This is a genomic window from Brevundimonas sp. FV2ps16 (genome assembly GCF_058681075.1).
Map to the genome: position 1 here is coordinate 2,974,813 of NZ_CM178728.1, position 55,542 is coordinate 3,030,354.

Annotated in this window: 54 protein-coding genes, 1 tRNA gene and 2 riboswitches (2 of these 57 cut by a window edge); of the genes, 18 read left to right on the forward strand and 37 right to left on the reverse strand. The window is 66.3% G+C overall.

Going from position 1 to position 55,542, the window contains the following annotated elements; all coding sequences use genetic code 11:
- Positions 1-341, reverse strand: partial view of a SpbR family protein gene (spbR, locus tag ACW170_RS14400; protein ID WP_492087325.1) — the start only. The gene continues 802 nt to the left of window position 1, outside the view; the window shows 341 of its 1,143 coding nt (coding positions 1-341); the start codon lies at positions 339-341; its stop codon lies beyond the left edge, outside the window.
- An 84-nt stretch (positions 342-425) separates the two neighbouring features.
- Entirely contained in the window at positions 426-1,223 is a 798-nt protein-coding gene (locus ACW170_RS14405) for a transglycosylase SLT domain-containing protein (RefSeq protein ID WP_492087326.1), read from the reverse strand.
- Positions 1,224-1,400: 177 nt separating this feature from the next.
- Here ACW170_RS14405 and ACW170_RS14410 point away from each other — a divergent pair, with 177 nt between their 5' ends.
- Positions 1,401-2,138: a TonB family protein gene (locus ACW170_RS14410; protein WP_492087327.1), complete on the forward strand. Its 738-nt coding sequence runs from the start codon at positions 1,401-1,403 to the stop codon at positions 2,136-2,138.
- Here the strand turns inward: ACW170_RS14410 and ACW170_RS14415 are convergent.
- The 6 genes from ACW170_RS14415 to ACW170_RS14440 form a co-directional block, all read right to left on the reverse strand.
- On the reverse strand, positions 2,135-3,145 hold the full coding sequence (locus tag ACW170_RS14415) for an NAD(P)/FAD-dependent oxidoreductase (RefSeq protein ID WP_492087328.1): 1,011 nt from the start codon (positions 3,143-3,145) through the stop codon (positions 2,135-2,137). The genes ACW170_RS14410 and ACW170_RS14415 overlap by 4 nt on opposite strands.
- Before the next feature lie 173 nt (positions 3,146-3,318).
- Positions 3,319-4,509, reverse strand: coding sequence for an elongation factor Tu (gene tuf, locus ACW170_RS14420; RefSeq protein WP_008260274.1), 1,191 nt, complete (start codon positions 4,507-4,509; stop codon positions 3,319-3,321).
- 109 nt (positions 4,510-4,618) lie between these two features.
- Positions 4,619-6,697: an elongation factor G gene (gene fusA, locus ACW170_RS14425; RefSeq protein ID WP_492087329.1), complete on the reverse strand. Its 2,079-nt coding sequence runs from the start codon at positions 6,695-6,697 to the stop codon at positions 4,619-4,621.
- A 165-nt stretch (positions 6,698-6,862) separates the two neighbouring features.
- Positions 6,863-7,336 carry a 30S ribosomal protein S7 gene (gene rpsG / locus ACW170_RS14430; RefSeq protein WP_267513794.1) on the reverse strand — a complete coding sequence of 158 codons (474 nt, stop codon included), beginning with the start codon at positions 7,334-7,336 and terminating at the stop codon, positions 6,863-6,865.
- A gap of 81 nt (positions 7,337-7,417) precedes the next feature.
- The gene (gene rpsL, locus ACW170_RS14435; protein ID WP_008260482.1) at positions 7,418-7,792 is read right to left on the reverse strand and encodes a 30S ribosomal protein S12; all 375 of its coding nucleotides are present in this window, start codon (positions 7,790-7,792) and stop codon (positions 7,418-7,420) included.
- 289 nt (positions 7,793-8,081) lie between these two features.
- On the reverse strand, positions 8,082-8,669 hold the full coding sequence (locus ACW170_RS14440; RefSeq protein ID WP_492087330.1) for a hypothetical protein: 588 nt from the start codon (positions 8,667-8,669) through the stop codon (positions 8,082-8,084).
- A 114-nt stretch (positions 8,670-8,783) separates the two neighbouring features.
- On the opposite strand from ACW170_RS14440, the gene ACW170_RS14445 reads away from it, so the two are divergent.
- On the forward strand, positions 8,784-9,452 hold the full coding sequence (locus ACW170_RS14445) for a hypothetical protein (protein WP_492087331.1): 669 nt from the start codon (positions 8,784-8,786) through the stop codon (positions 9,450-9,452).
- Positions 9,449-10,252: a hypothetical protein gene (locus ACW170_RS14450; RefSeq protein WP_492087332.1), complete on the forward strand. Its 804-nt coding sequence runs from the start codon at positions 9,449-9,451 to the stop codon at positions 10,250-10,252. Before ACW170_RS14445 ends, ACW170_RS14450 begins: the two co-directional genes overlap by 4 nt.
- A 65-nt stretch (positions 10,253-10,317) precedes the next feature.
- Here ACW170_RS14450 and rpoC read toward each other — a convergent pair whose 3' ends face one another.
- Positions 10,318-14,514, reverse strand: coding sequence for a DNA-directed RNA polymerase subunit beta' (rpoC, locus tag ACW170_RS14455; protein ID WP_492087333.1), 4,197 nt, complete (start codon positions 14,512-14,514; stop codon positions 10,318-10,320).
- A 117-nt stretch (positions 14,515-14,631) separates the two neighbouring features.
- Entirely contained in the window at positions 14,632-18,747 is a 4,116-nt protein-coding gene (gene rpoB / locus ACW170_RS14460; protein WP_008260904.1) for a DNA-directed RNA polymerase subunit beta, read from the reverse strand.
- Between the two features lie 371 nt (positions 18,748-19,118).
- On the opposite strand from rpoB, the gene ACW170_RS14465 reads away from it, so the two are divergent.
- The 4 genes from ACW170_RS14465 (at position 19,119) to ACW170_RS14480 (ending at position 24,905) form a co-directional block, all read left to right on the forward strand.
- Positions 19,119-19,958 carry an alpha/beta hydrolase gene (locus ACW170_RS14465; protein WP_492087334.1) on the forward strand — a complete coding sequence of 280 codons (840 nt, stop codon included), beginning with the start codon at positions 19,119-19,121 and terminating at the stop codon, positions 19,956-19,958.
- A 37-nt stretch (positions 19,959-19,995) separates the two neighbouring features.
- Positions 19,996-20,559, forward strand: a complete 564-nt coding sequence (locus ACW170_RS14470; protein ID WP_492087335.1) for an FKBP-type peptidyl-prolyl cis-trans isomerase — start codon at positions 19,996-19,998, stop codon at positions 20,557-20,559.
- A gap of 140 nt (positions 20,560-20,699) precedes the next feature.
- Positions 20,700-22,667: a M61 family metallopeptidase gene (locus ACW170_RS14475; RefSeq protein ID WP_492089192.1), complete on the forward strand. Its 1,968-nt coding sequence runs from the start codon at positions 20,700-20,702 to the stop codon at positions 22,665-22,667.
- A gap of 252 nt (positions 22,668-22,919) precedes the next feature.
- Positions 22,920-24,905, forward strand: a complete 1,986-nt coding sequence (locus ACW170_RS14480) for a M61 family metallopeptidase (protein WP_492087336.1) — start codon at positions 22,920-22,922, stop codon at positions 24,903-24,905.
- Between the two features lie 183 nt (positions 24,906-25,088).
- Here the strand turns inward: ACW170_RS14480 and ACW170_RS14485 are convergent, their stop codons facing one another.
- A complete protein-coding gene (locus ACW170_RS14485) occupies positions 25,089-25,769 on the reverse strand; it encodes a type 1 glutamine amidotransferase domain-containing protein (RefSeq protein ID WP_492087337.1) in 681 nt (226 codons plus the stop codon).
- Positions 25,770-25,896: 127 nt separating this feature from the next.
- Here ACW170_RS14485 and ACW170_RS14490 point away from each other — a divergent pair, with 127 nt between their 5' ends.
- Positions 25,897-26,808 carry a CE1 family esterase gene (locus ACW170_RS14490; protein WP_492087338.1) on the forward strand — a complete coding sequence of 304 codons (912 nt, stop codon included), beginning with the start codon at positions 25,897-25,899 and terminating at the stop codon, positions 26,806-26,808.
- A 113-nt stretch (positions 26,809-26,921) separates the two neighbouring features.
- Here ACW170_RS14490 and rplL read toward each other — a convergent pair whose 3' ends face one another.
- Together rplL and rplJ are read right to left on the reverse strand one after the other, a co-directional pair.
- Positions 26,922-27,305 (reverse strand): 50S ribosomal protein L7/L12, encoded by a 384-nt coding sequence (gene rplL, locus ACW170_RS14495; protein ID WP_008259470.1) that lies wholly within the window; start codon positions 27,303-27,305, stop codon positions 26,922-26,924.
- A 62-nt stretch (positions 27,306-27,367) separates the two neighbouring features.
- Positions 27,368-27,883: a 50S ribosomal protein L10 gene (rplJ, locus tag ACW170_RS14500; protein WP_267513816.1), complete on the reverse strand. Its 516-nt coding sequence runs from the start codon at positions 27,881-27,883 to the stop codon at positions 27,368-27,370.
- A 318-nt stretch (positions 27,884-28,201) separates the two neighbouring features.
- Here rplJ and ACW170_RS14505 point away from each other — a divergent pair, with 318 nt between their 5' ends.
- Entirely contained in the window at positions 28,202-28,909 is a 708-nt protein-coding gene (locus tag ACW170_RS14505) for a glutathione S-transferase (protein ID WP_492087339.1), read from the forward strand.
- Between the two features lie 3 nt (positions 28,910-28,912).
- On the opposite strand, the gene ACW170_RS14510 is transcribed toward ACW170_RS14505, so the two are convergent.
- From ACW170_RS14510 to ACW170_RS14520, 3 genes are all read right to left on the reverse strand, one after another.
- Positions 28,913-29,410, reverse strand: a complete 498-nt coding sequence (locus tag ACW170_RS14510) for a DUF2059 domain-containing protein (protein ID WP_492087340.1) — start codon at positions 29,408-29,410, stop codon at positions 28,913-28,915.
- 87 nt (positions 29,411-29,497) lie between these two features.
- Entirely contained in the window at positions 29,498-29,947 is a 450-nt protein-coding gene (locus ACW170_RS14515; protein ID WP_492087341.1) for an NUDIX hydrolase, read from the reverse strand.
- Between the two features lie 74 nt (positions 29,948-30,021).
- Positions 30,022-30,432, reverse strand: coding sequence for a winged helix-turn-helix transcriptional regulator (locus ACW170_RS14520; protein WP_492087342.1), 411 nt, complete (start codon positions 30,430-30,432; stop codon positions 30,022-30,024).
- A gap of 50 nt (positions 30,433-30,482) precedes the next feature.
- Here ACW170_RS14520 and ACW170_RS14525 point away from each other — a divergent pair, with 50 nt between their 5' ends.
- Positions 30,483-31,091 carry an NAD(P)-dependent oxidoreductase gene (locus ACW170_RS14525; RefSeq protein WP_492087343.1) on the forward strand — a complete coding sequence of 203 codons (609 nt, stop codon included), beginning with the start codon at positions 30,483-30,485 and terminating at the stop codon, positions 31,089-31,091.
- Positions 31,092-31,162: 71 nt separating this feature from the next.
- On the opposite strand, the gene rplA is transcribed toward ACW170_RS14525, so the two are convergent.
- The 9 genes from rplA to ACW170_RS14570 all read right to left on the reverse strand — a co-directional run bounded on the left by rplA (position 31,163) and on the right by ACW170_RS14570 (position 37,423).
- Positions 31,163-31,852, reverse strand: a complete 690-nt coding sequence (rplA, locus tag ACW170_RS14530; protein ID WP_492087344.1) for a 50S ribosomal protein L1 — start codon at positions 31,850-31,852, stop codon at positions 31,163-31,165.
- A gap of 3 nt (positions 31,853-31,855) precedes the next feature.
- Positions 31,856-32,287, reverse strand: coding sequence for a 50S ribosomal protein L11 (gene rplK, locus ACW170_RS14535; RefSeq protein ID WP_135193053.1), 432 nt, complete (start codon positions 32,285-32,287; stop codon positions 31,856-31,858).
- 173 nt (positions 32,288-32,460) lie between these two features.
- Positions 32,461-32,958: a GFA family protein gene (locus ACW170_RS14540; protein ID WP_492087345.1), complete on the reverse strand. Its 498-nt coding sequence runs from the start codon at positions 32,956-32,958 to the stop codon at positions 32,461-32,463.
- A 75-nt stretch (positions 32,959-33,033) separates the two neighbouring features.
- A complete protein-coding gene (locus ACW170_RS14545) occupies positions 33,034-34,488 on the reverse strand; it encodes a serine hydrolase (RefSeq protein WP_492087346.1) in 1,455 nt (484 codons plus the stop codon).
- Between the two features lie 204 nt (positions 34,489-34,692).
- Complete coding sequence (gene nusG / locus ACW170_RS14550) at positions 34,693-35,268, reverse strand: transcription termination/antitermination protein NusG (RefSeq protein WP_271163931.1); 576 nt, start codon at positions 35,266-35,268, stop codon at positions 34,693-34,695.
- 13 nt (positions 35,269-35,281) lie between these two features.
- Positions 35,282-35,581 (reverse strand): preprotein translocase subunit SecE, encoded by a 300-nt coding sequence (gene secE, locus ACW170_RS14555; protein WP_304937303.1) that lies wholly within the window; start codon positions 35,579-35,581, stop codon positions 35,282-35,284.
- A 70-nt stretch (positions 35,582-35,651) separates the two neighbouring features.
- Positions 35,652-35,727, reverse strand: a tRNA-Trp gene (locus ACW170_RS14560).
- Between the two features lie 95 nt (positions 35,728-35,822).
- Positions 35,823-37,157 (reverse strand): hemolysin family protein, encoded by a 1,335-nt coding sequence (locus tag ACW170_RS14565; protein ID WP_492087347.1) that lies wholly within the window; start codon positions 37,155-37,157, stop codon positions 35,823-35,825.
- A gap of 95 nt (positions 37,158-37,252) precedes the next feature.
- On the reverse strand, positions 37,253-37,423 hold the full coding sequence (locus tag ACW170_RS14570) for a hypothetical protein (protein ID WP_492087348.1): 171 nt from the start codon (positions 37,421-37,423) through the stop codon (positions 37,253-37,255).
- A 100-nt stretch (positions 37,424-37,523) separates the two neighbouring features.
- Between ACW170_RS14570 and ACW170_RS14575 the strand changes: the two genes are divergently transcribed.
- Positions 37,524-38,156 (forward strand): DUF938 domain-containing protein, encoded by a 633-nt coding sequence (locus ACW170_RS14575; RefSeq protein WP_492087349.1) that lies wholly within the window; start codon positions 37,524-37,526, stop codon positions 38,154-38,156.
- On the opposite strand, the gene ACW170_RS14580 is transcribed toward ACW170_RS14575, so the two are convergent.
- Entirely contained in the window at positions 38,157-38,558 is a 402-nt protein-coding gene (locus ACW170_RS14580) for a hypothetical protein (RefSeq protein ID WP_492087350.1), read from the reverse strand.
- Positions 38,559-38,924: 366 nt separating this feature from the next.
- Here ACW170_RS14580 and ACW170_RS14585 point away from each other — a divergent pair, with 366 nt between their 5' ends.
- Complete coding sequence (locus tag ACW170_RS14585) at positions 38,925-39,704, forward strand: pseudouridine synthase (protein WP_492089193.1); 780 nt, start codon at positions 38,925-38,927, stop codon at positions 39,702-39,704.
- Here ACW170_RS14585 and ACW170_RS14590 read toward each other — a convergent pair.
- Genes ACW170_RS14590 through crcB form a run of 3 tightly spaced genes read right to left on the reverse strand, consistent with a single transcriptional unit; the run spans position 39,688 to position 41,866 of the window.
- On the reverse strand, positions 39,688-40,452 hold the full coding sequence (locus tag ACW170_RS14590) for an ATP12 family chaperone protein (RefSeq protein WP_492087351.1): 765 nt from the start codon (positions 40,450-40,452) through the stop codon (positions 39,688-39,690). The genes ACW170_RS14585 and ACW170_RS14590 overlap by 17 nt on opposite strands.
- Positions 40,449-41,474: an RluA family pseudouridine synthase gene (locus ACW170_RS14595; protein ID WP_492025868.1), complete on the reverse strand. Its 1,026-nt coding sequence runs from the start codon at positions 41,472-41,474 to the stop codon at positions 40,449-40,451. Before ACW170_RS14595 ends, ACW170_RS14590 begins: the two co-directional genes overlap by 4 nt.
- Positions 41,471-41,866, reverse strand: coding sequence for a fluoride efflux transporter CrcB (gene crcB, locus ACW170_RS14600; RefSeq protein WP_492087352.1), 396 nt, complete (start codon positions 41,864-41,866; stop codon positions 41,471-41,473). Before crcB ends, ACW170_RS14595 begins: the two co-directional genes overlap by 4 nt.
- Positions 41,867-42,010: 144 nt before the next feature.
- Between crcB and ACW170_RS14605 the strand changes: the two genes are divergently transcribed.
- Positions 42,011-43,204, forward strand: a complete 1,194-nt coding sequence (locus tag ACW170_RS14605; protein WP_492087353.1) for a hypothetical protein — start codon at positions 42,011-42,013, stop codon at positions 43,202-43,204.
- Here the strand turns inward: ACW170_RS14605 and ACW170_RS14610 are convergent, their stop codons facing one another.
- Genes ACW170_RS14610 through ACW170_RS14620 form a run of 3 tightly spaced genes read right to left on the reverse strand, consistent with a single transcriptional unit; the run spans position 43,205 to position 45,816 of the window.
- On the reverse strand, positions 43,205-43,693 hold the full coding sequence (locus ACW170_RS14610) for a CC0125/CC1285 family lipoprotein (protein WP_492087354.1): 489 nt from the start codon (positions 43,691-43,693) through the stop codon (positions 43,205-43,207). It lies immediately after the preceding gene.
- 52 nt (positions 43,694-43,745) lie between these two features.
- The gene (locus ACW170_RS14615; RefSeq protein ID WP_492087355.1) at positions 43,746-44,471 is read right to left on the reverse strand and encodes an RluA family pseudouridine synthase; all 726 of its coding nucleotides are present in this window, start codon (positions 44,469-44,471) and stop codon (positions 43,746-43,748) included.
- Between the two features lie 16 nt (positions 44,472-44,487).
- Complete coding sequence (locus ACW170_RS14620; RefSeq protein ID WP_492087356.1) at positions 44,488-45,816, reverse strand: replication-associated recombination protein A; 1,329 nt, start codon at positions 45,814-45,816, stop codon at positions 44,488-44,490.
- Between the two features lie 70 nt (positions 45,817-45,886).
- Here ACW170_RS14620 and ACW170_RS14625 point away from each other — a divergent pair, with 70 nt between their 5' ends.
- Entirely contained in the window at positions 45,887-46,306 is a 420-nt protein-coding gene (locus tag ACW170_RS14625; protein WP_492087357.1) for a VOC family protein, read from the forward strand.
- A 10-nt stretch (positions 46,307-46,316) separates the two neighbouring features.
- On the opposite strand, the gene ACW170_RS14630 is transcribed toward ACW170_RS14625, so the two are convergent.
- Positions 46,317-47,717: a Do family serine endopeptidase gene (locus tag ACW170_RS14630; protein WP_492087358.1), complete on the reverse strand. Its 1,401-nt coding sequence runs from the start codon at positions 47,715-47,717 to the stop codon at positions 46,317-46,319.
- A 152-nt stretch (positions 47,718-47,869) separates the two neighbouring features.
- Positions 47,870-48,124 (reverse strand): 30S ribosomal protein S21, encoded by a 255-nt coding sequence (rpsU, locus tag ACW170_RS14635; protein ID WP_267516790.1) that lies wholly within the window; start codon positions 48,122-48,124, stop codon positions 47,870-47,872.
- 201 nt (positions 48,125-48,325) lie between these two features.
- Here rpsU and ACW170_RS14640 point away from each other — a divergent pair, with 201 nt between their 5' ends.
- A complete protein-coding gene (locus ACW170_RS14640; RefSeq protein ID WP_492087359.1) occupies positions 48,326-48,973 on the forward strand; it encodes a COQ9 family protein in 648 nt (215 codons plus the stop codon).
- Positions 48,974-49,185: 212 nt separating this feature from the next.
- On the opposite strand, the gene ACW170_RS14645 is transcribed toward ACW170_RS14640, so the two are convergent.
- On the reverse strand, positions 49,186-50,268 hold the full coding sequence (locus ACW170_RS14645) for a 5-(carboxyamino)imidazole ribonucleotide synthase (RefSeq protein ID WP_492087360.1): 1,083 nt from the start codon (positions 50,266-50,268) through the stop codon (positions 49,186-49,188).
- Complete coding sequence (gene purE, locus ACW170_RS14650; RefSeq protein WP_271163950.1) at positions 50,269-50,760, reverse strand: 5-(carboxyamino)imidazole ribonucleotide mutase; 492 nt, start codon at positions 50,758-50,760, stop codon at positions 50,269-50,271. It lies immediately after the preceding gene.
- Between the two features lie 180 nt (positions 50,761-50,940).
- Here purE and ACW170_RS14655 point away from each other — a divergent pair, with 180 nt between their 5' ends.
- The gene (locus ACW170_RS14655; RefSeq protein ID WP_492087361.1) at positions 50,941-51,504 is read left to right on the forward strand and encodes a GGDEF domain-containing protein; all 564 of its coding nucleotides are present in this window, start codon (positions 50,941-50,943) and stop codon (positions 51,502-51,504) included.
- A 22-nt stretch (positions 51,505-51,526) separates the two neighbouring features.
- Here ACW170_RS14655 and ACW170_RS14660 read toward each other — a convergent pair whose 3' ends face one another.
- On the reverse strand, positions 51,527-53,332 hold the full coding sequence (locus ACW170_RS14660; RefSeq protein WP_492087362.1) for an autotransporter domain-containing protein: 1,806 nt from the start codon (positions 53,330-53,332) through the stop codon (positions 51,527-51,529).
- Between the two features lie 389 nt (positions 53,333-53,721).
- A riboswitch (glycine riboswitch) is annotated at positions 53,722-53,818 on the forward strand.
- A 4-nt stretch (positions 53,819-53,822) separates the two neighbouring features.
- Positions 53,823-53,902: riboswitch (glycine riboswitch) on the forward strand.
- Positions 53,903-53,957: 55 nt separating this feature from the next.
- Here ACW170_RS14660 and gcvT point away from each other — a divergent pair.
- Both gcvT and gcvH read left to right on the forward strand, forming a co-directional pair.
- Complete coding sequence (gene gcvT / locus ACW170_RS14665) at positions 53,958-55,070, forward strand: glycine cleavage system aminomethyltransferase GcvT (protein WP_492087363.1); 1,113 nt, start codon at positions 53,958-53,960, stop codon at positions 55,068-55,070.
- A 133-nt stretch (positions 55,071-55,203) separates the two neighbouring features.
- Positions 55,204-55,542, forward strand: partial view of a glycine cleavage system protein GcvH gene (gcvH, locus tag ACW170_RS14670; protein WP_492087364.1) — the 5' portion only. Its footprint extends 27 nt past the window's final position; the window shows 339 of its 366 coding nt (coding positions 1-339); it begins with the start codon at positions 55,204-55,206; its stop codon lies beyond the right edge, outside the window.

The following is a 55,542-nucleotide window of genomic DNA, read 5'->3' on the forward strand; positions in this document are numbered from 1 at the left end:
CGCACGATCTCGATCAGATCGTCGTCGCTCAGCGCCGGCGAGGCGCCGATGATGGGCAGGGCGATACTGTCGAGGTCCGCCGCCAAGCGCCGCGCGACGTCGTTGGGGATCAGATCCGACGACTTGAGCGTCACGGCCATGGCACGACGCACCAGCTCGGCCGCGTCATTGGCCAACAGGCGCACGATCTTCTGCGCCGCCTCCCGCTCGTGGTCGTCCAGTTCGGCCCGATCCATGTTGCGGCAGAGCTTGTGGGCGGCCTCGGCGCGCTCGTCCTCATCCACCGCCTTGACCAGGCGTTGGATGTCCATTTCGGTGAGGCGGGCGCGGAAGGCGGTCATGGACGGCTCGTCAGGGAATCGGGCGTGCCGACATCATGACCCTGCCATGCTTAACGGTCGGTTTACCATCGAGGCTTGCCGATCTCAGGTCGAATCCTTGTCGTTGGGCGAAAAGGCCCCGCCGAACCCTGACGACGACGATCCATCCTGCCCCAGCAAAAGGGCCAGAAGGCCCTGCTCCTGTTTCAGCCGGTCCATGCGCGCGGCCAGGACCTGATCGCGGTCACTCAGCTCCGGCGGCGGCGAGCGCGTCTCGCCGATCCCGGCCGCCGGCGCGCCATGGCCGGCGGTGCGCTGCAGATTGGTGTGGACCTCGGCGACCGTGGCCGCCCGGCCGTCTTTGTAGAAGATGCTGCGATTGGCTCGCGCCGCCTCGGGAAACAGCGCGACGGCGCTTCCGCTCGGATTGCGATCCATCGCCGTCATCAGGCTGGCCGCGCCCGCCGGCCCCAGGAAGTGCGCTGCGTAAAGATCCCCCGCCCCCGGCTCCTTGCCGGTGCGGCCGCGCAGATAGGCGGCGTTCGACGCCGTCAGCTCCGCCGCCATGGTCGAGGCCGCATGAGGGTCGAACCTCAGGTCCAGCACGACATTGCGCGCCGATCCCTCGACCCGCCAGCGCCCGTCCGATCCCTTGTGGATCAGGTCGGCATACTGGCCATAGCCATGCTGAGCCCCGTGCTGTTTGACCGTGCCCAACCAGGTCTGTTCGATGAACTGGAACAGGCCCGCCGCTGACGAGGTCGGCGCCTTGGCCGACGGATTCATCGCGCTCTCGCGGCGCGCCGTCTTGATCAGAAAGTCATAATCCACGCCCACGGCGGTGGAGGCGCGCCGGATGGCCGCTTCTACGCCGCCTGAAGATGGAATCGCTCGGATGCCCATGACAGGCGAAGCCTCGTCGAACGTGGTTAATCAACCCTTAATCGTTAACGGTCGCATTAACCAGACCGGGGGATCGACGTTGGTCGATCTCCAAAACCTCGCCGCAAACTCGCCACAAGCTGCGCGCTCACTTTCGGTTACGGGCGCTGCGGGGGCGGTGAACGAGGGAGTGTCGAGATGATGATCCGTGCCGCCGGGGGACCCGGCGCAATCAGCCCCATCGACTTCGGGGAACGCAGAAAACCTTTGCCGCGCTGGATGTGGGCCGCCATCGGCCTGTCCGTTGTGGCGCACGTCGGGGTGGGGGTGGCGCTCTATAACCAGCGGTTCCAGTTGGACGAGCAACTGGCCCAAGGCGTCATCGAAGACCCTATTGTCGATGTCTTCGTCGAGCGACCGAAGCCCAAGCCTCTTCCCCCGACTCAGAAGACCGCCGCGCCGCCGACGCCGATCCATGACCCCATCCTCAAGGCGCCGCCGACCGTCGAGACCGTACCTTTGACGCCGCCGGACAAGACGGCCGAGACGGCCCCGCCCGGCCAAGTGATCGTCAGCACGGCTCCGAAGGGCGTCGAAGGTGGAACGGCGACGACCGAGACCCCGCCCCGCGCCGTCTCGGTCATCAACAATCCGACCTGGGCCAGCCGCCCCTCTGAGGCGCAGATGGCGCGCGCCTATCCGACGCGCGCGGCTGACAACGGTCTGTCGGGCGCGGCCAGCCTGTCCTGCATCGTCCGCATCGACGGCGGCCTGACCGCCTGCCGCGTCGCCGACGAAACGCCCAGGGGCCAGGGCTTCGGCCGGGCGGCCATGAGCCTGACGCGGGACTTCCGCATGAACCCCCGCACGGTCGACGGTCGCGCGGTGGACGGGGCGACGGTCAACTTCACCGTCCGCTTCGCCATGGCGGATTAAAAGCGTCGAGGATCGAGGGCGCGGGCTTCCGGCGACGGCGTCCGCCCCTCGATCGCATCGGCGACCACGCTCGCGACCAGCGGCCCCAGCAGCCAGCCGTTGCGACGCGGCGCCAGGGCCAGGAACAGCCCCTCCCCGTCCGGCGCAGGTCCGGCCATGGGCAGACCGTCCGCCGAGGCGCCGCGCACCCCGGCGCGCCATTCGATGTTCAGGGGTTCCGGCGCCTGGCCCAGCACCCGCCAGGCGGCCTCGGTCAGTCGCTCGCCCACGGCCGCATCGGGGGTCGTATCACGCCGCCCCGGCTCCATGGTCGCCCCGATAACCGCCCCGCCGGCCATCGGCGCCACATAGGCCCCCGGCCCCCGTGCGACGCGCGGCGTCAGGGCTTGGGGCGCCGTCCCGATCTGGCCGCGGATCGGCTGAACGCTTTCGACCAGGGCGCGTGTCGCCTCGGGCGTCCCAGGAATGAACGCCTCCGTGCCGGTCGCCAGAACGACCGCCGACGCCGTCAGGGGCAGACCGTCCACCTCGACCCGCCAACCGCCCGCCTCCTGGTGCAGCCCGGTGACGCGCCCTTCGACAACTGCGTCGCCCAGAGCAGCGGACAGGGCGCCCATCGCCTGTTCCGGCTCGATCTGAAGATCCTCGTCCGTAATCACGCGATCCCCGTCGCGCCAGGCCGCGAACCCGAGGGCCTGCAGCCGCGCCTCTATGGCGTCCACGTCCCCGCCGCGCCACTCCGCAGGGCCCTGCGTCAGGGCCACGCCTGAGGCGACGGCGAAGCCGAGCCACAGGTCCCGGCCGGCGCGGTACAAGGCCGCCCTGTCGGGCGACACGTCGTCGATCGCCGCCTCCATGGCCGGGGCCACCATGCCCGCCGCCACGCGCGAGGCGTTGGGTCCGCCGGGATCGATCACGGTCACCGCATGGCCGCGCCGCTTCAGCTCGAACGCCGTACTCAGGCCCAGCACGCCGGCGCCCACGATCACGATGGTAGGGGAAGACATCACCGCCTCCAGATCGACCCGCGCCGCGCCGAATGCAAGCCGCAGGACCCGGACCTTTCGTCCTATGCCCCAAAGCAAAACGGCCCCCGGATTTCTCCGGGGGCCGTTCTGTTACGCAGACTACATCCGTCTGGCCTCAAGTAGCGCGTGAGCGCGTTAGGCCAAAAGAATGATTACTCGATGATCTTGGCGACGACGCCGGCGCCGACGGTGCGGCCGCCTTCACGGATGGCGAAGCGCAGGCCTTGGTCCATGGCGATCGGGGTGATCAGTTCGACGTTCAGCTCGGCGTTGTCGCCGGGCATGATCATTTCGACGCCTTCCTTCAGCTGCACGATGCCGGTCACGTCGGTCGTGCGGAAGTAGAACTGCGGGCGATAGTTGGTGAAGAACGGGGTGTGACGGCCGCCCTCTTCCTTGGTCAGGATGTAGGCTTCAGCCAGGAACTTGGTGTGCGGGGTGATCGAACCCGGCTTGCACAGAACCTGACCGCGCTCGACGTCTTCACGCTTGGTGCCGCGCAGCAGAACGCCGACGTTGTCGCCCGCCTGACCTTGGTCCAGCAGCTTGCGGAACATTTCGACGCCGGTGCAGGTCGTCTTCTGGACCGGGCGGATGCCGACGATTTCGACTTCTTCACCGACCTTGACGATACCCTTTTCGACGCGGCCCGTGACCACGGTGCCGCGGCCCGAGATCGAGAAGACGTCTTCGACCGGCATCAGGAAGGGCAGGTCGACCGGACGTTCCGGCTGCGGAATGTAGGCGTCGACGGTTTCCATCAGGGCCAGAACGCGCTGTTCGCCGATTTCCGGGTTCACGCCGTCGGTCGCGGCCTTGGCCGAGCCCTTGGTGATCGGAATATCGTCGCCCGGGAACTGGTACGACGAGAGCAGCTCGCGCACTTCCATCTCGACCAGCTCGAGCAGTTCTTCGTCGTCGACCAGGTCGACCTTGTTCATGAAGACCACCAGGGCCGGCACGCCGACCTGACGGGCCAGCAGGATGTGCTCGCGGGTCTGCGGCATCGGGCCGTCAGCGGCCGAAACCACCAGGATCGCGCCGTCCATCTGCGCCGCGCCGGTGATCATGTTCTTCACATAGTCGGCGTGGCCGGGGCAGTCGACGTGGGCGTAGTGACGGTTGGCCGTCTCATATTCCACGTGCGCGGTGTTGATCGTGATGCCGCGCGCCTTTTCTTCCGGCGCAGCGTCGATGTCCGCATAGGCCATCGCCTTCGCGCCGCCGGCCTTCGCCAGCGTCATCGTGATCGCCGCCGTCAGCGTCGTCTTGCCGTGGTCAACGTGACCGATCGTGCCGATGTTGCAGTGCGGCTTCGTGCGTTCGAACTTTTCCTTGGCCATTTTCTAGCTCCTAGGTCCCCGAACCGGGGTTCCTGCAGTCTGGGGGTTAAGGGCGCCCGGCCCCTGTCGGACCGGGCGCTTTTAGGTGCGCTTCTCCGAAAGGAAAAGCTTAGGCGTACTTCTTGATCACTTCGTCGGCGACGTGTTGCGGCACCGGCTCGTAGTGGTCGTACTGCATGGTGAACTGGGCGCGGCCCTGCGACATGCCGCGCAGCGTGTTCACATAGCCGAACATGTTGGCCAGCGGCACGAAGGCGTTCACGACGGTGGCGTTGCCGCGCATGTCCTGACCCTGGATCATGCCGCGACGGCCGTTCAGGTCGCCGATGACCGAGCCGAGGTATTCCTCGGGGGTCACGACTTCGACCGCCATGATCGGCTCGAGCAGCTTCGGCGCGCCCTTTTCCTTCAGTTCGCGGAAGGCGGCGCGGGCCGCGATTTCGAACGCCAGCACGCTGGAGTCGACGTCGTGGTACTTGCCGTCCGTCAGGGTCGCCTTGAAGTCGATCAGCGGGAAGCCGGCCAGCAGACCCGAGTCCTTGATGGAGTTCAGGCCCTTTTCGACGCCGGGAATGTATTCCTTCGGCACCGCGCCGCCGACGATCGCGCTTTCGAACACGAAGCCCGAGCCGGGCTCGCCCGGTTCGAAGGTGATCATGACGCGGGCGAACTGGCCCGTACCGCCGGTCTGCTTCTTGTGGGTGTAGTCGATGTCGACCTTGCGGCCCAGGGATTCACGATAGGCGACCTGCGGCGCGCCGATGGTGGCCTCGACCTTGTAGGTGCGCTTCAGGATGTCGATCTTGATGTCCAGGTGAAGCTCGCCCATGCCCTTCAGGATGGTCTGGCCCGACTCGTGGTCGGTCGAGACGGTGAAGGACGGATCTTCCGAAGCCAGCTTGGCCAGGGCAACGCCCAGCTTCTCCTGGTCGGCCTTGGTCTTGGGCTCGACCGAGATCTCGATGACCGGGGCCGGGAATTCCATCTTCTCGAGGATGACGGGCGACTTCAGCGGATCGCACAGGGTGTCCCCGGTGCGGGTTTCCTTCAGGCCGGCCAGGGCGACGATGTCGCCGGCGAAGGCTTCCTTGACGTCTTCACGGTTGTTCGAGTGCATCTGCAGCATCCGGCCGACGCGCTCGCGCTTGTCACGGCTGGAGTTCAGCAGGCTCATGCCCGTTTCCATCTTGCCCGAGTACAGGCGGCAGAAGGTCAGCGAACCGACGAAGGGGTCGTCCATGATCTTGAAGGCCAGGACCGACAGGGGCTCTTCGTCCGAGGCCTTGCGGGTGATCGGCTCTTCCGTCTTGAAGTCGATGCCCGGGGTCGGCGGGATGTCCAGCGGCGACGGCAGATAGTCGACCACGGCGTCCAGCAGCGTCTGCACGCCCTTGTTCTTGAAGGCCGAGCCGCACAGGATCGGATAGAAGGCGCCGGTCAGCACGGCCTTACGGATGCACTTCTTCAGCACTTCGACCGAAGGCTCGGTGCCTTCGAGGTAGGCTTCCATCGCCTCGTCGTCCAGTTCGACGGCGTTGTCGATCAGGTACTGGCGGGCTTCGTTGGCCTTGTCGAGCAGGTCAGCCGGGATCTCGCCGACGGTGAAGTTGGCGCCCAGGGCGTCGTTGTCCCAGACAACCGAACGCATTTCGACGATGTCGACCAGGCCGGTCAGCGAGGACTCGGCGCCGATCGGGAACTGGATCGGCACGGCCTTGGCGCCCAGGCGGTCGCGGATCGACTGGACCGAGGCGTCGAAGTCGGCGCCGATCTTGTCCATCTTGTTGACGAAGACGATGCGCGGCACCGAATATTTGTCGGCTTGGCGCCAGACGGTTTCGGTCTGCGGCTCAACGCCGGCGTTGCCGTCCAGAACCGTCACGGCGCCGTCGAGCACGCGCAGCGAACGCTCGACCTCGATGGTGAAGTCCACGTGGCCGGGGGTGTCGATGATGTTCAGGCGCTTGCCCTGCCAGAAGGCGGTCGTCGCGGCCGACGTGATGGTGATGCCGCGCTCCTGCTCCTGGTCCATCCAGTCCATGGTCGCGGCGCCGTCGTGGACTTCGCCGATCTTGTGGTTCTTGCCGGTGTAATAGAGAATCCGCTCGGTCGTCGTCGTCTTGCCCGCGTCGATGTGGGCCATGATGCCGAAGTTGCGGTAGTCCTCGAGCTTGTGCGTACGAGCCATGAAAACGTGCCTTAGAAGTAGGTCAAGGACGCGACGGCGCCCCCGGGAATGATCGTCGATGCGGCGGATAAGCGAGCGCGGGCGATTTAGCTTAAACCGCCCGCGCCGGATAGTCTTAGATAGGAACCGTCCCTTAGCTTCGAAAGGGAGACGGTTTTAAGACGCTTACCAGCGATAGTGGCTGAAGGCGCGGTTCGCCTCGGCCATCTTGTGGGTGTCTTCGCGCTTCTTGACCGCGGTGCCGCGGTTGTTCGAGGCGTCCAGGAGCTCGGCGGCCAGCTTTTCGGTCATGGTGTTTTCACCGCGCTTGCGCGCAGCATTCACCAGCCAGCGGATGGCCAGAGCGCGGCGACGGTCGGGACGGACCTCGACCGGCACCTGATAGGTGGCGCCGCCGACGCGACGCGAGCGGACTTCGACCGAAGGCGCGACATTGTCCAGAGCGGTGTGGAAGGTCTCGACCGCAGTCTGTTCCTTCTTCTTGTCGGCCAGGATATCGAAGGCGCCGTAGACGATGTTCTCGGCGACAGCCTTCTTACCTTCGTACATGACGTAGTTCATGAACTTGGTGACGATCAGATCGCCGAACTTGGGATCCGGCAGAACTTCACGCTTCTGGGCGCGGTGACGACGCGACATGGAGTATTCCTTGCAGTGCCCGGCGCTCGCCGGGAAGATCTCGAAAAGGCCTCCGGGCGCGATGGCCCGGACGCGAACGGCTTACTTCGGACGCTTGGCGCCGTAGTGCGAACGACGCTGCTTGCGGTCCTTGACGCCTTGCGTGTCGAGCACGCCGCGCAGGATGTGGTAGCGAACGCCGGGCAAGTCCTTCACGCGGCCGCCGCGGATCAGAACAACCGAGTGTTCTTGAAGGTTGTGGCCTTCACCGGGGATGTAGCAAACGGCTTCGTAGCCGTTCTTGGCCAGACGGACCTTGGCGACCTTACGCAGAGCCGAGTTCGGCTTCTTCGGGGTCGTCGTGTAAACGCGGGTGCAGACGCCGCGACGCTGGGGCGAACCCTCCAGAGCCGGCACCTTGTTACGGGTGGGCTTGGGCTTGCGCGGCTTGCGGATCAGCTGGTTGATCGTAGGCATTCGAAACTTATCTCGACTTCTGATGGAGGCGTGTGTCTTTCGACCGAAGCGCCTCTCGCCTTCTTGTGAACGGGGGACCATCCCCTCGCCCGGGTGTCATCGAGACTGATCGCGTGACGACAAACAGCCCAGGTTTGTTCCGGCGAGCCGGAAAACACAAAGGGCCGGAACGCGCGCTTTGGGCGTTCCGGCGGGCACAGCCCGTCCGTTCAATTGTCACGATCTCAGCGACCGGCGAACCGGCCACGCCTCGAAAGTGGGCGGCTTCTACGCGCGATGGGGGGAAAGGTCAAGGCGGCGGGGGCTCGACGGCGCATTCCGTTGCGGTCTGAGTCTCCATATAGGTCCGCTCAAAACACCGGGACAGCCAGTAGAGATTCCGGCCGTTATACCGGTCGCCCTCGTTGGGTGAAGTTCGCAACGTCTCCAACCGCGATTCCATCAGTCCCCGGTCCTTGACCAGGAAGCCATACAGCCCTTCGACATAGGCGTTCCAGTCCAGCGGAATCTCGGCGCCCGTCCGCTGATCCGACCGCCTCGCGCCGGCCAGCGCCTGGGCGGCGCCGGCTTCGTCCCCGGCGAAGGCTAGGTAACGCGCCATATGCAGATGCGAAATCGCTGACTCCCGCACCCCGAGCAGCGGCCCGCGCGTCAGATACTCCCGACTGGCCTCGGCCGCTCGCCGGTAGCAACCCTGGTCGGCGTACCACATCGGACTGCCGGGCTTGTCCGTGGAAAACTCGAAATCTTCCCACTCGCGCCTTGAATTGATCTCGACCGGCACGGCGGGACAATGCTGCAGGTCGTCGATAGGCGCCGGCCGGGCGACCGCCGGGTTTGCTTGAAAAAACAAGATCAAGACCAACAGTATCGACATCGGCTACTCCCCCAGGAGAGCACCACTACACAGCCGTGACGCGAACAAGTCAAACCAGCGCCTGAATCCAGCCACCCTTGCAGTCGAGCTTCGCATTGAACGGTCGGGGACGGCATGGCGAGGACGGGCAAGATCGGCTGGGCGGCTGCGACGGCCGTTGCTCTGGGCGTCAACGCCGTGGTTCTGGCCCTGCTGTCGATCGAGGACCGACGGGCGCGGACGCCGCGCTCCCCGGCTGTCGGACCGGTTCTGTATCTCGACATTGAGCCACGCACGCCCCTGCTGAACGATCGGCCTCCGCCAGCGGCGATTCGCCGGTCTAGTCGCACACCCCCCAATGCCGTGCGGCCGGCTTCCGTTCCGCCTAAGGATTCGGATGAGGCCAAGACACCTGGGTTCTACGTCCCTATGGGCGCTCACATCGACGGCCAGTGGCGCGTCACGGCCGGCGCCGGACGTCCCAGCGACGGTCTTGAGTCCTGTGACACGCCGCATCGCCTGTCCGCCGAAGCCCGTCGTCGATGCGACGACCGATGGACGCGCTCAAGCCAAGACCCGCGCGCCATCACCGGTTCGGGCGATACCGAACGGGACGCCGTCTTCGCGCGCCAGGGCGTCAGACGCCTGGCCGCATGGGAGGCGCAGCGGGCCGAGCCGCCTCGGGGCGATCCGCCTTGCGAAAATCCCAATCCCATGTCCGGGTGCGAAGGCGTCAACGTCAGCGTCGAGCTATTCTCCACGCGGGACGGCATACTGCCCAACCTTAGAAAGCGTCGTGAATGAGCGTGTCCGCCCTGCCCCGTCCAAACCCCCGGCGTCCCGACTGGCGCAAGGCGGGCCTGGCGACGGCGTCCGTCGCCATCAACACCGCCCTGATCGCCGCCCTGTCCTTCACGGCCCTGGGAAACGAGGGGCGCGGCATCACCGCCGCCCCGCCGCCGATCTATCTCGACATCGAACCCCGCCCCTTGCTGCCGGATGAGCGGCCCCGCCTAACGACCGTGGCCACGCCGGATATCGCGCCCGTCACAGCCGCCGCGAACGCCGCAAACGCCCCATCGGTCAGGACGCCCGAGGCGGAGGCCGTCCCCCGCCCCGCTCCGCTGCGTCCGCGTCTGGCCGCCCCGGCCGACGTCTGGCGGGTCGATCCCGCCAATCGTTCCGGCGCCATGGCGCGATCAATTCGCCAGGGCCTGCCCGGCTGCGCCTCGCCAGATCTGCTGAACGAGATGGAGCGCCGCCACTGCCGCGACGAGTTCGCCCGACACGGCGAGAACGCTGCGCCGATCACCGGCTCAGGCAACCCCGATCGCGACGCCGCGTTCGCCCGCGAGGGGGCGCGCCGTCTGGCGGAATGGGAACAACGCCGCCGTCCCCTGTCCGGCGGCGTCGGCGTGGTCGGGCCGGCGGATTGCGTCGGCTCGAACTTCGGCACGGGCTGTGCGGGCGCTCAGCTGCCCGAAGTGCCGGGCGTCGACATGCGCCAGGGCGCACAGACGACGATCAATCCGGGCGAACGCCGGCCGCAGGGCCTGTCGGCCAGCCTCGGCGAGCTTCGCATCGGCGGCAAGGCCGACGACTGAACGAAAAAGGGCGGCGCCGTCGCCGGCGCCGCCCCTCTTCACTTCATCACATCCGAACCCGGAGATCAGCCTTCGCTGCTCTCCAGCTCCAGCTGCAGATCGGCCGGCAACGGCTCGATCGCGTCTTCGCGGGCTTGCGTCAGCTCGGCGTCGCGATCGTTGGCGATCTTCTGCAGGGCCCGCAGATAGGCGCCCGTACCGGCCGGGATCAGGCGGCCGACGATGACGTTTTCCTTCAGGCCTTCCAGCATGTCCTTCTTGCCGTGGACCGAGGCGTCGGTGAGGACGCGGGTGGTCTCCTGGAAGGACGCCGCCGAGATGAAGCTGCGGGTCTGCAGCGACGCCTTGGTGATGCCCAGCAGGACGGGCTGGGTGGTGGCGATACGGCCACCGCGCTTCTCGACCTTCTCGTTCTCGAGCACGGCTTCGGCCACTTCGACGGTGTCGCCGCGGATCAGGGTGGTTTCACCCGAATCCAGGACTTCGACCTTCTGAAGCATCTGACGCACGATGACTTCGATGTGCTTGTCGTTGATCGGCACGCCTTGCAGTCGGTAAACCTCCTGCACTTCGTTCACCAGATACTCGGCCAGCGCCTCGACGCCCTGGATGCGCAGCAGATCGTGCGGATCCGGGTTGCCGTCGATGATGTAGTCGCCCTTCTGGATCAGATCGCCGTCGTGGACGGAGATATGCTTACCCTTCGGGATCAGGAACTCGACCGGTTCGCCCTGCACGCCGTCGGCGTTGACTTCCGGCGTGATCTTGATGCGGCGCTTGTTCTTGTAGTCGCGACCGAATTCGACGCGACCATCCATCTCGGCGATGACCGCGCAATCCTTGGGACGACGGGCTTCGAACAGTTCCGCGACGCGCGGCAGACCGCCGGTGATGTCGCGGGTCTTGGCGCCTTCGGTCGGGACGCGGGCGATGATCTCGCCCGGCTTGACCTCGTCGCCGTTCGACACGGACAGAACCGCGCCTACGGGCAGCAGGTAACGGGCGTCAGAGCCCGAGGCCAGCTTGGCGTAGGCGTCGCCCAGGGTGACGCCCATGGCCGGACGCAGGTCCGAACCACGCGGGCTGGCGCGCCAGTCGCTGACGACGCGCTGGGCGATGCCCGTCGCTTCGTCGGTTTCTTCCTTGACCGAAAGGCCTTCGACCAGATCCTCGAAGCGGATCAGGCCGCCGACTTCCGTCAGGATCGGGGTGGTGTAGGGGTCCCACTCCGCCAGACGTTGGCCCTTCTTGACCTCGCCGCCCTCCTTGACCCGGATCCGGGCGCCGTAGGGGGCCTTGTGGGTCTCGCGGTCCTTGCCGTCCACGACCACGGTCACGATGACGTTGCGGCTCATCGCCACGAGGTCGCCATGGGCGGCGGTGACGGTCGGGCCAGTGATCTTGGCCACGCCCGCGTTGGTCGCCTCCATGAAGGAGGTTTCCGCCACCTGGGCCGTACCGCCGATGTGGAAGGTCCGCATGGTCAGCTGGGTGCCCGGCTCGCCGATCGACTGGGCGGCGATGACGCCGACCGCTTCGCCGATGTTGACGTTGGTGCCGCGCGCCAGGTCACGCCCGTAGCAGTGGGCGCAGATGCCGGCTTCCGCCTCGCAGGTCAGGGCCGAACGGACCTTGACCGACTGAACGCCGGCGGCGTCGACCGCCTCGACCACTTCTTCCACCAGATAGGTGTCGGCGGGGAACAGGACGGTGTCCGTGCCCGGCTCCTTGATGTCCTCGGCCGCATAGCGACCCAGGATCCGGGCGCCCAGCGAGACCAGGACGTCGCCGCCCTCCATCACCGCACGCAGGGTGATGCCGCGCGTCGAGCCGCAGTCCTGTTCGGTGACGATCGAGTCCTGCGCCACGTCCACCAGACGGCGGGTCAGATAACCCGAGTTGGCGGTCTTCAGCGCGGTGTCGGCCAGACCCTTACGGGCGCCGTGGGTGGAGTTGAAGTATTCAAGGACGGTCAGGCCTTCCTTGAAGTTCGAGGTGATCGGCGTCTCGATGATCTCGCCGGACGGCTTGGCCATCAGGCCGCGCATCCCGCCCAGTTGCTTCATCTGCGCCTGCGAACCCCGGGCGCCGGAGTTGGCCATCATGAAGACCGAGTTGATGTCGGGGTTTTCACCCTCGATCAGCACGCGCGGTTGCGCGATCTCGCCCATCATGGCGTCGGCGATACGGTCCGTAGCCTTGGCCCAGGCGTCAACCACCTTGTTGTACTTCTCGCCGCGCGTGATCAGGCCGTCGGCGTATTGTTGCTCGTACTCCTCGACTTGGGTGCGGGTCTCGGCGACCAGTTCGGCCTTCTTCGCCGGAATGACGATGTCGTCCTTGCCGAACGAGATGCCCGCCTTGGCGGCCTCGCGGAAGCCCAGGCCCATCATCTGGTCGGCGAAGATGACCGTCGCCTTCTGACCGCAGTGGCGATAGACCACGTCGATCAGATTGCCGATTTCCTTCTTCGTCAGGTTCTTCTCGAGCAGGCGATACCCGACGTTCGGGTTACGCGGCAGCAGGGCCGCCAGCTTCATCCGGCCCGGCGTGGTGTCGATGACCTTGGTCACCTCCTTGCCTTCGGCGTCCTGTTCCGTCCAGCGCGCCTTGATGCGGCTGTGCAGGGTCACGACCTTGGCGTCCAGCGCTGCGTCGATCTCGCCGATGTTGGCGAACAGCTTGCCTTCACCCGGCTCGCCGTCCTTGACCAGCGACAGATAGTACAGGCCCAGGACGATGTCCTGCGACGGCACGATGATCGGCTTGCCGTTGGCGGGCGACAGGATGTTGTTCGTCGACATCATAAGGACGCGCGCTTCCAGCTGGGCCTCGAGGCTCAGCGGGACGTGCACGGCCATCTGGTCGCCGTCGAAGTCGGCGTTGAACGCCGTACAGACCAGCGGGTGCAGGCGGATGGCCTTGCCCTCGATCAGCTTGGGTTCGAACGCCTGGATGCCCAGACGGTGCAGCGTCGGCGCGCGGTTCAGCAGAACCGGGTGCTCGCGGATGACCTCGTCCAGGATGTCCCAGACGGCGGGCTGCTCGCGCTCGACCATGCGCTTGGACTGTTTGACGGTGCCCGACAGGCCCTTGGCGTCAAGGCGCGCATAGATGAAAGGCTTGAACAGCTCCAGCGCCATCTTCTTGGGCAGGCCGCACTCGTGCAGCTTCAGTTCCGGACCCACGGTGATGACCGAACGGCCCGAGTAGTCGACGCGCTTGCCCAGCAGGTTCTGACGGAAGCGGCCTTGCTTGCCCTTGAGCATGTCGGCCAGCGACTTCAGCGGACGCTTGTTGGCGCCCGTGATGACGCGACCGCGACGGCCGTTGTCGAACAGCGCATCGACGGATTCCTGCAGCATCCGCTTTTCGTTACGGATGATGATGTCCGGCGCCCGCAGCTCCATCAGGCGCTTCAGGCGGTTGTTCCGGTTGATGACGCGGCGATACAGGTCGTTCAGGTCGGAGGTCGCGAAACGACCGCCGTCCAGCGGCACCAGCGGGCGCAGTTCCGGCGGGATGACCGGCACGATGGTCAGGATCATCCACTCGGGCTTGTTGCCCGATTCCAGGAAGGCCTCGATCAGCTTCAGGCGCTTGGACGCCTTCTTGGCCTTCATTTCCGACGGGCTGTCGGCCAGCTCGCCGCGGTGCTTCTCAGCCTCGGCGTGCAGGTCGATGCCCATCAGCAGGTTGCGGACGGCCTCGGCGCCGATCTCGGCGGTGAAGCCGTCATCGCCGTATTCTTCCTGGTAGCGATAGAACTCGTCTTCCGTCAGCAGTTGGTTCTGCTTCAGCGGGGTCAGGCCCGGCTCGGTGACGATATAGTTCTCGAAATACAGGACGCGCTCGACGTCCTTCAGCGCCATGTCCAGCATCAGCGAGATGCGCGACGGCAGCGACTTCAGGAACCAGATGTGGGCGACCGGGGCGGCCAGGTCGATGTGACCCATACGCTCACGGCGAACGCGGGCCAGCGTGACTTCAACGCCGCACTTCTCGCAAATGATGCCCTTGTATTTCATGCGCTTGTACTTGCCGCACAGGCATTCGTAGTCCTTGGTCGGGCCAAAGATACGGGCGCAGAACAGGCCGTCACGCTCGGGCTTGAACGTGCGGTAGTTGATGGTTTCCGGCTTCTTGATCTCGCCGAACGACCACGACCGGATCTTCTCCGGCGAGGCCAGGGCGATCTTGATCTGGTCGAAGGTCGGGGTGACCGGGACCGGGTTGAAGATGTTCAGGACTTCCTGGTTCATCTTGGTTCCTTGCTGCGGCTAGAGCCGCGAAAATTATTCAGAGGGAGAACAGCGCCGTGATTGGTGATTGGTGAGTCGTGACGGGCGTCGGCCCAGTCACGACTCACACGTCACGCCTCACGAATTCTCCAGCTCCACGTTCAGACCCAGCGAACGCATTTCCTTGATGAGCACGTTGAAGCTCTCGGGAATGCCGGCCTCGAAGCTGTCGTCGCCGCGGACGATGGCCTCGTAGACCTTGGTCCGGCCGGCCACGTCGTCGGACTTCACCGTCAGCATCTCCTGCAGGGTGTAGGCGGCGCCGTAAGCTTCCAGAGCCCAGACCTCCATTTCCCCGAAGCGCTGACCGCCGAACTGCGCCTTGCCGCCCAGCGGCTGCTGGGTGACCAGCGAGTACGGGCCGATCGAACGGGCGTGGATCTTGTCGTCGACCAGGTGGTGCAGCTTCAGCATGTAGATGTAGCCGACCGTGACCGGACGCTTGAACTGCTCGCCGGTCTGGCCGTCGTACAGGATCGACTGGGCCGACTTGTTCAGACCAGCTTCTTCCAGCAGGCGTTCGATGTCGCCGATGTGCGCACCGTCGAAGACCGGGGTCGCGAAGGGCACGCCCTTGGACAGGTTCTTCGCCAGTTCGATCAGCTCTTCCTCATCCTGCGGCAACGGGGTTTCCGGGCCGTAGATATGCGTCAGACGATCGATCAGCGCCTGCTTCTGACCACCCTGCTGCCAGGCTTCCAGCAGACCGGAGATCTGCTTGCCCAGGCCGGCGGCGGCCCAACCCAGGTGGGTCTCGAAGATCTGGCCGATGTTCATGCGCGAAGGCACGCCCAGCGGGTTCAGAACGACGTCAACGTGGGTGCCGTCTTCCAGGTGCGGCATGTCCTCGATCGGCAGGATCTTGGAGATGACGCCCTTGTTGCCGTGACGGCCGGCCATCTTGTCGCCGGGCTGAAGCTTGCGCTTCACGGCCACGAAGACCTTGACCATCTTCATCACGCCGGGGGGCAGTTCGTCGCCGCGTTGCAGCTTCTCGACCTTGTCTTCGAAACGACGGTCCAGTTGCTTACGCGCGTCCTCGAACTGGCGCTTCATCGCCTCCAGCTCGCCCATGGCCTTTTCGTCGTCCAGGGCGATCTGCCACCACAGACCACGGCTGACCTCGGCCAGCTTCTCTTCGGTCAGTTCGCCGCGGCCGATGCCCTTGGGACCGGAGACGGCGTTCTTGCCCAGGATCAGCGGCTTCAGGCGGCCATAGACGTTGCGCTCAAGGATCTTGAGCTCATCGTCGCGGTCCTTGCCCAGACGTTCGATCTCGGCGCGTTCGATCGCCATGGCGCGTTCGTCCTTGTCGACGCCGTGACGGTTGAAGACGCGAACGTCCACGATCGTGCCGGCGACGCCGGGCGGCAGGCGCAGGCTGGTGTCGCGCACGTCCGAAGCCTTCTCGCCGAAGATGGCGCGCAGCAGCTTCTCTTCCGGGGTCATCGGGCTTTCGCCCTTCGGCGTCACCTTGCCGACCAGGATGTCGCCCGGCTGGACTTCGGCGCCGATGGCCACGATGCCCGCTTCGTCGAGGTTGCGCAGGGCTTCCTCGCCGACATTGGGGATGTCGCGGGTGATTTCTTCCGGACCCAACTTCGTATCACGCGCCATCACTTCGAATTCCTCGAGGTGGATGGAGGTGAAGACGTCGTCGCGCACGATGCGCTCCGAGATCAGGATGGAGTCTTCGAAGTTGTAGCCGTTCCAGGGCATGAAGGCGACGAGGGCGTTGCGGCCCAGGGCCAGTTCGCCCAGGTCCGTCGACGGGCCGTCGGCGATGACGTCGCCGGCCTTCACCTGGTCGCCCACGCGCACGATCGGGCGCTGGTTGATGCAGGTCGACTGGTTGGAACGCTGGAACTTCGACAGGCGATAGATGTCGACGCCCGAGCGGGCGGCGTCCACGTCGCCGGTGGCGCGCACGACGATCCGGGTGCCGTCGATCTGTTCGACGACGCCTTCACGACGGGCGACCACGACGGCGCCGGAGTCCACGGCCACGACCGCTTCCATGCCGGTGCCGACCAGCGGCGCGTCCGACTGCACCAGAGGCACGGCCTGACGTTGCATGTTCGCGCCCATCAGGGCGCGGTTGGCGTCATCGTTTTCCAGGAAGGGGATCAGGGCGGCGGCGACCGAAACGACCTGCTTCGGCGACACGTCCATCATGTCCACGGCGTCGCGGTTCAGCAGCTGGGATTCGCCGTTGATCCGGCCGGGGACCAGGTCCTCTACGATGCTGCCGTTCTTCAGTTCGATGTTGGCCTGGGCGATCGTGTATTTCGACTCTTCCATAGCCGAGATGTAGACCACCTCGTTCTGGGCCACACCGTCCTTCACGCGACGGTACGGGCTCTCGATGAAGCCGTACTTGTTGACGCGCGCGTGGGTGGCCAGCGAGTTGATCAGGCCGATGTTGGGGCCTTCCGGCGTTTCGATCGGGCAGATGCGGCCGTAGTGGGTCGGGTGGACGTCGCGGACTTCGAAGCCCGCGCGCTCACGCGTCAGACCGCCCGGGCCAAGCGCCGAAAGGCGACGCTTGTGGGTGATTTCCGACAGCGGGTTCGTCTGGTCCATGAACTGCGACAGCTGCGACGACCCGAAGAACTCGCGAACCGCAGCGGCGGCCGGCTTGGCGTTGATCAGGTCGTGCGGCATGACCGTGTCGATATCGACCGAGGACATGCGCTCCTTGATGGCGCGCTCCATCCGCAGCAGACCGACGCGGTACTGGTTCTCCAGCAGTTCGCCGACCGAGCGGACCCGGCGGTTGCCCAGGTTGTCGATGTCGTCGATCTCGCCGCGGCCGTCCTTCAGGCCGACCAGGATCTGCAGCACCTTCAGCACGTCGTCCTTGCGCAGGACGCGGATCTCGTCGGAAACCTCAGGGGTCTCCAGGCGCATGTTCATCTTGACCCGACCGACGGCCGACAGGTCATAGCGTTCGCTGTCGAAGAACAGCGAGTTGAACATGTTGTCGGCGGCTTCCGGGGTGGGCGGCTCGCCAGGACGCATCACGCGATAGACGTCGAACAGAGCGTCCTCACGGGTGTCGTTTTTGTCGATACGCAGGGTGTTGCGCATGTAGGCGCCGACCGTGACGTGGTCGATGTCCAGCACCTCGATTGTGGTGAAGCCGTTTTGCTCCAGGACTTCGATGGTCGGGGCGTCCAGCTCGTCGCCGGCCTCGGCGAAGATCTCGCCGGTCTCGAAGTTGACGGCGTCATTGGCCAGATACTTGGTGACCAGGGCGTCGGCGGCCAGCGACAGCGAGGTCGTGGTGTCGCCCAGCTTCTTGGCGGCGCGGGCGCTGATCTTCTGGCCGGCCTGGGCGATCACTTCGCCGGTGTCGGCGTCGACCAGATCGAACTCCGGCTTCACACCGCGCCAGCGCTCGGCCTTGTACGGCGTGACCCAACCTTCGCCGCGCTTCTCGTAAGGCACGGTCTCGTAGAAGGTCTTCAGGATTTCTTCGCCGTCCATGCCCAGACCCATCAGGAAGGTCGTGGCCGGCAGCTTGCGGCGGCGGTCGATGCGGACATAGACCACGTCCTTGGCGTCGAACTCGAAGTCGAGCCACGAACCGCGATACGGGATCACGCGGGCGGCGAACAGCAGCTTGCCCGAGCTGTGCGTCTTGCCCTTGTCGTGGTCGAAGAAGACGCCCGGCGAACGGTGCATCTGCGAGACGATCACGCGCTCGGTGCCGTTGACGATGAAGGTGCCCTTGTCGGTCATGAGCGGGATATCGCCCATGTAGACGTCCTGCTCCTTGATGTCCTTGACCGAACGGGCTCCCGTTTCCTCGTCGGTCTCAAACACGATCAGGCGCAGCTTGACCTTCAGCGGCGCGGCATAGGTCATGTCGCGCTGGATGCACTCTTCAACGTCGTACTTCGGATCCTCGAACTCGTACGAGACGTATTCCAGGATGGCGCGTTCGTTGAAGTCCTTGATCGGGAACACCGACTTGAAGACCGCCTCGATACCCTGCTCCTTGCGCTGGCCCGGACGGACCTCGCGTTGCAGGAACTGTTCGTAGGAAGCGCGCTGGACCTCGATCAGGTTCGGCATCGCGACCGCTTCGGGGATGCGCCCGAAGGATTTGCGGATACGCTTCTTGCCGGTGAACGAAGTGGCGGAAGCGATCTGACCGTTAATGGCGAGATCGTGGGCGACGTCAGTCATTCAGTGTTTCCCATGACGCACGACCCGGGGAAGTCGCGCGTGAAATGCAGCAGCCACGGTGCGCGTTTCCGCGTCCGCAGCCAGGTTTTCGGCGTCCACCCTCGGCCCGCTGCCGGGCCAGGACGCCTGAATTGTACCGGCTCCCTGGGGAAGGAGCCGCGCCTTCGCTCCGGTCGGAGGGCGACGGACCGGGCCTCGGCGCTTGCGCGCAGACTCTTTAGGAGTGTTGCGGAACGCGGACATATACTCGCTTCCACGGCGAAATAAAGACCTGGATCGCAGATTTTCGGGAACCAGACGACGCCACGGAGAAACCGCCCGATTGACAACCCCGGCGACCGCCGCATGATCGTTTCAGGGGAGCCCGAACCATGCACAGACGCCTTACGATCCTGGCCGCCGCCGTTTTGGTGTCCGGCTGCCTGTCGATGAACGTCCCTGAAGACGCCTTCTTCTATCCCGACACCCGTCTGGCGGCCGAAAAAATCACCCTGCCCGCAGATGTCCCTATGGGCTTCGAGGCCGATGTCCTCAGCCTTCCCTACTCAGGCGGAACCGTGGGCGTCACCCGGGTTCGGACCGGTCGCGCCGATGCGCCCCTGATCCTGTTCTGCGGCGGCAATATGTTCCGGCGCAGCGCCGGCGCGGGCAAGACCGCCGCCAAACTGGCGCCGTTCGGCGACGCCCTGATGTTCGACTATCCCGGCTATGGCGACACGGCGGGCCAGGCCGACTATGCGAGCTTCATGGCCGCCGGCACGGCCGTCGCCGACGCCGCCCGCGCCCAGGCCGACGCCGAGGGCCGCAAGCTGATCGCCTGGGGCCATTCCCTGGGCGGCCCCGTCTGCGCCCAGGCCGCGCAATATATGCACGCCGACGCCCTGGTCTTGGAGACGACGACCCCCAGCACCCGCGCCGCCGTCGACACCATGGTCGGCTGGGCGCGCCCCTTCGTGCGCATCCACATCGCGCCCAATCTGAACAGCATCGACATCCCGGCCGCGCTTAAAGGCTACCCCGGCAAGGTGGTGGTGCTGGAGGCGGGCCGCGACGACACTTTGCCCGCGTCGCTCAGTCGCCGCCTGGCCCACGACCTTGAAGCCGAAGACGTCCAGGTCGAACACCTCAGCTTCCCTCAGGCCGGCCACAACGACGTCGGCAAACAGCCCGACTTCCAGCCGCGCGTTTCCGCGGCCTTGGCCGGGCTCTGAACTGGACGCGCCCAACAGGGCGTCCTAGCGTCGCCTTATGACTCGCATCGCCCTACCCCTGCTCGCCGCCCTCGCCCTATCCGCCTGCGCCTCGCGCGGCGAGCCCGTCACCTATGCCGAGACCATCTCGGCCGCCGCCCGCGCCGCCGCCGAAGTGGAGGGCCAGTCCTCCCTGACGCCGCAGCAGGCATGGGACGCGGGCAACACCGATTATCTGGCCTGGAACGGCGCCCGGCGCGGCTGGACCACGACAGAAAGCGGCCTTCAGTACCGCCGCGTCGGCAAGGCCCATCCCGAGGGCGCCCAGCCCGCCGCCACCGACACGGTCAAGGTCCACTATCGCGGCACCTTCATCGACGGACGCGAGTTCGACAGCTCCTACGCCCGCAACGAGCCGGCCGAATTCCCGCTCAACCGTGTCATCAAGGGCTGGACTGAGGGCGTCGCCCTGATGCGCGTGGGCGAGATCTACGAGTTCGTCATCCCCGCCTCGCTCGGCTACGGCTCGCGCTGGGTCGGCGGCGGCGAGCTGCCGCCCAATTCGACCCTGCGCTTCTCGGTCGAACTGCTTGAGGTCAAGCCTGCGGGTTCTGCGAACTAGGGCGCCAGGCCCTGCCAGCCCTCGGGCTGAGTCTTCTCGCCGGAGACCAGAAGTGCGGATGCGCCTGACGGTAAGGCTTGACGCCCCGCGCCCTGCGGCGGACTGTCGCGCCCTCCCCAGTGGCTTGAGAGTTCGTGCCGATGATCCCCTTCCGCCTGAGCGCCCCCTCCCTCGGCCTTGGCCTCGCCCTGCTGCTCGTCTCCGCCTCGCCGGCGGCCCTGGCCCAGCAGGCTTCGGCCGCGCCGCCCGCCCTGGCGGCGCCCTTGCCCGCCATCCCGGCCGCCCGCGACGCGCCCTATCCGGGCGTGATCACGCTCGAGATAGACGCCACCAACCTGGCCCAGCATATCTTCGCGATCACCGAGACGATTCCGGTGGCGCAGGCGGGTCCGATGACCCTGTTCTTCCCTGAATGGCTGCCCGGCAACCACGGCCCCGTCGGCCCGATCACCCAACTGGCGGGCATCGAGATCACCGCGAACGGCCAGCGGGTCGAATGGGTGCGCGACACCCTCTCGCCCTTCGCCTACCACCTGACCGTCCCGGCCGGCGCGACCAGCCTGACCGTGACCATGCAACACCTATCGCCGACCACCGGCAATCAGGGCCGGGTGACCATGACGCCCGAGATGCTGAACATCCAGTGGGAGAAGATGCTGCTTTATCCCGCCGGCCACTGGTCGCGGAACATCATGGTCCAGCCGACGGTCAAGTTCCCGACCGGCTGGCAGTTCGGCACGGCGCTGGAGCCGCAGACCAAGGACAGCGACGTCCAGACCTTCAAACCGGTCAATCTGGAGGTTCTGGTCGACAGCCCCGTCTTCGCCGGGCTCCACTATCGCCAGATCGACCTGAACCCCGGCGGCCGCTCGCCCGTTCGCGCCAACTTCGTCGCAGACGAGGCCAAGAGCCTTGAGGCCACCGACGAGCAGATCCAGATCCTGCGCAATCTGGTCGATCAGATGGACCGCCTGTACGGCGCCCGACACTTCGACCACTACGACTTCCTGATCGCCATGACCGACAAGCTGGGCGGCATCGGTCTGGAGCATCACCGCAGTTCCGAGAACTCGGTCGATCCGGAGTTCTTCACCGGCTGGGCCACCCATCTCGGCGACCGTGACCTGCTCAGCCACGAGATGAACCACTCCTGGGACGGCAAGTGGCGTCGCCCCGCCGACCAGTTGGTCCCCAACTTCAACAGCCCGATGCAGAACAGTCTGCTCTGGGTCTATGAAGGCCAGACCCAGTACTATGGCCAGGTGGTCGCCGCCCGCTCCGGCCTGCTGACCAAGGACCAGGCGATGGAGTCCCTGGCCATGACCGCCGCGACCTATGACGCCCGCGTCGGCCGCCAATGGCGCGCGCTTCAGGACACGACCAACGACCCGATCATCAGCCAGCGCCGGCCCAAGGGCTGGCTCGCCTGGCAGCGGGACGAGGACTATTATTCGGAAGGCCAGCTGATCTGGCTCGACGTCGACACGACGATCCGGGAGAAGACCGGCGGCCGCAAGTCGCTGGATGACTTCGCCAAGGCCTTCTACGGCGTCCAGGACGGCAGTTTCAAACCCGCGCCCTATACGTTCGAGGATGTGGTGGCGGCCCTGAACGGCGTCGTCGCCAACGACTGGGCGACCTTCCTGCGCACACGGCTGGACGCGACCGGCCCGGACGCCCATGCGCCTCTGGACGGCCTCGCGCGAGGCGGCTGGCGCCTGGTCTACGCCGAGACCCCGACCGCCTATCAGAAGACCCTGTACGGCGAGTTCAAGCGCAACGACTTCACCTATTCGCTGGGTTTCCAGACCGGTGAGAACAACGCCATCCGCAGCGTCCAGTGGGGCGGCCCCGCCTTCGACGCCGGCCTGGCGCCGGGCATGGAGATCGTCGCCGTCAACGGCCAGGCCTCCAACCCCGACCGCCTCGCCGCCGCCGTCACCGCCGCAAAGGATCCGGCCGTCTCGGTGACCCTGATCATCAAGGACGGCGACCAGTACAAGACCGTCGCCCTCCCCTACCACGACGGCCTGCGCTACCCGCGCCTGGAACGGATCGAGGGAACCCCCGACCGCCTGGGCGACATCCTGACGCCCCGCAAACGCTGAACCCCACTCACCTCCCGTCGGCGAAGGCCGACGGGGAGGACAGGCGGGAGCGTCAGCGAACGCCAGGAGGGGGCGACTCGGTGTCAGACGCTGGCAAGGGTCATCACCGCTGTCGGAGTCGCCCCCGCCTGGTCGCAAGCGCGACCGGTCCTCCCCGCGCGCCTTCGCGCACGGGGAGGTGACGTTGTGTCCCTTGACGCCTCTCCTCCGCTCCCCGACGGTGCGTGCCTGCCCTCCCGTTCGGATGACCTGATGTCGCGTACCCGCCTGACCGCCGCCGCCTGCCTCGCCGCCCTGATGACCGCCGCCCCGGCCCTGGCCCAGGACTTCACGTCCACGCCCGTCGTCACCGACCCGAACCAGGCCGCTCTGGCCCTGCCCCGCCCTCAGCCCAGCATCCCCGCCCCTGCCGACACCCCCTATCCCGGCGTCATCCAGTACCGCGCCGACATCACCGACCTCGACCGCCGCATCATCCGCGTCCGCCAGACCATCCCCGTCGCCGGTCCCGGTCCCCTGACCCTGCTTTATCCGAAATACCTGCCCGGCAACCACGCCGACACCGGCCCGATCCAGCTGCTGGCCGGCCTGACGGTCACGGCGAACGGACAGCGGATCGAGTGGCTGCGCGACACCCTCGATCCCTACGCCTTCCACCTCGACATCCCGGCCGGTGTGACCCAGATCGAGGTCGCCTTCCAACAGCTGACCCAGCCGGACAGCTCCAACTGGCGCGTCCTGATGACCCCGGCCATGGTCAATCTGCAGTGGGAGAAGGCCATCCTCTATCCGGCCGGCTACTACAGCCGCCAGATCCCGATCGCCGCCTCCGTCGCCCTGCCCGCCGGCTGGAAGTACGGCACGGCCCTGACCACGGCGTCCCGCGAAGGCGACGTCGCCACCTTCGAGACGACCGACCTCTACACCCTGATCGACAGCCCGATGTTCGCCGGCGCCCACTACCGCCGCGTCGACATCGACCCGACCGGCGCCCCGTCTGAATCAAGGGTCCACCTGAACCTCCTCGCCGACGAGGAGAAGGGTCTCGCCGCCACCGACGAGCAGTTGAAACTCTACGAGAATATGGTCGCCCAGGCCGACCGCCTGTTCGGCGCCCGCCACTTCGACAACTATGAGTTCCTGTTCGCCCTGACCGACCAGATGGGCGGCATCGGCCTGGAACATCACCGCAGTTCCGAGAACACCGGCGCCCCCGGCTTCTTCACCGACTGGTCCAAGAGCGCCGGCGACCGGGGCCTGCTGCCGCACGAGTACGTCCACTCCTGGAACGGCAAATTCATGCGTCCGGCGGACGAACTGACCGCCAACCACAATGTCCCGACCCAGAACACCCTGCTGTGGGTCTATGAGGGCCAGACCGAATACTGGGGCGACGTTCTGGCCGCCCGCGCCGGCCTGCACTCCAAGGCCGTTGCCCTGGCCACCCTGGCCAATGTCGCCGCCTTCTACGACAACCAGCCGGGCCGTCAGTGGCGCGCCCTTCAGGACACCAACAACCACAACCTGCTCGGCTACCGCGTGCCGGGCCAGTTCCCGTCGTGGATGCGGGGCACGGGCGACTACTACCGCGAAAGCCTGCTGGTCTGGCTGGACGCCGACACCCTGATCCGGGCCGAGACCAACGGCCGCAAGTCGCTCGACGACTTCGCCAAGGGCTTCTTCGGCCATGACGACGGCGAATGGGATCCTCAGGGCTATACCTTCGACCAGGTCGTCGCCGCCCTGAACGCCGTCCACCCGCATGACTGGGCCGGCTTCCTGCGCGACCGGCTCGACGCCGTCGGCCCCGACGCCCGCGCCCCTCTGGCGGGGATCGAGCGCGGCGGCTGGCGCCTGACCTATACCGACACCCCCGCTGCCGATGAAAAGGCCGTCAACACCGGCTGGGCCAACGACTTCCAGTATTCGCTGGGCTTCACCCTGGCCGGCGACAAGATCGCCAACGTCCGCTGGGGCGGCCCAGCCTTCGAACAGGGAATCGGCGCAGGCTGGAGCCTGGTGGCCGTCAACGGCAAGGCCGGATCGGCCGAGGTGCTGCGCAACGCCGTCACCGCCGCCAAGGGGACCGACGCCCCGCTCGAACTGCTGATCAAGTCCGGCGACCGCTTCCGCACCGTCGCCTTCGACTACCGCGACGGCATGCGCTATCCGCGCCTGGAACGGATCGAGGGAACTCCGGACCGCCTGTCGGATATCCTCGCACCAAGGCGGCGCTAGAACGGTCACCTCCCCGTCGGCGAAGGCCGGCGGGGAGGACAGGCGGGAGCGTCAGCGAGCGCCGGGTGGGGGCGAGGCGGTGTCTGACGCTGGCGTGGTCGTCACCGCCGTCGGAGTCGCCCCCGCCTGGTCGCAAGCGCGATCTGTCCTCCCCACGCGCCTTCGCGCGCGGAGAGGTGAGCATCACCCCTTCAACAACCCCAGCAGGGCCTCAGCCGCCTCACGGGATGACGCCGGGTTCTGCCCCGTCACCAGCTTGCCGTCGACCACGACATACGACCCCCAGTCCGGCCCCTTGGAATAGTCGCCGCCGTTGGCGCTCAGCACGTTCTCGACCAGGAAGGGCACCACCTCGGTCAGGCCCACGGCCTCCTCTTCCGAGTTGGTGAAGCCCGTCACCTTGCGGCCTTCGACCAGCGGATTGCCATTCGGGCCATTGACCGACTTCAACACGCCGGGCGCATGGCAGACGAAGCCAGTCGGCTTGTCCGCCTTGGCGAAGGCCTCGATCAGGGCGATGGAGTCGGCGTCGTTCGCCAGGTCCCACAACGGCCCGTGCCCGCCGGGATAGAAGACGGCGTCGAAATCCTCGGCCTTGACCGACGCCAGTTCGACCGTCGCGGCCAGGGCGGCCTGAGCCTCGGCGTCGGCCTTGAACCGGCGGGTGTCCTCGGTCTGGGCGTCCGCGTCATCGCTCTTGGGATCCAGCGGCGGCTGTCCGCCCTTCGGCGAAGCCAGCACGATCTCCGCGCCCGCGTCCTTCATCGCATAATAGGGGGCGGCCAGTTCCTCCAGCCAGAAGCCGGTCTTCTTGCCGGTGTCGCCGAGTTGGTCGTGCGAGGTCAGAACCGTCAGGATCTTCATGTGGGGGATCTCCTTTTCAGGCCTAACAAATGGGAAGCCAGACCGATCCCGCCAATGCGACGGTCGGCCGTGTGTCGCAGTTCGGGAATCGCTGCACCCTGCGAGCAGTTCAGAGGAGACACGAAGCATGAGACATTGGCTCGGAGCCATGGCGTTCGGACTGGCCGCATTTGGTTTGACCTCGGTCGCCAAGGCTGACTGCGTGATCGGGGAACCCGGCGCCACCCGCACCGTCGCCTTCGGTCCCGACCGGCGCACGGTGCAGATCCACATTCCGCGCAGCTTTGACCCCGCTCAGCCCGCGCCCCTTGTCTTCGTCCTGCACGGGAGCGGCGGCACAGGCGCGGCGATCCTGAGAGATTCCAAACTGGCCGAGACCGCCGACCGGCACGGCTTCATCGTCGCCGCGCCCGACGCCGGTATCCCGGTCGACCGGGGCTTCGTCTGGAACGTCCCCGGCGTGCCGACCATCACAGGCGACGTGCCGGGTCCAGACGACGCCGACGACGTCGCCTTCCTAGTGGAGACTGTCGAGGAACTGGCGTCCCAAGGCTGCGTCGATGACAGCCGGGTCTACGCCACCGGCCTGTCGGGCGGCGGTCGGATGACGTCCTGGCTGGGCTGCGTGGCCTCCGACCGGTTCGCCGCCATTGCGCCGGTGGTCGGCCTCCGAGCGGGCAATCCTCGCAAAGGCTCGCCTGAACGGCCCGATGCGGCCACCTGCCGGCCGTCCCGCCCCATGCCGGTCATCGCCTTCGCCGGCGACGCCGACACCACCAACCCGATCCAGGGCGGCGGCGCCCCCTACTGGAGCTATACGATGCACGCCGCCGAGCAGCGCTGGGCTCAGTTGAACAGCTGCGCCACGCCCCGCCCGACGCTCTGGGTCTCGGCCTCGGTCTATGAGGAAGGCTACGCCGACTGCCGCGAGGGCGCCGAGGTCATCGGCCGCATCACCCGCGACGGCGGCCACAGCTGGGTCGCCGACAACGAAGCCATGTGGGCCTTCTTCGCCGCCCGATCACGCCCGCAGAACTGACGCCCCGACCAACGGCCTCAAGTAGCGCGAAGCGCGATAGGCCCCCAAAAAGAAAGGCCCGGCGGTTTCCCGCCGGGCCTTTCCGATATTCAGCAAATGCCGAAAGTCAGATCTTACTTGATCTGGACCTTGGCGCCGGCTTCCGTCAGCTTCTTGGCGACTTCGTCGGCGGCTTGCTTGGAGACGTTCTCGACCACGTTCTGCGGAGCGCCTTCGACCAGGTCCTTTGCTTCCTTCAGACCCAGGTCCGAACGCACGCCACGGACTTCCTTGATCACGTTGATCTTCTTGTCGCCGCCGTCGATCAGGACGACGGTGAACTCGGTTTGCTCTTCGGCGGCTTCAGCCGGAGCGGCGCCACCACCGGCCGGCATGGCCATGGCGACGGGAGCAGCGGCGCTGACGCCCCACTTTTCTTCAAGCAGCTTCGACAGTTCAGCAGCTTCGAGAACGGTCAGAGCGGACAGGTCTTCGACGATCTTGGCGAGGTCAGCCATTGTCAGTTTTCCTTCGGAGGATTGGTTTTAGAGAGTGATGCAGAGATGAAAGGCTGTGCCGCTTACGCGGCTTCCTTGGTGGCGTAGGCGTTGAACACGCGAGCCAACTGACCGGCGGGTGCTTGCAGCACGCCGGCGATCTTGGTCGCGGGCGCATTGAGCAGGCCGATGATTTGGCTGCGGACTTCGTCGAGGGTCGGGAGCTTGGAAAGAACTTCCACGCCCTTCACGTCGACGACGGTTTCGCCCATGAAGCCGCCGATGATCTTGAAGCGATCATTGGTCTTGGCGAACTCGGTGGCGACCTTGGCGGCCGTACCGGGGTTCTCGGCGTATGCGATGCCCACGGGCCCCTTGAACAGGCCGTGGTAGTCGCTGCCTTCTTGAGCTTCGAGCGCCTTCAGCGCCAGGCGGTTCTTGACCACCTTGAACGCGGCGCCTTCTTTGCGAAGGCGGCCACGCAGGTCTTCCATTTCCGCAACGGTCAGACCCAGGTTGTGGGTCACGACCACGGAGCCGGCGTCGGCGAATACGCCCTTGAGCGTTTCGATCGACTCGGCTTTTTGAGCGCGGTCCATTGCGGTCTCCAGTCTTGGTATTCGCCGCCGGGCTTATTCCCGACGACGGATTGGCCAAAGCGCCGCGCATCTCTGCGAAGCGTTAAAGCCGGTCGTATTGTCCGAAGGATGCGTCTGACGGCGTCCGTCCCGGAATGCGGGCTGACAGCGCTGGTTCGCGTCCCCATCTCCCCACGGCGTCAGAGGGCTCTCTGACAGTTATGGCCTGGGTGACCCCCACGCCCCGAAGTTCTCGGACAGGACCGTCAAAGGGATGAACCTCTGACGGGAAGCGGCGCTCATACAGGGAGCCCGACAGGAAATCAAGGAGCCGAGCGCATGGCCTATGAACTCTACTACTGGCCGACCATCCAGGGGCGGGGCGAGTTCGTCCGCCTGGCGCTCGAGTCCGCCGGCGCCGACTATGTCGACGTCTCGCGGCAGGACGAGGGCAAGGCGATGATGACGCTGATGGAGACCGCAGCGACGCCCTCCTTCGCTCCGCCCTTTCTGCGCCTGGGGGACCGCACCGTCGGCCAGGTGGCCGCCATCCTGGCATGGCTGGGTCCGCAGTTGGGGCTCAGCCCGAACGGCGACAGCGACCGCGCCTGGCTGAACCAGATCCAGTTGACCTTCGCCGACCTGGTCGCCGAGGCCCACGACACCCACCACCCGGTCGATCTGATGGCCTACTACGACGAGCAGAAATCCGAGGCCGCCCGCCGGTCCAAGGTCTTCCGTGAGCAGCGGATCGGGAAGTTCCTCCGCTGGGCCGAACAGGTCCTCATAGCCAATCCCTACGGCCAGGACTGGCTGGTCGGCGAAAGCCTGACCTATGCCGATGTGTCTCTGTTCCAAGTGGTGGAGGGCCTAGGCTATGCCTTCCCCAAGACGACCGAGGCCGTGCTCAAGACCACGCCGCATATTGTCGCCGTCCGCGACAGGGTCGCCGCTCAGCCCCGCGTCAGCGCCTATCTAAAGAGCGACCGCCGCATCCCGTTCAACGACGACGGCATATTCCGTCGCTATCCCGAACTGGACGGCTGAGGCTTACTGGCGCCCGAACTTGCGCCCTGTTTGGCCACCCGCCTCGCAGTCGAATTGGGCGCAATATTTGGTCATCAACTCTTCGATGAAGGCCGTCAGATGTTCCATAGTGATCTCGTTCATCACCGCGCTTAGCTGAAGCGTCTTCGTCGCGACCTGGCGGCCTACGGGACTGTCATAGAAGGCGATCTGGGCCTCCAGCTCTTCGACTGTGAACGTGGCGGCATAGTGAGGGACCATGTCCGCCATCATGTCATCAACCATGGAGGTCAGCATGCGCGGCGCATTACTCCGCAGCCAAGCCGCCTCCTCAGCGCCCTGCCCCTCTGCGTCCGCCTTGGCCAACTGATCGGCGATCATCGCCTCCATGACCTTGCTAAAGTTCGGCCCGGCTGAGAGTTGAATAACCCGCTCCGCCAACGCCGTCCGCTGAGCCAGGCCGCGATCCTGCGCCGCGACAGGTCCGACCGCGAACAGGCCAAACAGAGCCGCGACCGTCAAAAGCCCAATGATACGCATATCGTCCCCCTCGCCCTTCTTATCCGAGCACGGCGTGTAGGTAGCCAGAGGGAATCGCCTCTCGGTTGCTCAATCGCTCGGAGGCGTGGCGGCGAAGTCGCGGATCAGCAGGGCGAGGTCAGCTTCGTGAACGCTGTCCGCCGCCGCCTCGGGCGTCATCCAACGCCGGTCGCGTTGGTGCGCCTCGGGCCAATCGCCCAGCTGGAGCACGACCTCCATCGGATAGACGGCGACGACGTGGCGCTTCAGCTCGCCACTGCGAACGATCTTGGCGTAGCGGAAATGACCAATGGTCGTCGCCCCGATTGGACCATGGATCCCCGCCTCCTCCAAAGCCTCCTGCGCCGCCGCCTCGGCGTCGGTCTTGCCGGCCATGCGACCGCCCTTGGGAATGACCCAACGACGCGTCTCACGTGAGGTGATCATCAGGATTTCCAGACCCGCCTCGCCGCGTCGCCACGGCAGGGCGGCGACCTGGCGCGTTTCGGAACGGCCTGTGCGTTTCGCGGCTTTGGCCATACTCTATCCCCGTCAGGCGCGGCCTCCAGAACGCCGTTTCCGTCATTCCGTCAACCGCTCCGCGTCCGGAAAGTTCAGTCGAGGCGCCGTTCGTCATAGGCCGCCTGCGCCTTGCCGACCTCGGCCATATTGTCCTCAGCCCAGTCGATCATGGCCTGAAGCGCATCGACCAGCGTACCGCCCAGCGGGGTCAGGGCGTAGGAGACCGAGACCGGCACAGTCGGCGTCACCGTGCGGGTGACCAATCCGTCCCGCTCCAGCTGGCGCAAGGTCTGGCTCAACATCTTCTGCGACACGCCCTCGATACGCCGACGCAAGGCGTTGAACCGCATCGGTTCGTCCCGCAGCAGCGTCAGTACCAGCGTCGTCCACTTGTCGGCGACCCGGTCCAGCAGCTGCCGCGTCGGGCAGGCGGCGGAATAGACATCAGGCGGACGGGTTTCCGTCTGGTGACCAGATGAGAGCAAAGTGCCTTCTTGTGACATAGGCCATCTCATAACACTTGGTATCCATTGGATACCACAGGAGATCGTCCATGAAAGTTGCAGTCCTCGGCGCCAGCGGTCGCGCCGGCTCGGAAATCACCAAGGAACTGGCCGCGCGTGGCCATACCGTCGTCGCCATCGCACGCAAGCCCGACACCATCCCGGCCGCGCCCGGCGTGACGGCGACGGCAGGCGACGCGTCCGATGTCGCCGCCCTGGCCCAACTCATCACGGGTTCGGATGCGGTCGTCAGCGCGCTGCACCACAACGTCACCGCTGACACCCTGCTGTCCGCGCTGAAGAGCGCTGGCGTGCCCCGCCTGCTGGTCACCGGCGGCGCCGGCAGCCTGGAGGTCGCGCCGGGTGTTCGCCTGATCGACACCCCGGAATTCCCTGAAGAGTTCAAGCCCTACGCCCTGCCCGGCATCGCCTTCCTGGACGACCTCCGCAGCGAGACCCAGATCGATTGGACCTTCTTCTCACCCGCCGCCTTCATCGAGGAAGGCCCCCGCTTAGGCGTCTTCCGCACCGGGGGGGACCAGTTGATCACCGACGACAAGGGCGAAAGCCGCATCAGCTTCGCCGACTACGCCATCGCCATGGTGGACGAACTGGAACAGCACAACCACAGCCGCGCCCGCTTCACGGCCGCCTACTGACGCTCAGACACCAAGAAAAAGGCCCCGGAGATCGCTCCCCGGGGCCTTCGTCATTCTGGAACGGTGAACGCTTAGGCGCCCAGCGAGGCCGGGTCGACCTTGAAGCCCGGGCCCATCGTGGTCGACAGGCTGATGCGCTTCACATAGGTGCCCTTGGCGCCGGCCGGTTTGGAACGCACCAGGGCGTCCACGATGGCCTTCACGTTGGCTTCCAGGGCGTCCTGGGTGAAGGAGACCTTGCCGATGCCGGCGTGGACGATGCCCGCCTTCTCGACGCGGAACTCGACGGCGCCGCCCTTGGCGTCCTTGACGGCCTGGGCCACGTTCGGGGTCACGGTGCCGACCTTCGGGTTCGGCATCAGGCCGCGCGGGCCCAGCACCTTACCCAGACGGCCGACCAGGGCCATCATGTCCGGAGACGCAATCACGCGGTCGAACTCCATGAAGCCGCCGGCGATCTTTTCGTACAGATCTTCGGCGCCGACGTGCTCGGCGCCGGCTGCGGTGGCTTCGGCCGCCTTGGCGTCCTTGGCGAAGACGGCGACGCGAACGTCACGGCCCGTACCCGACGGCAGGTTGACCACGCCACGGACCTGTTGGTCGGCGTGACGCGGATCGACGCCCAGGTTGACCGAGATCTCCAGGGATTCGTCGAACTTGGCCTTGGCGTTTTCCTTGGCCAGCTTGATGGCGTCGGTGAACGGCAGCAGGTCTTGGCTGACGCCGGTGCGGGCTTTTTGAGCCTTGGTTTGCTTGGCCATGGTTTAGCCCTCCACCACTTCGAGGCCCATCGCGCGGGCGGAGCCTTCGATGATCTTGGTCGCGGCGTCGAGGTCGTTCGCGTTCAGATCTTTCATCTTCTTTTCAGCGATCTCGCGCAGTTGCGAAACCTTGACCGTACCAGCCGTTTCACGGCCGACCAGCTTGGAACCCGACTTCAGGCCCGTGGCCTGCTTCAGGTACCAGGTCGCCGGCGGCGTCTTGGTCAGGAAGGTGAACGACTTGTCCTGATAGACGGTGATCACGGTCGGAAGCGGGGTGCCCTTGGCTTCCTTCTCGGTGCGCGCGTTGAACTCCTTGCAGAAGCCCATGATGTTCACGCCGCGTTGACCCAGAGCCGGGCCGATCGGGGGCGAAGGCGTGGCCGAACCGGCCGGCACTTGCAGCTTGATATAGCCGAGAATCTTCTTGGCCATTGGTCTCTCCTATGAATGACCCGACGACTTAACGGCGGGCCGGTGAGCCGTGGTGCGGCATGGCTGCCTCCCACGGATTTGACGCTCCACAAGCCGAGGCCCGCCGAGCGAAGGCGCGCGTGTAACAGAGGGGGGGCGGAAAGGCAAACGGGGGACGAACGCCGCGCTCCGCCTCAGCCCTCTCCCGCCTTCCGCCGCTCGATCAAGGCCGTCAGCCGCTGGACCCGCTCGGGCGGTAAAATCTGCGTCTGGTCATAGACTGTCTCGAACACGGGAATGTCGTCCGGAAAGACCGCCCAGGGCATGGCGTTCTCGGTGAAGATGATGGCGTCAGGCCTAAAGTCGCCGGGCTGATCCAGCGTGCCGACCCGCACGCCGGCGCCCAGCCGCCCCAGCCGGGGATAGTGGCTCCACACAGCCACCCCGCAGGATTTGCAACGCCGTATGACATGCGGTCCGCCGCTGCCGGCTGGGACGGTGTGATCCGACAACTCGCCTTGGATCAGGGTCAGCCGTTCCGTCTCATAGAAGGCGTTGACCACAGAGGTGGACCCGGTCTGCCGCTGGCACAGGCGGCAGTGGCAGTTGTTGACGAAGATCGGTTCGCCCTCGACCTGATAGCGCACCGCGCCACAGGCGCAGCCGCCGACATGGATCCTATCGAAAGACATCACATCCTCCCCTTTGAGGGGATGAAACATTCACGTGGCGGAGGCGCAAGACAACACACGCCAGCTCTCCGAGCCTCACAGCCCAGCTAACGCCGCTCGGGCGCTGGTGCTGGACGGGTCCAGGCGGAGGGCGTTCTGGTAGCTTCGGCGAGCGTCGTCGCGGCGGCCGGCGCCGAGGTAGGCCTCACCCAGGCTGTCATGCACATTGGCCGACTGCGGGTGCGCCGCGACATTCCACTCGAAGACCCGGATCGCAGCATCCCCGAAACCTTTGCGGAGCAGGCTGTAGCCCAGGCTGTTGAGCCCACTCTCGCTGACATCATAGGCTTCGGCCCCCACGGTCGGCGCCGAGCGGTAAGCGGTCTCCATGGCCTCCACGCCGTCGCGCGCGGCAATAGGGGTGAGCAGGTCGCCGAGCAGGCGTTTGGGGGCCGGCGCCGGGGCGCCGTGGGCGACGGCGAACAGGGTGCGGCCCATCTCGACCGTCGTGGCGCCCTGCCAGAAATTGTTCAGGATCACGACGACGGTCCCGTCGTCGGCCCGTACGAACAGGCTCTGGTAGCCCGGGATACTGCCGGTGTGGGTCTGGACGGTCATGCGGTCACCCCCGGTCGTCGGCCAGCGCTCCACACCCCAGCCCAGACCGTATTCATCGGCGTCCTGAGCGAACATGCGCGCCTTCAGGTCGGGCGGCAGCAACCCGTCGCCGGACAGGGTCCGACTGAAGGCCAGCAGGTCCTGCGCCGTAGAAAAGGCCCCGGCCGCCGCATAGCTGACCGTCGCGTCCACGGGCATGGGCCGCTCCATCCGACCGAAGTCCGACCGCGCATAGCCGCTGACCAGATGCGGCACGACCGTACGGGTGTCGTACACGCCGCTGTGCGTCATGCCGGCGGGGACCAGAACGCGGTCCCGGAGGGCGTCGGCATAGGGTGTCCCGGTCACCCGTTCCACGATCATCCCCAGCAGATAGAAGCCGTTGTTGTTGTAGCGCATCTGGCCGGGCGGGCTGGAGATTTCCGGCGGGATCCAGGCTCTGGCGAAGGCGTCGGGGGTGAAGCTCTGCCGCGCCGTCGTCTGCCAGAAGGGATCGTAATAGCTGGCGGGCAGGTCCTTCAGCCCCGAGGTATGGGCCAGCAATTGTTCAACTGTCGCCGCGCCGGCGGGTGTGTCTGCATAAAGCTCCGGCAGATATTCACCCGGTGAACCGTCGAGGCGCAGTCGGCCTTCATGGACCAGCGAAAGAACAAGGACGGCGGTGAGCGGTTTGGTCAGCGACCCGATGCGAAAGACGTCGTCTGGGCCCAGCGCGACGCCGAGTTCAAGCGAGGACTGGCCTCTGGCCTGATGCACGATCACGCCGTCGGCGTCGGCAACCAGCACCACACCGTTGAAGCCGCGATTGCGGACATAGCCGTCGATCGTGGCGCCCAGACGGGCTTCAACGGAGGCCGCCTCGGCGGCGGCGGCAGGGGTGGTCGGCGTGACCGACAGCATCAGGGACAGGAGAGCCGATAAGAAAATGCGCATGGCCCAAGCTCAGCGGTTCGGCGGCGGAGAAGCAAGTTACGCTTTGGACAGTTCCCAGAGTTCAGCGGCAAGTTCGCCCACAGGTCGAAGTTTGGGCCTCATAACCAGACCGGCGTACGGATCCCGAGGACAGGACGGAGCCCTAAAACGAAAAAAGCCGCGCCCTTTCGGACGCGGCTTCAAATCTCGACAGGTGCGTGAGCTTCAGCCCGCGACCTTCTCCACCTGGGCGTATTCCAACTCGACCGGCGTGGCGCGGCCGAAGATCGACACGGCGACGCGCAGGCGGGCCTGTTCCTCGTCCACGCTCTCGACCGAACCGTCGAAGCTGGCGAAGGGTCCGTCGATGACCTTGACCTTCTCGCCGATGTCGAAGCGGATGGTGGGCTTCGGACGTTCGACTCCCTCTTCCACCTGGCCGATGATGTTCTGAACTTCACGTTCGGAGACCGGCAGGGGCTTGGTGCCGCCGGCGGCGCCCAGGAAGCCCGTGACCTTCGGCGTGTTCTTGACCAAGTGATAGGCTTGGTCGGTCATTTCCATCTTCACCAGCACATAGCCGGGGAAGAACTTACGTTCCGAGTTCACCTTGCGGCCGCGACGGATCTCGACGACGTCCTCGGTCGGAACCAGGATTTCGGAGAAGGCGTCTTCCAGGCCTTGCTGCTTGGCCTGGTCGCGCAGTTGCTCCGCCACCTTCTTCTCGAAGTTCGAGTAGGCGTTGACGATATACCACTTGTGGCGCGGATTGGCGGGCTTTGCGGGCGCTGCATCGGTCATGGGCGCGTCTTTCTCAGGATCCGAGAGCGATGATGTAGCGGAAAGCGAAACCGAGACCGGTGTCCACGATCCAGAAGAAGATCGCAGCGATGACCACCATGATGAAGACCATCACCGAGGTGATCCAGGTCTCCTTGCGGCTGGGCCACACGATCTTGCGGCCCTCGGCCATGACCTGCTTGTAGAAGTCGCCGGGGCTCGTGCGCGGCTTCTTGGGCGCGGGCGCATCGACGGTGATGGCGGCCGCGGCCGCAGCCGTCTGGGGCTTGGCGCCCGCCTGGGGCCGCTTGCCGGGAGATTTGGCCTTGGCCATCAGTTGCTCTTCACACAATTGTTCCTGTCGCCCCAGATGGGAAGTCCCATCCGGAAGCGACAGGGGGGATTGGCAGGAGTTGGGGGACTCGAACCCACGACCCCCGGTTTTGGAGACCGGTGCTCTACCAGCTGAGCTAAACTCCTAGACAATCGCGCGAACCCTCGGGTCCGTGCGTTCGCCAGAGGGGGGCGTATGCCCGACGCCGCCCGTCATTTCAAGGGCGATGTGACACTTGCGACTAGTCTTCCAGATGCGCGGCTATGGCGGCCCGCTCGTCCTGGGCCTGGATCAGTTCCTTGAAGATCAGCTTGTCGATGCGACGATCGTCCATATCGACGACCTCGACTTCGAATCGCCCGACCTGCACCACCTCGCCCTCGTCCGGCACGCGCGACAACTGGTGCAGAATCAGACCGGCGACAGTGTGGAAGCCTTCGTGCTCGCCGAAGTCCTCGCCCAGAGTGTCGGCCAATTCGTCCAGGTCGGTCTGGCCGTCGACCAGCCAACTGCCGTCGGCGCGCTGATGTATCCAGGCCTGTTCCTCGTCGTGACCTTCGTTGAAATCGCCGGCGATCATTTCCAGGATGTCGGTCGCCGTCACCACGCCCTCGAAGGCGCCGTATTCGTCAACGATGAAGGCCATGTGGACCTTGGAGCCCTTCAGGATCTCCAGCGCCTTCAGCACCGAGGTCGATTGGGGAATGAAGGCCGGCTCTGCGACCAGGGGTTCGATGTCAAACCGTCCATCGGTCAGCAGGGCGTCCAGCAGGTCCTTCTTGTGGACCACGCCCAGGGGATTATCGACGTCACTCTCGCGCGCCACCACGATGCGCGAATAGGGGCAGGTGCGGATCTCCTCGCGCAGCACCGATTCGGGATCGTCCAGGGCGATCCAGAAGACGTCGTGGCGCGGCGTCATGGCCACCCGTACCGGGCGGTCGCCCAGACGCAGGATTTCCTCGATCATCACCTGTTCTTCCGGCTCGATCAGGCCGGCGGAGGTGCCTTCGGCCAGAATGGTCGCCACCTCTTCCTGGGTGACGTCCGAACCATCGCGGTCCTTGACGCCCAGCAGTTTGAGGATGCCCGAGGTCGAGGCCGTCAGGAGCAGGACGAAGGGTTTCAGCGCGACCGCCAGGGTCGAGATCGGCGGCGCCATCTTCGAGGCGATCGTCTCGGGGAAGATCAGAGCCAAACGCTTGGGCACCAGTTCGCCGACGATCAGCGAGATATAGGTGATGCAGACGACCACCAGGGCGGTCGAGAAGATTTCGGTATAGGCCGCCAGCGCCGGAAAGCTGACCTCCAGGATTCGGTCCAACTCGCCCGCGATGGTCGCCTGCCCATAGGCGCCCGCCAGAATGCCGATCAGGGTAATGCCCACCTGGACCGCCGACAGGAACTGCGTCGGCTCCTCCGCCAGTTTCAACGCCTTGCGCGCGCCGCGGTCACCCTTCTCAGCTCGGCTCTGGAGTTTGGATCTGCGGGAGGAGACGACCGCCAACTCGGTCATGGCGAACAGGCCGTTGAGCACCACAAGGAGCAGAACGACGACAATAGCGATGAGTAACATCTAGGGGTTTTTGGAGACCAACGCGGCGCGACAGACGGCGTCCGCGCAAGGATACTAGAGGACGACGCGGCTTTACGCCATGTTTTCCTTCGACCTCAGCCCGCCCGCCCGGCCTCGACCGAGCCATAGGCCCCTGAAACCGGCCGGCCGTCGGCGTCATATTGCGACGCGCAGGCGGACATGCCCAGTACGGTGCCGATGAACAATCCGATATGAAGCGCGCGCCGCATCGTGGTTACCAATCGCTTAACGTCGATGACAAACATAAACGATTGATTAAACTCCAGGCAAATGAATGCGCCTGCCAGACGAAACAGAAGGCGGGCGTCGCCTCCCCTTCCCCATCCAGGACGTCTAAGAACAGGCATGCAGACTCTGGACTCGCTCGCCGCCCTGCCTGACGGGGCCCTCTCCTCCCCGGCCGCCCAACGAAACGCCGACGCGATTCTAGGCGTGCTGAGAACGCATCTGCCTGCCCGCGGACGGGTGCTGGAAATCGCCGCAGGCTCGGGCGAACACGCCCTGGCCTTCGCCTCGGCCCTGCCAAACCTGGACTGGACGCCGAGCGATCCTAGCGCAGAGGCGCGCGCCAGCATCTCGGCCTGGGCGCACGGCGGCCCATTGAACCTGCGTACGGCGCTGGCGCTGGACGCCGGCGATCCGGAGACTTGGCCTCTGGACGACTTCGACGCCCTCTATTGTGCGAACATGACGCACATCAGCCCCTGGTCGGCGACCGAGGGGCTGATGGATCTGGCCGGTCGCGTCCTGAGACGCCCCGGCGGTCTTCTGGCCCTCTACGGCCCCTATCGCGAGGCGGAGGTCCCGCTGGCGGAATCGAACGCTGCCTTCGACGACAGCTTGAAGGCGCGAGACCCCGCCTGGGGCCTGCGCGACCGCGAGGCGGTCGAGGCTCTGGCCCGATCGCATGGCCTTGCCGCCACGCGTCGGGTGCAGATGCCGGCCAATAATCTGATGCTTCTGTTCAGAAGCGCCTGATTACAGGACGGAGACGGCGGCCGAGAGGTCGGCGCGCTCGTTGAGCAGAGTGGCCTTGCCGGCCTTGAACAGGGCGCCGTGCGCCTCTGCCGCGACGCCGAAGCTTTCGGCCGCTACAGCCACGCCGTCAGCAAAGGCGATCACCAACAGGTCATTGGCGCGGGCCAGATCGATCAGCGACCGCACAGCGGCCAACGAAGCTTCATCTTGCGAACCGCCCGGCACGACCAGGCCCCGCAACCGCCCTTCGACGATGTCGTTGGCCGTCGCCGTCGCCAGCACAGTGACGCCGCCGGTGACCAGGCTCGCATCGCCGGTCGAGATGGGGGCCAGGCCCACGCCTTCTGCCCGCAGCGCGCCTTCGACGTCGCCCAGTTCGCCGAATTCCATGTCACGTCTCATCACCAGCCCCATGCGGAGCCGGGTCGGAACAGGACGATTGTAACCAGTGCGACGGGGTCCGGCGGAAGATTTGCTTTGAGCGTACAAGACGTCTCCTTCAAGGGTTTCAATAAAAATCCAGATCCAACGATCAGGACCGTCGAACCAGCGATACAAATGACCAGAAAAACGAAAATCGACGGGTCCGGCGCTGACCGTCCCGCACTCTGGATCGTTTGTGGAATGCCGCCTGATATAGTGAAAACGGCGCCGAGATCAACCTTTCCGACTAAGGCCTGAACGTGTCGTGATCCTGACGAGCCAGATCGGCTTGCTCGCATCACCACCCGGCTCTAGAGAGCGGCATTGACTGAGCGACGGAATCCGATGGCCTTCACCCGCACCTACGACGGCGACGAACCGGTTCGCGTGAACAAGTGGCTGGGCCAGACCGGCGTCTGTTCGCGCCGCGAGGCCGAGAGCCTGATCGCCGAAGGCTTGGTCTCCATAGACGGCGAGACCATCAGCGACGCCGGGCGAAAGATCGAGCCCGGCCAGACCCTGACCTTGAACGACACGGCCCAGCAGGCCCTGGCCTCGGGCATGACTCTGGTGCTGCATAAGCCGGTCGGCTACGTCTCGGGCCAGCCGGACCCCGGCAAGATCCCCGCCGTCCGCCTGCTGAAAACGCCCAATCGCATCGGCGAGGGCGAGACGCCTGCCCGCGACGCCTCCCTGCCCCCCATCGGCCGGCTGGATGAGGATTCCCGCGGCCTATTGCTGCTGTCATCGGACGGCGTCGTGGCCAAGGCGGTGATCGGGCCGGCGTCCGAACTCGACAAGGAATATCTGGTCGTCGTCGACGGCGTGATCACCGAGGGCAAGCTCAGCCGACTGCGACACGGCCTTGTGCTGAACGACAAGCCCCTCAAGCCCGCCCGCGTCACCCAGATTGAACCGCAACGCCTGCGCTTCGTCCTGACGGAGGGCAAGTATCGCCAGATCCGCCGCATGTGCGAACTGGTCGGGCTTGAGGTCATCGACCTGTACCGCATCCGCATCGGCCCGCTGGAGATAGGCGACCTGCCCGAAGGTCGCTGGCGTCACCTGACCGATCAGGAACGCGCAGCCCTCATCACCGCCTCGACGGCTAGTCCAACGCCCTGAACCACCGGTCCAGCAAATCCGCCTCGGCGCGGCGGGCCTGGGTGCGTTCGGCGGCTTCCGCGTCCACGCCCCACTGTTCCTCCTGAAACAGTTCGTCGATCCGCGACAGGTCGAACGCGACGCCGCCCTCCAACGCGCCCTGCTCCACAGCCAAGGCCAGCACCGCCGAACCCAGCAACGGCACAGCCGTCGCCAGACCCGTCAGGCGGAAATCATCCATCGCCAGGGCATGCGCCTTCACGCGCGCGATGGCCTCGGCCGACTGGGGCCGATGCACGATGCCCGCGACCGGCTCCAGCGCCACCCCCAGCTCGCGCGCCGCCCAATCGCGCCACGGCCCCCACTCGCGCTGCTGGCGCTCGACCAACGGAGTCGGATGTTCCGCCAGATAGCAGACCACATCCGAACCGGCGTAGGCGGCGATCTCGTCCGCCACCGCCTCGCGCGCTTGGCCGATCCGGTCGATGGCGGTCGAGGCCAGACGGGTCGCAGGCATGGTCGAGGGCTCAACGACCTCGCCCTGCGCAGCCCACTCATCGGCGACAAGTCGGGCGGCGGCCTCGGTCGGCAGCACCAACTGCGCCTTGGCCGGCGTCTTGGGCGTCCGCCCGTCCAGCAGCACGGCCCAGCCGCCGTCGCTGTGCGGCCCGACCGACACGGCGGTCCAGAAACGACGCACCGCCTCCTCGGTCTCGCGGAATCCCTTACGGGCGGCGACCATAGGATCGAGCGGGGGGATATGGCTCATCGAATTCTCTTCACGCCCAGGAAGGGATCGTCCTCGGCCTCGTCCTCCGAGAAGCCGAAGTGGGCGAAGCCGGCCTTCATTTCGGGACTCAGCGGCGCCGTGACCTTCAACAGACCGCCACGCGGGTGATCCAGTTCGATGCTTCGGGCATGGAGCTGCAGCTTCAGAGGCCCGGACAGTTCCCTGGATTTCTCGTCGCCGTATTTGGGATCGCCCAGGATCGGATGGCCGATCCCGGCCATATGGGCGCGCAGCTGATGGGTCCGGCCGGTGAAGGGGCGCAGAGCCATCCAAGAGGCGCGGTGCGAGGCGCGCGACACCGTGCTGAAGGCCGTCTCGGCCGGTTCAGCCTTAGGATCCTTGCGCTCGGCCGGCCGCATCATCTCGAAGTCGTTGATGCCGGTCTTCTTCAGCGGCATGTCGATCTGGCCCGAATAGGGTTTCGGATTGCCGATGACGATGGCCCAATAGGTCTTCTTGGCCTGACGACGGGCGAAGGCGCCGGCCAGCCGCTTGGCCGCCTCAGGCCCCTTGCCCAGCAGCAGGACGCCTGAAGTGTCGCGGTCCAGGCGGTGGACCAGGCGCGGCCGGTCCATCCCCTCGCCCCAGGCCGACAGCAGGCGATCAACGTGGCGGCTGGTCTTGGTCCCGCCCTGAACCGCCAGGCCGTGCGGCTTGTTGATGGCGATGACCATGTCGTCCTCATAGAGGACCAGGGACTTGGCGAAGGCGATGTCGCGTTCCGACAGGGTGTGCAGATCCCCGGCCTGACGCGAGGTGTCGTCGGGAATCGGCGGCACGCGCACGGCGGCGCCGGCGGTCAGACGGCCTTCAGGCTTGATCCGGGCGCCGTCCACGCGGATCTGACCGCTGCGGGCCATCTTCTGCACCTGGATGTTCGACAGGTGCGGCCAACGCCGGCGGAACCAGCGGTCCAGCCGGATGCCGTCCTCGTCCTCGGCGACATAGATGGTCAGGACTTCGCGCTTGGGCGCGTCCTCGATGGGGGGCTGGTCGGTCAAAGGGCGGCTCCAAAGGCGCGGCGGGCGACCATCAGGCCGATAAAGAGGGCGACAACTGCCAAGACCACCGATCCGACCACATAGGCGGCAGCCAGGGCGTAATCCCGCCGCTCGATCATCATCACCGCCTCCAGCGAATAGGAGGAGAAGGTGGTGAACCCGCCCAGCATGCCGACGGCGGCGAACAGGCGGATCGTCTCCTGGTGCGCCCCGCCCTTGAAGGCCAGCCAGCCGACCAGCACGCCCATGGCCAGGCCGCCCAGGATATTGGCCGCGAAGGTGCCCATGGGCCATGTGGCGTTCGGGGCCAGCCGGGCGGCCAGAAGGCCGAGGCCGAACCGGGCCATCGAGCCCAGGGCTCCGCCGGCGGCGACGAGAAGAAACCGTGTCATGATCCCGCGCTATATACGCCGCCGCCGCCGAAAGCGAAGACTCCCGCGCCGTCACGCCCGTCTGACCGAAACTTCACTTGCCCTCAGACACGGTTAACGGCGATATCCAAGATGAGCCGTCAGCGGTTTTGGGGAAGCCAAGTCATGTCGCAGGAAGACAGCCAGAGCCCGGTGATCGCGCCGACGATGACGCCGCCGCCGCCCGCCGTCGAACCGGAAACGCCCGCCGCCGAGCAACCGCACGATCTGGCCGAAGCTCCGGCGGAGGCTCCGCGCACCGCGCCGCCGACACCGACGCCCAGCGACACCCCAGCCGTGTCCGATGAAGGCGTGCTGCGGCCCATCCAGGAAAGCGACTATTTCACCCTGGACGACGCCTCGATCGCCAAGATCTCGGGCAATATCGACCTCTATTTCAACCAGCCGCTTGAGATCTTTCCCTTCTGGGAGAACGAGAAGAAGCCCGACCGTTTCCACGTCCTGTTCGCGCGCCAGATCGAGGAGCGGTTCCCGGCGGACCGCGATATCCGCGGCCGGGTTCACGCCTATGGCCGGCGCATCTTCCGCGCCCTGTGCGTCCATGTGGGGATCAAGCGGTTGACCCAGGCCCTGGCCCTGATCGCCTTCGCCGTCCTGGCCGAGATGGGCCCGACCCTGTTCGCCGACTGGGCCGGCGGCCAGCCGGCCGGTCTGGGCCTGAGCGTCCTGGCCATGCTGATTACAGGCGGGATCTTCTTCGGCGTCTCGACCATCCTGTTCATCCAGTACCGGTTCCGGCTGGAGAACGACTCCTACGAGCTGTCGCGCGAGATCGTGCAGCGGACGCGGGAGCTCCAGAACCTGTTCACCAACGCCCGCGCCCTGTCCGACCAGGCCGAGACCACCTATCAGATGGACGGCAAGGCCTGGGGCCAGCGCGCCCTCTATCTGACGCGGCTGGTCATGTGGATCGGCGCTCGGATGGAATATCTGGAGAAGTTCATCCAGATGGAGCTGTGGCGCGTCCGGCGCGAACGCTACTGGATGCGCTGGTTCGGACGGATCACCGCGCCGACGGTGCTGCTGATCTGGCTGATCGTCTTCGCCTTCTTCCCCGCGCCGCAAGCCAACGAGATCGGCTTCCGCATCCTTCAGATTATCGCCGTCCTGCTGGCCGGCGGCGTGTCCTGGCTGTCCTATTTCCGCTGGCAGACGCCCGCCCAGGCGATCCAGGACAAGCTGGGGGCCGAGGGCTGGGTCCGCTACGCCTCGCTGGACGTCGACAACACCGTCGGCGACCAGGTACGGCGCGACAAGGAGCGGCTGGTCGAATATCGCGCCCTCACCCGAGGCCGCTGATCAGCGCGGGATCGAGGCCTGCACCGACCGGGCGTCATAGGCGTTCGGACGGTCCGGCTTTTGGCCCCGTCCCATGACGATCTCCAGCGAACTCGAGGTCGGGCTCGGCCCGCTGAAGTTCAGGCCCAGACCGACCCCGACGCCCGAGGACGAATAACCGCCATACCGACTGGAGCCTCCGCCGATGGAGACGCTGGGCCGCACCCCGCCCGCGCCGTCGGGACGGCCGTCGGTCCAGCTCTGGGTCACTTCGAACCAGTCATAGCCCTGGTCGGTTGTCAGGTCGGCCGCTCGCACCAGGGCGTAATCCGCCACAGCGCCCGGCGCGCCGACGCCGTTGTAGGTGACGCGATACCGGTTGGACTCGATCCGCTGCTCCGAATATCCCTGCCCGCCCGGCGCGCGCTGGGCGCCGTAGGGGGCCAGGCTGGCGCAGGCGGCCAGCGCGAAGGTCGAGGCGGCGAGGCTGAGAATGGCGAGGCGCTTCATGGCGTTGTCTCCCTTTGACGGAGATAGCGTTGCTTGAGCCGGAGCGTTCCGTCTAGAGGCCCAGCGCCGAACGCAAACCCGCGAAATCGGCCGGCGGCGGCGCCTCCACCGTGGTCGTCCCGCCTTCGGGATGAGGAAAGCTCAGCTTGGCGGCGTGCAGCATCAGACGCGGCGCCGGCCCCACCTCTGTCGTCAACGCCCCGCCATAGCGAACATCTCCGATCAGCGGACGCCCCAGATGGGCCATATGGACCCGCAACTGGTGCATCCGCCCGGTCAGCGGCTCCAGCTCGACCACCGCGCCCTGATCATTGGCCGCCAGGGTCCGATAGCGGCTCTGCGAGCCCTGGGCCCCGGGCGCATCAAAGGCGACGACCCGCATATAGGACTCGCGCCCGATCTCCTCGCGTCGCAGCGGGGCGTCGATGGTCCCGGACGCCGGCTCGGGCGCGGCGGACAGCAGGGCCAGATACTGTTTCCGAAACCGCCGCATCTGCAACGCCTTGCCCAGGAACCCCGCCGCCGGCTTGGTTTTAGCCGCCAGGATCACGCCAGACGTGTCGCGGTCCAGCCGGTGCACCAGCTCCGGCCGCTTGCCGTTCGACCGCGCAAAGGCCCACAACAGATCGTCCAGCGTATGGGCCTGGATCCGCCCGCCCTGGCTGGACAGGCCGGACGGCTTGGAAAAGGCGATCACATGAGCGTCCTCGTGGATCACCCATGACCGGACGGCGGCGATCTCATCCTCGGACAGGGCGACGGGGGTGCGGGTAGTCATCGGGGGCTTCTAGAGGTCAGCCCCCCGCCCCGTCCACCGCCGCGTCCTTGGCCAGCCGCGCCCGCATCTCGGCCCAACGCTCCAGCCGCGCCTTGACCTTCTCCTCATGCCCCTCGCCCTTGGGCTTGTAGAAGGTGCGGCGCTCCATCTCGTCTGGGAAGAAGTTCGCGCCCGAGAAACCCTCAGGCGTGTCCGGGTCGTACTGATAGCCCTTGCCGTAACCCAGCGACTTCATCAGCTTGGTCGGGGCGTTGCGGATGTGTGCGGGCGGCATCAGCGACCCCGTCTCATAGGCCGCCTTCTTGGCCGCCTTGAAGGCCTCATACACCCCGACCGACTTGGGCGCGGTGGCCAGGTGGACCACGGCCTGGGCCAGGGCCAGCTCGCCCTCGGGGCTGCCCAGGAAGTCGTAGGTGTCCTTGGCCGCATTGGCGACCAGGATCGACAGCGGATCCGCCTCGCCGATATCCTCGACCGCCATCCGCACGATCCGTCGCGCCAGATACAGCGGATCCTCGCCCCCGTTCAGCATCCGCGCCAGCCAGTACAGGGCCGCATCCGGGTCCGACCCCCGCACTGATTTATGCAGGGCGGATATGAGGTTGTAGTGTTCTTCTCTCGACTTGTCGTAGGCGGGCGCCCGGCGTTGCAGCACCGCCGCAAGCCCCTGAACGTCCAGGGTTTCGCCTTCAGGCAGGTCGAACAGCACCTCCGACATGGTCAGCAGATACCGCCCGTCGCCGTCGGCCAGGGCCAGCATGGCCTGGCGCGCTTCCGGCGATAGCGGCAGCGACCGCTCCATATGGGCCTCGGCGCGGCTCAACAGTTGATCCAGCGCCGCGTCGTCCAGCCGTTTCAGCACATAGACCTGGGACCGCGACAGCAACGCCCCGTTCAGTTCAAAACTGGGGTTCTCGGTCGTGGCCCCGACCAGGGTGACGACCCCGGCCTCGACGAAGGGCAGGAAGCCATCCTGCTGGGCGCGGTTGAACCGGTGGATCTCGTCGACGAACAACAGAGTGCTCTGCCCTGCCGCCCGCCGCATCCGCGCCGCCTCGAACGCCTTCTTCAGATCGGCGACGCCGGAAAAGACGGCGCTGATCGACTGGTATTCATAGCCCGCCGCCTGGGCCAGCAGCCGGGCGATGGTGGTCTTGCCGGTGCCGGGCGGTCCCCACAGGATCATCGAGCCCAGCCGCCCCGCCTCGATCATCCGCCGGATCGGGCCGCCGGCGCCCAGCAGATGATCCTGCCCCACCACCTCGTCCAGCGTGCGCGGGCGCAGACGGTCGGCCAGTGGCGCGTCGGGGGGCAAGATGCCGGAGACTTCGAAAAGATCGCTCATTGCGACCTATGTAGTCGTGCCTAAAGCGGTTTTCACCCGTTAGTATGGGTCAGCGCTATAGAGATCGATCATGACCGCCCATCCGAACCAAGGCCCCACCTCCGGCGTGACCCCGCACCTGACGATTCCGTCGCGCGGGGCCTCGGCGGCCGTGGACTTCTACATCATCGCCTTCGGGGCCGAGGTGCTGGACCGCCGCCTGGCCGACGACGGCGAGCGGCTGATCCACGCCCATCTGAAGATCAACGGCGCCAGCCTGATGCTGAACGACGAGTTCCCGGAGTACACGGGCATTCAGGACGTGCGGCCCGCTGGCGTGACCCTGCATCTACAGGTTCCCGACCCCGACACCTGGTGGACCCGCGCCATGACCGTCGGCGGCGCCGAGCCGGTCATGGACATGGCAGACCAATTCTGGGGCGACCGCTACGGAGTCCTGCGCGACCCATTCGGCCACACCTGGTCGATCGGCGGACCGATCAAGGGCTGATCCGCGTCGCTTAGCGCAACACGCCGCGGATCTGGCGGCCGCCGCGATTGATGACGACCTCCCACGGGCCGCGGCCGGAGCTGGCGGCCTGAGCGTCGGCGGCGGTGGAGATCTGACGGCCGTTGATCGCGACCAACAGATCGTTCTGCCGGAAGACGCTGGCCGCATACCCGCGACCAGACACGCCCAGCACGACCACGCCGGTGGCGAAGGGATCGCCGCCCAGGCGATCCGCCAGCGCGGGACTGAGCTGGGCCACCATGGCTCCTTGCAAAGGCCCCTGCTGGATCACTGTACCTTGCTGAGGATCAGCGTCGCCCGGGAGGGTCTGGACACGGGCGGTCAAGGTCTCGGCCCGGCCGTCGCGCAGGACGGCGACCTCGACCTGTTCGTTCGGATTGCGTGAGCCGATGCGATAGTTCAGCCCGTTCTGGTCGTTGATCTCCTGACCGTCCACGGCCGTGATCACATCGCCTTGGCGCAGGCCGGCGCGGGCGGCAGGACCGTTCGCATAGACGTCGGTGACCACCAGCCCCTGCGGCCGGGTCAGGCCCAGGCTGCCGGCGATGTCGCCGGTGACGGTGTCGCCTTTTACGCCCAGCCACGGTCGGACCACCGCCTTGGCCCCGCCCAGGGCCGAATCGACCACCCGCTTGACCATGGCGGCGGGCACGGCGAACCCGACCCCGGCGGACGAGCCCGAGCGCGAGAAGATGGCGGTGTTGATGCCGATCAGGTCGCCGTCCATGTCCACCAGCGCCCCGCCGGAATTGCCGGGGTTGATGGCCGCGTCGGTCTGGATGAAGGAGCCGCTGTCGGAAATGCCGGTCTCAGTCCGGTTCAGGGCCGAGATGATGCCGTTGGTCACGGTCTGGCCCACCCCGAAGGGATTGCCGATGGCCAGGACCAGGTCGCCGACCTGCTGCTCCTCCTGATCGTCGATGGCCAGGACCGGCAAGCGGTCGCTGACGTTCTCCAGCCTCAGCACGGCGATGTCGCTGCGCTCGTCGGCCAGGATGACGGTGGCCGGAAACTCGCGCCGGTCGTTCAGCACGACCTTGATCTGCTGGGCGCCCTGGATGACGTGGTTGTTGGTCACCACGATTCCGTCGGATCGCACGATGACGCCCGAGCCCACGGATTCGGCCACCCGCGCCTGAGGCATGCCGCCGCCGAAGAACTGGAAGAAGGGATCGGCCTGGACCCGCTGGACGCTGCGGGCCGAGATATTGACCACCGCCGGAGCGGCCGATCGCACCACAGGGGCGAAGCTGGACTTCATCCCCGCAGCGTCACTGGGGGCCGTGCGGGTCGGCTGGGCGAATTCGCCCTCCTGCGCCTTGGAGTTGGTGGGATTGCCGCAGGCCGACAGGGCCAGGGCGGCGGCGAGCACGATCGAGCGGGTCGTCATTGTCATCCGGGAAGCACAGCCTTCAATCTCCCCATACCGCCCGGCTTTTCGGGCGGGATCAAGGCGTGCGGCGCAACGACGGATCAGAGCCAGACCAAGAAAAAGGCCGCCTCCTTGCGGAGACGGCCTCGAATTCTTCAGTTCGCGAGAACTTACCGGCTGCCGGCGCCGGCGCCCGGAACGCGCGGCTTCGGCGCGGGCAGCAGGCCTTCACGCTGGGCGCGCTTGCGGGCCAGCTTGCGGGCGCGACGGACAGCCTCGGCCTTTTGACGGGCGCGCTTTTCCGACGGCTTTTCGTAATGCACGTGGCGCTTCATTTCACGGAAGCTGCCTTCGCGTTGCATCTTCTTCTTGAGGGCTTTCAGCGCTTGATCGACGTTATTATCGCGAACGAAAATCTGTACCAGGTTGAACTCTCCTTTGGCCGCCCGCCGCGTCCTGTTGAGGGAGACGGGCGAACAAATAAAATCAGCGTCCGAAAGCCAAGCCCTCGGATGAAGGCGCGCTAGTACACGAGCCGTCCCTTTCTGTCCAGATCGCCTGACCAGATCGTCGCGCCCATTGTTGAAGGCTCGAAACCCCGGCGAGACGGGCGTATGCTACGCCTCATGACACAGAACGACGACTGGGCCGACCAGACCGAACAGACCGTGCTGGACGCGGCCGTCGCGCGTGCGCCCGCCCTGGGCTGGAATGCCCGCCTGGTCCGCGAAGCCTGCGAGGCCTGCGGCCTGTCGCGCGGGGACGAGGAACTGCTGCTGCCCAACGGCGCGCGCGATCTGGCCGCCCTGCTGTCGCGCCGTCATGACGCCCGTGCGCTGGAAGCCCTGGCGGCGATCGACGCCAAGTCTTTGAAGATTCGCGAACGAATCGCCCGCGCCGTGTCCGAACGGATGGAGGCCGGCGCCGCTGACCTGGAGGCCACGCGCCGTTGCGCCGCCTTCCTGGCCCTGCCGATCAACGCCGACCTGGGGCTGAAACTGGCCTGGGAAAGCGCCGACCACCTGTGGCGCTGGGCCGGCGACGAATCGACCGACTGGAACCACTATTCGAAGCGGACCATCCTGTCGGGGATCCTGATCCCCGCCCTGACGATGCGCTGGTTCGATGGCCGCGAGGCGGCGGAAGCCTTCGTCGCCCGCCGGATCGAAAACGTCATGGCTTTCGAAAAGTGGAAGGCCGGTAAGGACTTTGAGGCGCCCTTCCGCAAGGTGACGGACGCGCTGAGTCGCGTGCGGTATGGGAGGGCGGTTTGAACGAGGCCACAATTCTGGGAGCCACGAAATCCAAGCCTCGCGCCATCGGTCTGCTGGCCATCGCGGTCACAGTGATAGCGCTCGGCCTGATGGGATGGACCGTCGGCAAAAGTATTGCCGCGTTGAACTCAGACGACTGCGTTACTGTTACGGCACCGATCGCGGGCGGAACGCAGATCAGCAGGACCTGTTCTTAACGTTCGTTCGGCGGCTCACAGCGCCCCCAGCACCCGGTTCACGTGCGCCATCTTCCGGCCTGGCCGGGCCTCGGTCTTGCCGTACAGGTGTAGACGCTCATCCGCCTTGGCCGACAAAGCCCGCCACTCATCGACCTCGTCGCCCAGCAGGTTCTTCATCTCGACGCGGGCATGGGCCGTCGTCGGGCCCAGAGGCCAGCCGGCGACGGCGCGGATATGCTGTTCGAACTGGTCGCAGACGCAGCCGTCCTGGGTCCAGTGGCCGGTGTTGTGGACGCGGGGCGCGATCTCGTTGACCAGCAGGATGTCGTCCCCGAGGTCGAACAGCTCGACGCCCACGACGCCCACATAATCCAGACCGTCCAGGATCGCCTCAGCGATGGCGCGGGCGCGGACCTGGGTCTTCTCGTCCACGGCGGCGGGCGCAAGTGTGGTGCGAAGGACGCCGCCCTCATGGCGGTTCTCCCCCAGGGGATAGACCGCCATATGCCCGTCCCAGTCGCGGGCGGCGATGACCGATAGCTCGCGCACGAAGGTCGCCTTGGCCTCCAGGATCGCCGGGCGACCGCCCAGGCTTTCCAGCGCCGCAGGCGCGTCCTCGATGGTGTGGATCCAGACCTGGCCCTTGCCGTCATAGCCTTCGCGACGCGTCTTCAGCAGGGCCGGCAGGCCCAGTTCCGTCAGGCCGACGACCAGATCGTCCAGCGTATCGACCACAGCGAAGGCGACCGTCGGGGCGCCGACGGCGTTCAGGAAGGTCTTCTCGTCCACCCGGTCCTGCGACACGCGAAGCGCCGTCGGCCACGGCGCGACCAGGGCGCCGGCCTCGGCCAACCGCTCGATGGAGGCGGCGGGCACGTTCTCGAACTCGAAGGTCACGACGTCGGCGGCCCGGCCCAGGGCCGTCAGGGCCTCGGGATCGTCATAGGCGGCGACGATCTGGGCGGTGGAGACCCGGCCCGCCGGGCTGTTGGGCTCCGGGTCCAGGATGACCACGTCAAAGCCCAGGCGAGCAGCGGCCTGGCTCAACATCCGGCCCAGCTGGCCTCCGCCGAGGATGCCGAGAGTTGAACCGGGGGGGAGCGGAAGCGTGGGCACTCAGTCCTCGACGGTTTCGGCGACGGAATCCGTCTGGGCGGCGCGGAAGGCGGCCAGACGCGCGGCCAGGGCCTCGTCCGACAGAGCCAGGATCTGCGCGGCCAATATGCCGGCGTTGGCGGCGCCCGCCTCGCCGATGGCCAGGGTCGCGACCGGAACCCCAGCCGGCATCTGCACGATGGACAACAGACTATCCATGCCCTTCAGGGCCTTGGACTGGACCGGCACGCCCAGCACCGGCAGTTCGGTCATGGAGGCGGCCATGCCCGGCAGGTGGGCGGCGCCCCCGGCTCCGGCGATGATGACCTTGAAACCCGCCGCCTTGGCGCCGGTCGAGAACTCGACCAGCCGCTGGGGGGTGCGGTGCGCGCTGACGACCTTGGCCGTCCAGGCGACGCCCAATTGATCCAGCTTGTCGGCGGCCAGCTTCATCGTCGGCCAGTCCGAACGACTGCCCATGATGATCGCCACCGGCGTTGCGGAAGTCGCCATATCTTCAAGGCCCCTCGCGGAAAGGCCGCCCGTTACAGCACGCGGCGGACGCCCGCAACCAAACAGGCCCGGTTCGGCGCGGGATTCAATACGGCGCAGCCTTCAATCCCGGCCGTTCACCCTCTAACATCACCGTATCGCGCGTCCCGTTGAGTCGCGCCGCCGGAGCCTGCCTACGCCGTGACCGACGTGGCCGAACACGACCTGACCGCCGAGATCGCGCGCCTGCGCGCCGAGCTGGACGCCTGGAAACAGCGCGCCGCTGCGGCCGAGGCGGCGGCGGACCATGACGTCCTGACCCCGGCCCTCAATCGCCGCGGCTTCATCGCCGCCCTCCAGCGCACCATGGCCTACTGCCAGCGGCACGATGTGCCGGCCGTGCTGCTGTACCTCGACATGGACGGGTTCAAGGGCGTCAATGACCGGCTGGGGCATGCGGCCGGCGACGCGGCCCTGGTGGCCGTCGCGCGGATGATGCTGGGGCACCTGCGCGAATCAGACGCCGTGGGGCGGCTGGGCGGCGACGAGTTCGCCTTGCTGATGCTGAACGCCGGCGTCGAGGAAGGCCGGGCCAAGGCGCGCCAGCTGGCCGAAGCTTTGAAGACGGAAGGCTTCGTCTGGAACGGCGAGCAGACCCCGCTGGGCGGCTCGTTCGGCGTCCGCGCCTGGGACGGCCATTCGGACCCCGAGGTCTGGCTGACCGAGGCCGACGCCGCCATGTGGGTGCGCAAGAAGGGGCGCTGAGGCCCCTTCTCCGCCCTTTGTCTTACAACGGCAGCCGCAACTGAACGCCGCCCATATGGCTGTCGGCGTGCTCGCCGTATCGGCCGCGATAGGCGATCGTCACCTTGACCGATCCGACTGACCCTTCGACCCCGGCCGAGGCCAGGAACTGGCCGCCGAACGGATCCTCGACCTCCCGCTCCAGCGCCTGCGCCGGGTTGTTATAGAGGCCGACGCGCACCGGATCCGAACTGTCGTCCAGCGCGTCGCGATAGCCGCCCTCGGCGAACAGGCCGAACCCGCCCATTTCCGCCTCGGCCCGCAGGGCCACTTCGCCGCTGATCGCCTTCATCTCCCGGTCCTCATATTCATACTGAGCGGCGACGCCCTGCTCCCAATAGCCGTCGACGTCGCTGGTCGCCCAGGTCACGGCGGCGCGCGGCGACAGGGCCACTCCCCCCATGTCGAACCACATCCCGCCCTGCAGTCGAGCGCCCGTGCTGAAGGCGCGGGTCTCGGCCGTGTGGACGATGGGCGCCAGGCTGGTGGCCCGTTCGATGTCGTCGATATTGTCGCGCGCCACCCCGACCGCCGCATTGACGAACAGGTCGCCTGAGCGCCAGCCGCCATACAGATCCAGGCCGAAGCTCTCGACGTTGAACGTCAGAGCCTGGCTCTCGACATCGGTCTTGCGCGCCGTGCCGGCCATGCCGAAGCGCCAATTCGCCGACGGTCCAGCCTCCAGCGCGATACGACCGCCCCAGCCGTCGCTGGACGATTCAGTGACCGCGCCCCGGGCGTCCGTATCCACGCTGTCGACCATGGCCGAGGCGGTGACCGCCACGCCGGCCTCCCAGGCTTCACGCCCGGACAGGGCTTCGCTCGCCGCATCCAGGGCGTCCTCGCGGTGCCGGAAGGCGGTTTCGCCCTGCAAGGCCGCCTGAGAACCAATATCGCCGTAATAGAGGTAGTCGGTCGCCAGACGAGCGATGATCTGGTGCCCAGCTGCGGTCGGATGCACCCCGTCGAGGTAGAAGTAGCTGTTAGGGTTCGAACAGACCGTCACCCCGTTGAAACAGGCCTGGGTGACATTGGTGATGCCGAACTGACCGGGATTGGCGGCCACGGTGTCGCCGATCTTGAACAGGTCCATCAGGATGATGTTGCTGCCGGGCCGCGCGGCCGCCGTCGTGTTCAAACCCGTCAGCAGGCTCGAGTTGAAAGTCGTCACCGCATAATCGGCCAGGGGCGCCGCCGCCGTGCCGCGGAACTGCGGAGTCAGGCTGAGTTTGGGCAGGTTGGTCACCAGTACGGTCCCCGCTCCCGCCCCGGCGACGCTGTTGACCAGGCTGTTGATGTTGGCGGCAGCCGTCGTCGCCACAGGAGTGATGGCCGCCACCGGACTGGCGGAGGCGCCGGCGGCAGGCAGGCCCTGGAAGATGTCATTGGCGCCGCCCAGGACGCTGACCAGATCATTGGATCCGAAGGTCCCGCCCCTGCTGGTGTAGGCGGCCAACTGGGTCAGCATGCCCGGCGGCGGGCCGACCGAGGCGTCGGTGCGGGCGCCCCCGAAGGCGTAGTTGATGCTGCCGCTGACGGATCCGGTGAAATTGACCGCGTTGAAGCCCAGCAGTTCCGTAAACACCGGACCCGTCGAGAAACGCCCCTGGAAATAGGGCGGACTTGGCGGCTGCGTGCCGCCGGACGCCAGATACAGATTGCCGTTGTCGCTCAGGCTGTCGCCGAAAACGACCAGTCGGTTGTAGGTTTGGGCCGAGGCCGAGCCTGCAAAGGTGCAGGCGGCGACGACCAGGGCGGCGACGGCGCCGCCGGTGAGATAGCGTGACATTTATTTCCTCCCACGATCGTCGTGTATCGCGACCGTTACACGGGAGGATGCGCCACTCTACGGCGAGCGCAAGATGCCGCTAGGGAAGCATGCCCTAAAATCGTACCGGGTACGGGACATTTCAACCCTGTCTGTCTAAGGCTTTGAGCAAGGTCAGATCGGCAGGATCGCCGTAACGAACGCGCGCTTCAGTTCGTGGGCGGCGAAGGTTTAGGCCGCCATGGCGTCGGGCATGACCATCGCCATGCCGAAGAACTCGTGCGTTGAACGGTGAAAATAGACTATGACCGGGTACAGCTTGTCCTCGGAATGGTCATGCGGCTCGTAGATGCGCGCCAGGATCGGGCCGACGGCGCTTGACTTTGAGCCTGAGTCGATGCCTTAGGTCGGGCGCTCTCGCGGGAGAGTTCGGCGCGCTTTCAGCGTGCCGACGCCGAAGGCGCAACCGCCCCGGAAACGCTCAGGCAAACGGACCGCGACAGCATACGGACGCTGGAAAGCCGCTCTTAGGGGCGCGCCGACGGAGCAAGGCGGTCTGACCGCCGGAATCTCTCAGGCTTCAGGACAGCGGGGGCGCGAAGACGGCGGAGCTCCGCCACCAAACGCGACCGTGAAAGCCTGAACCATGACCGACCAAGCCCTGAAGACCACGCCCCTGAACGCCGTGCACCGCGCCCTGAGAGCCCGGATGGTGGGCTTCGGCGGCTATGACATGCCGGTCCAGTATGAGGGCGTCCTGGCCGAGCACCGCTGGACCCGCGAACACGCCGGCCTGTTCGACGTGTCCCACATGGGCCAGTGCAAGATCACCGGCGAGGACGCGACCGCCCAGTTCGAGCGGTTCGTGCCCGGCGACTATGAAATCCTGAAAGCCGGCAAGCAGAAGTATTCGCTGCTGCTGAACAAGGACGGCGGGATCATCGACGACCTGATGGCCGGCCGCCCCGACCACGACGGCCTGTTCGTCGTCGTCAACGCCGGCAACAAGGACGAGGATTTCGCCTTCTGGGAGGCGAACCTCGAAGGCGACGCCAAGCTGACGGTGCTGGACCGCGCCTTGATCGCCATCCAGGGGCCGGAGGCCGCCGAGGTCATGGCCGCCCACGAACCGATCCTGGCGGAAATGGGCTTCATGGAATGCGCCCGGCTGATGCTGTTCGGCGTCGACTGCTATGTCTCGCGTTCGGGCTATACCGGCGAGGACGGCTATGAGATCTCGGTCCCGGCGGACCAGGCCGAGCGCGTCTGGAACACCATCCTGGAAGACGCCCGCGTCAAGCCGATCGGCCTGGGCGCCCGCGACAGCCTGCGGCTCGAAGCCGGCCTGCCGCTGCACGGCCATGACATCGACCCGACGACCTCGCCGGTCGAAGGGGCGCTGACCTTCGCCCTGTCCAAGTCGCGCAAGGAACGGGCCGATTTCTCCGGCGCCGACCGGATTATGAAAGAACTGGCCGATGGGGCCGCACGCGTCCGCGTCGGCCTGATCGTCAAGGAAGGCGCCCCGGCCCGTGAAGGCGCCGAGATCGCCGACGCAGAGGGCAATGTCGTCGGCAAGGTCACCTCGGGCGGCCCCTCCCCCACCCTGGGCAAGAACATCGCCATGGGCTTCGTGCCGCCGGCCTTCGCCGCGCTGGGCACGGAGTTGAAGGTCGTCGTGCGCGGCAAGCCCGCCGCCGCCGAAGTCGTCGCCATGCCCTTCGTGGCGCAACGCTATTACCGGAAGCCGAAGGCATAACATTCATCCCGTCACCCTCGGGCTTGACCCGAGGGCCGGGCGATCAACCGCTCGTGCGAAGACATCGACGCACGGACCGCACAACATCCGATCCTCGGGTCAAGCCCGAGGATGACGGGAGAGGAGAATAGAAATGAAGTTCACCAAGGATCACGAGTGGGTCAGCCTGGACGGCGACATCGCCACCGTCGGCATCTCGAAGCACGCCGCCGACGCCCTGGGCGACGTGGTGTTCGTTGAAGTGCCGGAAGTCGGCAAGACCGTCGTCAAGGGCGCCAGCTTCGCCGTGGTCGAGAGCGTCAAGGCCGCCTCGGACGTCTACGCCCCCGTCTCGGGCGAAGTGGTCGAGGCCAATGACGCCCTGTCGACCGCCCCGGAAACCGTCAACGCCGCCCCGGAAGGCGACGGCTGGTTCGCCAAGATCAAGGTGTCGGACGCCTCGGAGCTGGACGCCCTGATGGACCAAGCCGCC

Bases quoted from the DNA above. Each gene is read 5' to 3' on its own strand.
- ACW170_RS14405 (WP_492087326.1), bottom strand. From the start codon at position 1,223: ATGGGCATCCGAGCGATTCCATCTTCAGGCGGCGTAGAAGCGGCCATC.
- ACW170_RS14410 (WP_492087327.1), top strand. From the start codon at position 1,401: ATGATGATCCGTGCCGCCGGGGGACCCGGCGCAATCAGCCCCATCGAC.
- ACW170_RS14415 (WP_492087328.1), bottom strand. From the start codon at position 3,145: ATGTCTTCCCCTACCATCGTGATCGTGGGCGCCGGCGTGCTGGGCCTG.
- tuf (WP_008260274.1), bottom strand. From the start codon at position 4,509: ATGGCCAAGGAAAAGTTCGAACGCACGAAGCCGCACTGCAACATCGGC.
- fusA (WP_492087329.1), bottom strand. From the start codon at position 6,697: ATGGCTCGTACGCACAAGCTCGAGGACTACCGCAACTTCGGCATCATG.
- rpsG (WP_267513794.1), bottom strand. From the start codon at position 7,336: ATGTCGCGTCGTCACCGCGCCCAGAAGCGTGAAGTTCTGCCGGATCCC.
- rpsL (WP_008260482.1), bottom strand. From the start codon at position 7,792: ATGCCTACGATCAACCAGCTGATCCGCAAGCCGCGCAAGCCCAAGCCC.
- ACW170_RS14440 (WP_492087330.1), bottom strand. From the start codon at position 8,669: ATGTCGATACTGTTGGTCTTGATCTTGTTTTTTCAAGCAAACCCGGCG.
- ACW170_RS14445 (WP_492087331.1), top strand. From the start codon at position 8,784: ATGGCGAGGACGGGCAAGATCGGCTGGGCGGCTGCGACGGCCGTTGCT.
- ACW170_RS14450 (WP_492087332.1), top strand. From the start codon at position 9,449: ATGAGCGTGTCCGCCCTGCCCCGTCCAAACCCCCGGCGTCCCGACTGG.
- rpoC (WP_492087333.1), bottom strand. From the start codon at position 14,514: ATGAACCAGGAAGTCCTGAACATCTTCAACCCGGTCCCGGTCACCCCG.
- rpoB (WP_008260904.1), bottom strand. From the start codon at position 18,747: ATGACTGACGTCGCCCACGATCTCGCCATTAACGGTCAGATCGCTTCC.
- ACW170_RS14465 (WP_492087334.1), top strand. From the start codon at position 19,119: ATGCACAGACGCCTTACGATCCTGGCCGCCGCCGTTTTGGTGTCCGGC.
- ACW170_RS14470 (WP_492087335.1), top strand. From the start codon at position 19,996: ATGACTCGCATCGCCCTACCCCTGCTCGCCGCCCTCGCCCTATCCGCC.
- ACW170_RS14475 (WP_492089192.1), top strand. From the start codon at position 20,700: ATGATCCCCTTCCGCCTGAGCGCCCCCTCCCTCGGCCTTGGCCTCGCC.
- ACW170_RS14480 (WP_492087336.1), top strand. From the start codon at position 22,920: ATGTCGCGTACCCGCCTGACCGCCGCCGCCTGCCTCGCCGCCCTGATG.
- ACW170_RS14485 (WP_492087337.1), bottom strand. From the start codon at position 25,769: ATGAAGATCCTGACGGTTCTGACCTCGCACGACCAACTCGGCGACACC.
- ACW170_RS14490 (WP_492087338.1), top strand. From the start codon at position 25,897: ATGAGACATTGGCTCGGAGCCATGGCGTTCGGACTGGCCGCATTTGGT.
- rplL (WP_008259470.1), bottom strand. From the start codon at position 27,305: ATGGCTGACCTCGCCAAGATCGTCGAAGACCTGTCCGCTCTGACCGTT.
- rplJ (WP_267513816.1), bottom strand. From the start codon at position 27,883: ATGGACCGCGCTCAAAAAGCCGAGTCGATCGAAACGCTCAAGGGCGTA.
- ACW170_RS14505 (WP_492087339.1), top strand. From the start codon at position 28,202: ATGGCCTATGAACTCTACTACTGGCCGACCATCCAGGGGCGGGGCGAG.
- ACW170_RS14515 (WP_492087341.1), bottom strand. From the start codon at position 29,947: ATGGCCAAAGCCGCGAAACGCACAGGCCGTTCCGAAACGCGCCAGGTC.
- ACW170_RS14520 (WP_492087342.1), bottom strand. From the start codon at position 30,432: ATGTCACAAGAAGGCACTTTGCTCTCATCTGGTCACCAGACGGAAACC.
- ACW170_RS14525 (WP_492087343.1), top strand. From the start codon at position 30,483: ATGAAAGTTGCAGTCCTCGGCGCCAGCGGTCGCGCCGGCTCGGAAATC.
- rplA (WP_492087344.1), bottom strand. From the start codon at position 31,852: ATGGCCAAGCAAACCAAGGCTCAAAAAGCCCGCACCGGCGTCAGCCAA.
- rplK (WP_135193053.1), bottom strand. From the start codon at position 32,287: ATGGCCAAGAAGATTCTCGGCTATATCAAGCTGCAAGTGCCGGCCGGT.
- ACW170_RS14540 (WP_492087345.1), bottom strand. From the start codon at position 32,958: ATGTCTTTCGATAGGATCCATGTCGGCGGCTGCGCCTGTGGCGCGGTG.
- ACW170_RS14545 (WP_492087346.1), bottom strand. From the start codon at position 34,488: ATGCGCATTTTCTTATCGGCTCTCCTGTCCCTGATGCTGTCGGTCACG.
- nusG (WP_271163931.1), bottom strand. From the start codon at position 35,268: ATGACCGATGCAGCGCCCGCAAAGCCCGCCAATCCGCGCCACAAGTGG.
- secE (WP_304937303.1), bottom strand. From the start codon at position 35,581: ATGGCCAAGGCCAAATCTCCCGGCAAGCGGCCCCAGGCGGGCGCCAAG.
- ACW170_RS14565 (WP_492087347.1), bottom strand. From the start codon at position 37,157: ATGTTACTCATCGCTATTGTCGTCGTTCTGCTCCTTGTGGTGCTCAAC.
- ACW170_RS14570 (WP_492087348.1), bottom strand. From the start codon at position 37,423: ATGTTTGTCATCGACGTTAAGCGATTGGTAACCACGATGCGGCGCGCG.
- ACW170_RS14575 (WP_492087349.1), top strand. From the start codon at position 37,524: ATGCAGACTCTGGACTCGCTCGCCGCCCTGCCTGACGGGGCCCTCTCC.
- ACW170_RS14580 (WP_492087350.1), bottom strand. From the start codon at position 38,558: ATGAGACGTGACATGGAATTCGGCGAACTGGGCGACGTCGAAGGCGCG.
- ACW170_RS14585 (WP_492089193.1), top strand. From the start codon at position 38,925: ATGGCCTTCACCCGCACCTACGACGGCGACGAACCGGTTCGCGTGAAC.
- ACW170_RS14590 (WP_492087351.1), bottom strand. From the start codon at position 40,452: ATGAGCCATATCCCCCCGCTCGATCCTATGGTCGCCGCCCGTAAGGGA.
- crcB (WP_492087352.1), bottom strand. From the start codon at position 41,866: ATGACACGGTTTCTTCTCGTCGCCGCCGGCGGAGCCCTGGGCTCGATG.
- ACW170_RS14605 (WP_492087353.1), top strand. From the start codon at position 42,011: ATGTCGCAGGAAGACAGCCAGAGCCCGGTGATCGCGCCGACGATGACG.
- ACW170_RS14610 (WP_492087354.1), bottom strand. From the start codon at position 43,693: ATGAAGCGCCTCGCCATTCTCAGCCTCGCCGCCTCGACCTTCGCGCTG.
- ACW170_RS14615 (WP_492087355.1), bottom strand. From the start codon at position 44,471: ATGACTACCCGCACCCCCGTCGCCCTGTCCGAGGATGAGATCGCCGCC.
- ACW170_RS14620 (WP_492087356.1), bottom strand. From the start codon at position 45,816: ATGAGCGATCTTTTCGAAGTCTCCGGCATCTTGCCCCCCGACGCGCCA.
- ACW170_RS14625 (WP_492087357.1), top strand. From the start codon at position 45,887: ATGACCGCCCATCCGAACCAAGGCCCCACCTCCGGCGTGACCCCGCAC.
- ACW170_RS14630 (WP_492087358.1), bottom strand. From the start codon at position 47,717: ATGACGACCCGCTCGATCGTGCTCGCCGCCGCCCTGGCCCTGTCGGCC.
- ACW170_RS14640 (WP_492087359.1), top strand. From the start codon at position 48,326: ATGACACAGAACGACGACTGGGCCGACCAGACCGAACAGACCGTGCTG.
- purE (WP_271163950.1), bottom strand. From the start codon at position 50,760: ATGGCGACTTCCGCAACGCCGGTGGCGATCATCATGGGCAGTCGTTCG.
- ACW170_RS14660 (WP_492087362.1), bottom strand. From the start codon at position 53,332: ATGTCACGCTATCTCACCGGCGGCGCCGTCGCCGCCCTGGTCGTCGCC.
- gcvT (WP_492087363.1), top strand. From the start codon at position 53,958: ATGACCGACCAAGCCCTGAAGACCACGCCCCTGAACGCCGTGCACCGC.